Source organism: Prevotella multiformis DSM 16608 (assembly GCF_000191065.1).
Taxonomy (GTDB): domain Bacteria; phylum Bacteroidota; class Bacteroidia; order Bacteroidales; family Bacteroidaceae; genus Prevotella; species Prevotella multiformis.
This window is the reverse complement of sequence record NZ_GL872282.1, coordinates 914,273-971,943: the sequence shown is the minus strand read 5'-3', so window position 1 is coordinate 971,943 and position 57,671 is coordinate 914,273. Positions and strand designations below refer to the sequence as shown.

The 57,671-nt window shown below is 42.9% G+C and carries 46 protein-coding genes and 5 pseudogenes; 28 read left to right on the top strand and 23 right to left on the bottom strand.

Going from position 1 to position 57,671, the window contains the following annotated elements; translation table 11 throughout:
- Positions 1-118 precede the first annotated feature (118 nt).
- The 6 genes from HMPREF9141_RS03985 to HMPREF9141_RS03960 all read right to left on the bottom strand — a co-directional run bounded on the left by HMPREF9141_RS03985 (position 119) and on the right by HMPREF9141_RS03960 (position 14,056).
- Positions 119-2,437, bottom strand: a complete 2,319-nt coding sequence (locus tag HMPREF9141_RS03985) for a glycoside hydrolase family 3 N-terminal domain-containing protein (protein ID WP_007367205.1) — start codon at positions 2,435-2,437, stop codon at positions 119-121.
- Between the two features lie 50 nt (positions 2,438-2,487).
- A complete protein-coding gene (locus HMPREF9141_RS03980; protein WP_257009555.1) occupies positions 2,488-3,474 on the bottom strand; it encodes a hypothetical protein in 987 nt (328 codons plus the stop codon).
- An 85-nt stretch (positions 3,475-3,559) separates the two neighbouring features.
- Positions 3,560-5,335 (bottom strand): SusD/RagB family nutrient-binding outer membrane lipoprotein, encoded by a 1,776-nt coding sequence (locus HMPREF9141_RS03975; RefSeq protein ID WP_007367203.1) that lies wholly within the window; start codon positions 5,333-5,335, stop codon positions 3,560-3,562.
- A 58-nt stretch (positions 5,336-5,393) separates the two neighbouring features.
- A complete protein-coding gene (locus HMPREF9141_RS03970) occupies positions 5,394-8,570 on the bottom strand; it encodes a SusC/RagA family TonB-linked outer membrane protein (protein WP_007367202.1) in 3,177 nt (1,058 codons plus the stop codon).
- A 27-nt stretch (positions 8,571-8,597) separates the two neighbouring features.
- The gene (locus tag HMPREF9141_RS03965; protein WP_007367201.1) at positions 8,598-9,812 is read right to left on the bottom strand and encodes a glycoside hydrolase family 5 protein; all 1,215 of its coding nucleotides are present in this window, start codon (positions 9,810-9,812) and stop codon (positions 8,598-8,600) included.
- Between the two features lie 227 nt (positions 9,813-10,039).
- A complete protein-coding gene (locus HMPREF9141_RS03960; protein WP_040554438.1) occupies positions 10,040-14,056 on the bottom strand; it encodes a hybrid sensor histidine kinase/response regulator transcription factor in 4,017 nt (1,338 codons plus the stop codon).
- Positions 14,057-14,778: 722 nt separating this feature from the next.
- Here HMPREF9141_RS03960 and HMPREF9141_RS13780 point away from each other — a divergent pair.
- The 8 genes and pseudogenes from HMPREF9141_RS13780 (at position 14,779) to HMPREF9141_RS03925 (ending at position 21,177) form a co-directional block, all read left to right on the top strand.
- Positions 14,779-15,048, top strand: a complete 270-nt coding sequence (locus HMPREF9141_RS13780; protein WP_257009554.1) for a hypothetical protein — start codon at positions 14,779-14,781, stop codon at positions 15,046-15,048.
- A complete protein-coding gene (locus HMPREF9141_RS13775; protein WP_257009553.1) occupies positions 14,999-15,448 on the top strand; it encodes a hypothetical protein in 450 nt (149 codons plus the stop codon). Before HMPREF9141_RS13780 ends, HMPREF9141_RS13775 begins: the two co-directional genes overlap by 50 nt.
- 586 nt (positions 15,449-16,034) lie before the next feature.
- Positions 16,035-16,471: pseudogene (locus HMPREF9141_RS13965) on the top strand (hypothetical protein).
- A gap of 620 nt (positions 16,472-17,091) precedes the next feature.
- Positions 17,092-17,484, top strand: a complete 393-nt coding sequence (locus HMPREF9141_RS03940; protein WP_007367196.1) for a hypothetical protein — start codon at positions 17,092-17,094, stop codon at positions 17,482-17,484.
- Positions 17,481-19,094 (top strand): AAA family ATPase, encoded by a 1,614-nt coding sequence (locus HMPREF9141_RS03935; RefSeq protein WP_007367195.1) that lies wholly within the window; start codon positions 17,481-17,483, stop codon positions 19,092-19,094. The genes HMPREF9141_RS03940 and HMPREF9141_RS03935 overlap by 4 nt, the downstream gene beginning before the upstream one ends.
- A pseudogene (locus HMPREF9141_RS12715) lies at positions 19,082-19,390 on the top strand (helix-turn-helix domain-containing protein). Before HMPREF9141_RS03935 ends, HMPREF9141_RS12715 begins: the two are co-directional and overlap by 13 nt.
- A gap of 90 nt (positions 19,391-19,480) precedes the next feature.
- A complete protein-coding gene (locus tag HMPREF9141_RS03930) occupies positions 19,481-20,188 on the top strand; it encodes a DUF6088 family protein (RefSeq protein WP_007367193.1) in 708 nt (235 codons plus the stop codon).
- Positions 20,173-21,177: a nucleotidyl transferase AbiEii/AbiGii toxin family protein gene (locus tag HMPREF9141_RS03925; RefSeq protein WP_007367192.1), complete on the top strand. Its 1,005-nt coding sequence runs from the start codon at positions 20,173-20,175 to the stop codon at positions 21,175-21,177. The genes HMPREF9141_RS03930 and HMPREF9141_RS03925 overlap by 16 nt, the downstream gene beginning before the upstream one ends.
- A gap of 110 nt (positions 21,178-21,287) precedes the next feature.
- On the opposite strand, the pseudogene HMPREF9141_RS03920 reads toward HMPREF9141_RS03925, so the two are convergent.
- Positions 21,288-22,787: pseudogene (locus HMPREF9141_RS03920) on the bottom strand (helicase-related protein); the annotation flags it as partial.
- 287 nt (positions 22,788-23,074) lie between these two features.
- Here HMPREF9141_RS03920 and HMPREF9141_RS03915 point away from each other — a divergent pair.
- From HMPREF9141_RS03915 to HMPREF9141_RS03885, 7 genes are all read left to right on the top strand, one after another.
- A complete protein-coding gene (locus tag HMPREF9141_RS03915) occupies positions 23,075-24,295 on the top strand; it encodes a site-specific integrase (RefSeq protein WP_040554228.1) in 1,221 nt (406 codons plus the stop codon).
- A gap of 4 nt (positions 24,296-24,299) precedes the next feature.
- On the top strand, positions 24,300-25,574 hold the full coding sequence (locus tag HMPREF9141_RS03910; protein ID WP_007367189.1) for a site-specific integrase: 1,275 nt from the start codon (positions 24,300-24,302) through the stop codon (positions 25,572-25,574).
- 57 nt (positions 25,575-25,631) lie between these two features.
- On the top strand, positions 25,632-26,117 hold the full coding sequence (locus tag HMPREF9141_RS03905; RefSeq protein ID WP_007367188.1) for a DUF1896 domain-containing protein: 486 nt from the start codon (positions 25,632-25,634) through the stop codon (positions 26,115-26,117).
- Positions 26,118-26,674: 557 nt separating this feature from the next.
- Positions 26,675-26,944, top strand: coding sequence for a helix-turn-helix domain-containing protein (locus HMPREF9141_RS03900; RefSeq protein ID WP_007367186.1), 270 nt, complete (start codon positions 26,675-26,677; stop codon positions 26,942-26,944).
- 3 nt (positions 26,945-26,947) lie between these two features.
- On the top strand, positions 26,948-27,262 hold the full coding sequence (locus HMPREF9141_RS03895) for a helix-turn-helix domain-containing protein (protein ID WP_007367185.1): 315 nt from the start codon (positions 26,948-26,950) through the stop codon (positions 27,260-27,262).
- A complete protein-coding gene (locus HMPREF9141_RS03890; protein ID WP_007367184.1) occupies positions 27,250-27,750 on the top strand; it encodes a DUF3408 domain-containing protein in 501 nt (166 codons plus the stop codon). Before HMPREF9141_RS03895 ends, HMPREF9141_RS03890 begins: the two co-directional genes overlap by 13 nt.
- A gap of 208 nt (positions 27,751-27,958) precedes the next feature.
- The gene (locus tag HMPREF9141_RS03885) at positions 27,959-28,390 is read left to right on the top strand and encodes a plasmid mobilization protein (RefSeq protein ID WP_007367183.1); all 432 of its coding nucleotides are present in this window, start codon (positions 27,959-27,961) and stop codon (positions 28,388-28,390) included.
- Between the two features lie 55 nt (positions 28,391-28,445).
- Here HMPREF9141_RS03885 and HMPREF9141_RS03880 read toward each other — a convergent pair whose 3' ends face one another.
- The 8 genes and pseudogenes from HMPREF9141_RS03880 to HMPREF9141_RS13960 form a co-directional block, all read right to left on the bottom strand.
- Positions 28,446-28,862 (bottom strand): hypothetical protein, encoded by a 417-nt coding sequence (locus tag HMPREF9141_RS03880; protein ID WP_007367182.1) that lies wholly within the window; start codon positions 28,860-28,862, stop codon positions 28,446-28,448.
- Positions 28,863-28,991: 129 nt separating this feature from the next.
- Positions 28,992-29,987: a virulence RhuM family protein gene (locus HMPREF9141_RS03875; protein WP_007367181.1), complete on the bottom strand. Its 996-nt coding sequence runs from the start codon at positions 29,985-29,987 to the stop codon at positions 28,992-28,994.
- Between the two features lie 46 nt (positions 29,988-30,033).
- A complete protein-coding gene (locus HMPREF9141_RS03870) occupies positions 30,034-32,199 on the bottom strand; it encodes a hypothetical protein (protein ID WP_007367180.1) in 2,166 nt (721 codons plus the stop codon).
- A 72-nt stretch (positions 32,200-32,271) separates the two neighbouring features.
- The gene (locus tag HMPREF9141_RS03865; protein ID WP_007367179.1) at positions 32,272-34,500 is read right to left on the bottom strand and encodes an LlaJI family restriction endonuclease; all 2,229 of its coding nucleotides are present in this window, start codon (positions 34,498-34,500) and stop codon (positions 32,272-32,274) included.
- A 13-nt stretch (positions 34,501-34,513) separates the two neighbouring features.
- Entirely contained in the window at positions 34,514-36,607 is a 2,094-nt protein-coding gene (locus HMPREF9141_RS03860; protein WP_040554225.1) for an McrB family protein, read from the bottom strand.
- Positions 36,591-37,802, bottom strand: a complete 1,212-nt coding sequence (locus HMPREF9141_RS03855; protein WP_040554223.1) for a DNA cytosine methyltransferase — start codon at positions 37,800-37,802, stop codon at positions 36,591-36,593. The genes HMPREF9141_RS03860 and HMPREF9141_RS03855 overlap by 17 nt, the downstream gene beginning before the upstream one ends.
- 14 nt (positions 37,803-37,816) lie before the next feature.
- Positions 37,817-38,026, bottom strand: a complete 210-nt coding sequence (locus tag HMPREF9141_RS03850) for a helix-turn-helix transcriptional regulator (RefSeq protein WP_036877587.1) — start codon at positions 38,024-38,026, stop codon at positions 37,817-37,819.
- A gap of 253 nt (positions 38,027-38,279) precedes the next feature.
- Positions 38,280-38,537: pseudogene (locus tag HMPREF9141_RS13960) on the bottom strand (hypothetical protein); the annotation flags it as partial.
- A gap of 339 nt (positions 38,538-38,876) precedes the next feature.
- Between HMPREF9141_RS13960 and HMPREF9141_RS03840 the strand changes: the two are divergent.
- The 8 genes from HMPREF9141_RS03840 (at position 38,877) to HMPREF9141_RS12695 (ending at position 46,239) form a co-directional block, all read left to right on the top strand.
- Positions 38,877-39,071: a helix-turn-helix transcriptional regulator gene (locus HMPREF9141_RS03840; RefSeq protein ID WP_004351958.1), complete on the top strand. Its 195-nt coding sequence runs from the start codon at positions 38,877-38,879 to the stop codon at positions 39,069-39,071.
- Positions 39,072-39,274: 203 nt separating this feature from the next.
- Positions 39,275-40,291: a sensor histidine kinase gene (locus HMPREF9141_RS03835; protein ID WP_004351949.1), complete on the top strand. Its 1,017-nt coding sequence runs from the start codon at positions 39,275-39,277 to the stop codon at positions 40,289-40,291.
- A complete protein-coding gene (locus tag HMPREF9141_RS03830) occupies positions 40,288-41,037 on the top strand; it encodes a LytR/AlgR family response regulator transcription factor (RefSeq protein WP_007367173.1) in 750 nt (249 codons plus the stop codon). Before HMPREF9141_RS03835 ends, HMPREF9141_RS03830 begins: the two co-directional genes overlap by 4 nt.
- 11 nt (positions 41,038-41,048) lie before the next feature.
- The gene (locus HMPREF9141_RS03825) at positions 41,049-41,399 is read left to right on the top strand and encodes a hypothetical protein (RefSeq protein WP_004351919.1); all 351 of its coding nucleotides are present in this window, start codon (positions 41,049-41,051) and stop codon (positions 41,397-41,399) included.
- A 161-nt stretch (positions 41,400-41,560) separates the two neighbouring features.
- Positions 41,561-43,180, top strand: a complete 1,620-nt coding sequence (locus HMPREF9141_RS03820) for a hypothetical protein (RefSeq protein ID WP_004351965.1) — start codon at positions 41,561-41,563, stop codon at positions 43,178-43,180.
- A gap of 5 nt (positions 43,181-43,185) precedes the next feature.
- Positions 43,186-43,743, top strand: coding sequence for a hypothetical protein (locus HMPREF9141_RS03815; RefSeq protein WP_023925222.1), 558 nt, complete (start codon positions 43,186-43,188; stop codon positions 43,741-43,743).
- Between the two features lie 214 nt (positions 43,744-43,957).
- On the top strand, positions 43,958-44,950 hold the full coding sequence (gene xerA, locus HMPREF9141_RS03810; protein ID WP_007367171.1) for a site-specific tyrosine recombinase/integron integrase: 993 nt from the start codon (positions 43,958-43,960) through the stop codon (positions 44,948-44,950).
- Positions 44,951-45,033: 83 nt separating this feature from the next.
- Positions 45,034-46,239 carry a restriction endonuclease subunit S gene (locus tag HMPREF9141_RS12695; RefSeq protein ID WP_007367170.1) on the top strand — a complete coding sequence of 402 codons (1,206 nt, stop codon included), beginning with the start codon at positions 45,034-45,036 and terminating at the stop codon, positions 46,237-46,239.
- On the opposite strand, the gene HMPREF9141_RS03800 is transcribed toward HMPREF9141_RS12695, so the two are convergent.
- The 7 genes from HMPREF9141_RS03800 to HMPREF9141_RS03770 form a co-directional block, all read right to left on the bottom strand.
- Complete coding sequence (locus HMPREF9141_RS03800) at positions 46,207-46,626, bottom strand: plasmid mobilization protein (RefSeq protein ID WP_006950436.1); 420 nt, start codon at positions 46,624-46,626, stop codon at positions 46,207-46,209. The genes HMPREF9141_RS12695 and HMPREF9141_RS03800 overlap by 33 nt on opposite strands.
- A gap of 201 nt (positions 46,627-46,827) precedes the next feature.
- Complete coding sequence (locus HMPREF9141_RS03795) at positions 46,828-47,463, bottom strand: DUF3408 domain-containing protein (protein WP_006950437.1); 636 nt, start codon at positions 47,461-47,463, stop codon at positions 46,828-46,830.
- Entirely contained in the window at positions 47,451-47,765 is a 315-nt protein-coding gene (locus tag HMPREF9141_RS03790; protein ID WP_004352047.1) for a helix-turn-helix domain-containing protein, read from the bottom strand. Before HMPREF9141_RS03790 ends, HMPREF9141_RS03795 begins: the two co-directional genes overlap by 13 nt.
- A gap of 3 nt (positions 47,766-47,768) precedes the next feature.
- Positions 47,769-48,038, bottom strand: coding sequence for a helix-turn-helix domain-containing protein (locus tag HMPREF9141_RS03785; protein ID WP_004351902.1), 270 nt, complete (start codon positions 48,036-48,038; stop codon positions 47,769-47,771).
- Between the two features lie 659 nt (positions 48,039-48,697).
- Complete coding sequence (locus HMPREF9141_RS03780) at positions 48,698-49,183, bottom strand: DUF1896 domain-containing protein (RefSeq protein ID WP_019208443.1); 486 nt, start codon at positions 49,181-49,183, stop codon at positions 48,698-48,700.
- Positions 49,184-49,237: 54 nt separating this feature from the next.
- Positions 49,238-50,521, bottom strand: a complete 1,284-nt coding sequence (locus tag HMPREF9141_RS03775) for a site-specific integrase (RefSeq protein WP_004351954.1) — start codon at positions 50,519-50,521, stop codon at positions 49,238-49,240.
- A 12-nt stretch (positions 50,522-50,533) separates the two neighbouring features.
- Positions 50,534-51,787: a site-specific integrase gene (locus tag HMPREF9141_RS03770; protein WP_004352001.1), complete on the bottom strand. Its 1,254-nt coding sequence runs from the start codon at positions 51,785-51,787 to the stop codon at positions 50,534-50,536.
- A 324-nt stretch (positions 51,788-52,111) separates the two neighbouring features.
- Here HMPREF9141_RS03770 and HMPREF9141_RS03765 point away from each other — a divergent pair, with 324 nt between their 5' ends.
- From HMPREF9141_RS03765 to HMPREF9141_RS03750, 4 genes are all read left to right on the top strand, one after another.
- Complete coding sequence (locus HMPREF9141_RS03765) at positions 52,112-52,927, top strand: hypothetical protein (RefSeq protein ID WP_040554206.1); 816 nt, start codon at positions 52,112-52,114, stop codon at positions 52,925-52,927.
- Positions 52,887-53,354 (top strand): hypothetical protein, encoded by a 468-nt coding sequence (locus HMPREF9141_RS03760; protein ID WP_244972438.1) that lies wholly within the window; start codon positions 52,887-52,889, stop codon positions 53,352-53,354. The genes HMPREF9141_RS03765 and HMPREF9141_RS03760 overlap by 41 nt, the downstream gene beginning before the upstream one ends.
- A 179-nt stretch (positions 53,355-53,533) precedes the next feature.
- Positions 53,534-55,642 carry a TonB-dependent receptor plug domain-containing protein gene (locus tag HMPREF9141_RS03755; protein WP_040554205.1) on the top strand — a complete coding sequence of 703 codons (2,109 nt, stop codon included), beginning with the start codon at positions 53,534-53,536 and terminating at the stop codon, positions 55,640-55,642.
- Between the two features lie 91 nt (positions 55,643-55,733).
- A complete protein-coding gene (locus HMPREF9141_RS03750; protein WP_257009552.1) occupies positions 55,734-56,924 on the top strand; it encodes a DUF4374 domain-containing protein in 1,191 nt (396 codons plus the stop codon).
- A 191-nt stretch (positions 56,925-57,115) separates the two neighbouring features.
- On the opposite strand, the gene HMPREF9141_RS03745 is transcribed toward HMPREF9141_RS03750, so the two are convergent.
- Positions 57,116-57,442: a hypothetical protein gene (locus HMPREF9141_RS03745; protein WP_007367165.1), complete on the bottom strand. Its 327-nt coding sequence runs from the start codon at positions 57,440-57,442 to the stop codon at positions 57,116-57,118.
- Positions 57,443-57,469: 27 nt separating this feature from the next.
- Between HMPREF9141_RS03745 and HMPREF9141_RS13675 the strand changes: the two are divergent.
- Positions 57,470-57,671: pseudogene (locus tag HMPREF9141_RS13675) on the top strand (hypothetical protein); the annotation flags it as partial.

Below are 57,671 nucleotides of genomic sequence, written 5' to 3'. Positions count from 1 at the left end.
TTCAATATGAGCAATATATTTCTCTACCCCATATTCACCAAAGATTTTACCAAAATCCATTCCTAACAAGAATACATAGAATATTCTTGCAGGAATGGATCCCAATCTTTATATATGCTTATCTATTGGCTGTCTGCCACAGATAAGTATCTGCACAATGAACAGAGGCAGTTTGGTCGGCAATCATCAACTTAAAGTCGCCTTCCTCCAATCTCCATTTGCCATCCCAACCTACAAAAGCCAAGTCGTCTGCCTTTAATTCGAAGGTCACAGTCTTGGTCTCACCTGGCTGAAGTTCCACCTTGTCGAAGGCACGGAGACGACGACCATCTGGTACCATGCTGGCAACGAGGTCGCTGCTGAACAGGAGAATGCTCTCCTTGCCTGCTACCTTGCCCGTGTTCTTCACATCCACGCTCACCTTGATAATGTCTCCGTGGCGGAAGTCAGACTTGGAAACCTTCAGGTTGCTATATTGATAAGAGGTGTAGCTCAAACCATATCCGAAGCCCCACTGCTGGGTAATCTTCGCATTGTAGTCGTAAGCCCCTTCCATCGTACCCACCTCCTCACTCTTCTTGAAGTCGTAGTTAGCGAGCGAATTGATTTCCTTAGGATAGGTGTAAGGCATCTTGCCACTGAAGTTTGACTTGCCCGATACCAAGTTTACCAAGGCATCGCCGCCCATGTTGCCAGGGATAAGGATATCGATGATACCCTGTGCCAATGGTTCGATGTCGGCGATGAGACGTGGACGTCCTTCATTCAGTACCAAGATGACAGGCTTGCCTGTCTGAGCCAAAGCCTTGACCAGATTGCGCTGGTTTTCAGAAAGCCAGAGGTCTGTCAGGTTGCCCGGAGTCTCGGTATAGGAGTTCTCGCCAATGCAAGCCACAATGACGTCGGCATCCTTCGCTGCAGCCACTGCCCCCAGAATCTGAGGTTCGTTCTCCTCCCAATACTTGCCCTTTTCATTATAGGTAACACCCTGGTTCAAAATAACATTCTCCTTGCCATACTCATTGCAGAATGCCTCATAGATGGTATTATACTTGCCGGCAAACTCATCGGTACGATGGCCCTGCCAGGTATAGCTCCATCCACCGTCCAGACAGCGCATCTGATTGGCATTAGGCCCCGTGAGGAGAATCTTCTTGCCATGCTGCAAAGGAAGGATATTACGCTCGTTCTTCAAGAGTACCATACTCTCGGTAGCTCCCTCTAAGGCGAGTTTGGCAAACTCCTCGCCACCAAACTTAGGATAATTCTTCAGTTTCTGGGTTGGGTTCTTAAAGAGATCGAGACGGTACTTCATACGAAGCACACGGCGACAGGCATCATCGATGCGACTCATCGGAATCTTGCCTTCCTTCACCAATTCAATAAGGTAGCCACAAGCATCGCAAGAATAAGGTTCCATAATCATGTCGATACCAGCATTGATGGCGATGCGGAGTGCATCCTTCTTGTCCTTTGCCACCATCTCACGAGTATAGAGATTGTTGATGTCTGCCCAGTCGGTGATAAGCACACCATCCCATCCTGTCTCTTCCTTCAGCCATCCTGTCAGGATTTCCTTGTTGGCGTGCATCGGCATACCGTTGACGGAAGCGGAATTCACCATCACGGTCAAGGCTCCAGCTTGCAGACCCGCCAGGAAAGGAGCAAAGTGCTTCTCTCGCAAGTTGGCAGGAGAGATATAGGCTGGTGTACGGTCTTTACCAGTCCAAGGCACGCCATAGCCCATGAAGTGCTTCAATGAAGTGGCGATGTGATACTGGTCGATGTTATTTGGGTCCTCGCCCTGGAAGCCATAGACCATGGCCTTGCCCATCTCTGAACTGAGATAGCAATCTTCTCCAAAGTTCTCCCAGATGCGAGGCCAACGGGCATCACGACCGAGATCAACGGTAGGACTGTAAGTCCAAGGCACACTCACCGCACGAGTCTCATAAGCAGTAGCCTCAGCCGAATGGCGAGCAATCTCACGATTGAAGGTGGCAGCTACATTGATGTTCTGCGGGAAGAGGGTACCGTCTTGTGTATAAGTAGAACCGTGGTTCTGATCGAGACCGAAGACGCAAGGGATGCCGATGCGCTTCATCGAAATCTTCTGAATTTGCTCGATGTACTTCTCCCACTGCTTGGCGGTTGGCGCGCAAGTGTTAGGAGCGTTGAGGATAGAGCCAATCTTATAGCGAGAAAAGATAGAATCGGTCTTGTGCTCGTCGATATAGAACACACCGTTCTTGTCGTTGGCACCAAAGAGGTCGGTCACCAATTCCATCATCTGACCTATCTTTTCCTCCAAGGTGAGTTTCTTCAGGGTTTGTTCTACTTGAGCCTCTATCTTAGGGTTGCTTTTGATAACTGGAACATTGGCACTGGTTGTATAAGCAAATGCCAACATTGAAATAGATAATAATAATTTCTTCATAAGTTCAAAGGTTTGACGTTTTATGATAAAACGGAAATCTTTCTAATATTTTATTCGATAGTTACTTTCTTTACGGTGTAACCGTCACCCACGAGGAGGAAACCATCCTGCTCTGTCAAAAGTTGGATAGATAAGTCGGTCAGTTTAAACTCCCATTTAGCAGGTCCATCCACCATGATGTCGCCACGTTCTGGGTCGCCCTTACCAGTAAGGATGTTGTTCCACCAAGCAGTTGCAGCAGTACCCTGACCATTTCCATTCACATAGACACGGAGGATGGTGCCAGCCTTCACCTTTGAGAGGAAGGTATCCTTCAAGGCATTGAATGGTGTACCCCATGTCACGGCAAACTCACCTTCCCAGATGGTGTTCTCCATAGATGGGCGAGCCTCGGTGGTTACCTTGATGGTACCGCCAGCAAACTGTACACCATTGCCATCTACCAATGTAATGTCGTAATCGCCATTGGCGAGGTCGGAAGGAGCAGTAACTTTCAATGTTGTACCCTCATCGAGAACTTCGAAGGCAACCTCCTTATCAGCGATGAGAACTTTCTGAACGAGACCCAGGTTCTTGCACTCGTGGATGGTTGTAGTTTCTCCTGGAGCTACCCTAAGCTCGATGGCATTGGTACCCAAGGCTGGGTCATCGGCAGCAGGAGTCACGGTAACGTTCAAGGTGCGGGATGTGGTCTTGCCCTTGGTGGTGGTTGCCACAATCTTCAGTTCATGATTACCTAAAGGCAAAGGTTGGTCGATGGTAGTACCTGCGGCAATCTGAGTGCCGTCGAGCAACCATGTCACTGTGGTGTAGTGAACAGGAGTCACCTTGATTTCCAACTTATAATTTGTCTTGCGGTCTATCTTGGAATCAGCCAAGTCGGTGTTCAAGATACGTGGATCGTCATTTTCGCTGACAGTGAAGTATGGATCATCGTCAGAAGAGCAAGAAGACAAGGTAGATGTACCAGCCAGTGCGAAACTCATGGCGAAGAGCATCATCATAGCCTTCAAGACTTTTCCCTTATATTGTTTCATTGTCTTATTCATAATTAATTATTCTATCTATTGTCCTATAAAACTTAACACTTAACACTTAATATTTAACATTAAACATTAAACACTACTCGCTGTATCCCTTTCCGAATGGAGGATTGAAGTCTGGCTGAAGGTTTACATCAGCCTTGTCCCACCAGAGGCGCTTGTGCCAGTCGTCTGCACCACCCATGCGGTCGATGGCAGCCTTGTAGTTGGCACTGTTGTACTGACCTTCCAACTCAGGATACTGCAAACGGACAGGCATTGACCAGTTAGAATCTGTGTAAGTAAAACCATTCTTGGTCAAGAGATCACGATTCAAGATAGCAGGATAGTCAGAGCGGCGCATGTTTGCCCAACCCTCAGAAGGGTTCATCATGTGGAGAATCCAAGCCTGGGTGTTGATGGTCTCCTTAGGATTGTCACCCAACGGATTATTGGCAATGAACGCATCTATCTCTTCCTTGGAAATCTTGTTGGATGTAAGATAGTAGTTGTTGAGCAACTCCATGCTGGCACGAACACCAGCCTCGTAGTGGCTCTCTGCATCACCACCCCCAACATTCCAACCCTTGGTTGCAGCCTCAGCCTTGAGGAACTCCACCTCGGCATAGCTCATCAAGTCGCCAGGACAAGAAGGCATCTCGAAGTCGATGTTCAGGCAAGGACGACCTGCTCGGGCTATATAATCAGAGTTGGCATAAGTGTTCTCGTCTATCTCCGCATACTTCTTCAAAGTGGGAAGGTCATCAACCGTAGCTGGATTCATCCAGTCTGTGTACCAGGTAGCACCAGGGTTGCAAGGCTCTTCACCGAGATTCTTGCTCTGGAAGTAAGCCAGGAAATCATCGGTCAAGTCGATGTTCTGCTCTTTGTCTGGCTTCACCTGACTACGTTTGATATTGTAGTAGTGACGGCAGATGCGATAGAGACGAGGGTCGTTGGTATTCTGCAACTGATAGAACAAGGTAGAGCATACCATGGTAGGCGATGTGGCATCCTGACCATAGAGAATCTCTCCTAAGGCATTGGTGCGGAAATCGTAGTCGTTGGCTCCATCATAATAAGTATAAGGAGTATCAGCATATCTGATGTAAGCATCATCTGCTGCACTGGCGATAACACCGGCAGCAACAGCCTTCTCAAACTCTTCCTTTGCCTTCTGTGGATTAACATCTGAAATGCGCATGGCATAGCGCATACGGAGCGCATTGGCATACTTCTTCCACTTGGCTACATCACCACCCATGCTGGTGACATCACCAGAAATGCGGTCGGTACCAGTGCCAAGTTGCTTCTCGCAAGCGTCAAGCTCCTCAAAGAACCAGCTGTAGAGTTCCTCTACGGTATCATACTTAGGGGTGGAGATGCCTGAGATGTAACCCAGACCTGCCTCCAAACAAGGCACGTCGCCGTAGGTATCTGCCAAGACCGCCGTGAGATAGACACGATGGATACGAAGTGCCGCATTCAAGTTTGCCTTGTCTGCTGAATTGTGGATGGCATCCACAAGGTTCTTGATGCTGACCTCATAGTAGCGGTCCCAGACACGACGAGTGATGTCGTCCTCACGGAAGTTGGAACCTGCATAGTTGGTTACGTTCCAACCACCAGCGAAATACTGTGGAAAACCTGAGATATAGTTACGGTAGGTATCCATCAAACTGAAGTCACCGTAAGTCTGCAACAAAGCAGTAGTCAACTGTGCGTTAGGGTCGAGCTCGCCCACCTTGGTCTTGTCGGTATTGATGTTGCTCAAGGTTTCATCTGAGCAAGAAGTCATCGCAGTGCCGGTTGTCATCAGGGCGAAAGCCATCAGCAGGCTGCTCTTACCTATATATTTCTTGATTATATTGTTCATTTTCTTACATTATTATATTTTAGAACTCTTCTAAAGAAATTGATTTATTTTTTCGAGATTAGAACTTCACGTTCACGTTTAAACCATAGCTCTTACGAGATGGCAGGGAACCATATTCCAGACCGAGACCAGAGGTATTGTAACTGGAGTCTGGGTCGATGTTAGGAATATTCTTCCAAATAATGAATGGGTTACGAGCCACGAAGGATACGGTCAAGCCCTTGACATACTTGCCCAGGATGCTCTCTGGGAAGGTATAGCCGAAAGTAATCTCACGACACTTCACGTAAGAGTTGTCGTAAACGAAGGCACTCTGCACGCCATTTGCCACATGCTTCCAGTAATCCTCAGGGTTCACGGCGATGTCGTTCTTACGATAAGTACCATCGCCATTGTCGATGACACCCTCTACGACAAATCCCTTGCAGTTACCTGTTTCACGCCATGCGGCAAGGTCCATACCCGAAGCCTTGCGAGCCTCCTCAGAAGTGTACCACTCCTCACGGCCTGCCAATGTTCCCTTTGCCTTACCTGTCTGGTATGCGGAACGCATGGACATAGAGTAGATGTCGGCACCTACCTTAACATCGAATGCAGCAGAGAGGCGGAAGTTCTTGTAGCTGAAGGTTGAGTAGAAACCACCTGTCCAGTCCCAAGAAGAGTTGCCGATGGTCTTGATTTTCTGGTCAACCTTTGGAAGACCAGTAGCTGCATCGACAACCACCTGACCCTTGTCGTTGTAGAGGAAGTCGTGTCCACGGATGGCTCCATAGTTCTCTCCTACCTTGGCACCAACAGAAACACCGCACCAGTATGCCTTCGCCAACTCGAAGTAGTCCACGCCATTGGTGAGCGACTTCACCTTGTTGGTATTCTTCGAGAAGTTGACACCCAAGTCCCAAGCGAAGTCCTTGATCTGCAAGGCACGGGCATTGAGGGCAATCTCAATACCCTGGTTCTGAATCTCACCGGCATTGATGAGGCGGTAAGCATAGCCAGAGGTGGTGGTTGAAGCCAAGCTCAAAATCTGGTCCTTGGAGTTCTGGTTGTAATAGGTGGCATCCAAACCCAAGCGTCCGTTGAAGAACTTCATCTCCAAGCCTACCTCGTAAGAATCTGTCATAGTAGGCTTCAAATCCTTGTTTGGCTGTGTTGAGTTGGCTATCATACCGATGGTATAACCCGAGTAGCTGTACTTGCCCGTGGTATAGTTGAGTGCCAACAGGTATGGATCGGTATCGCTACCTACCTTTGCCCAAGATGCGCGAATCTTACCGTAATTGATGAACTTCTTGTTCTTGATAAACTCGGAGAACACCAAACTACCAGATACCGAAGGATATACGTATGTATTGTTATTGGTAGGGAGCGTAGATGACCTATCGCCACGGAGGGTTCCCTCCAGATAGTAAGTATGTTTGTAGCCGAGGCTCGCACTGGCATAGAGGGAAGAAATCTGCTTCTTATACATGTTCTCACGAGTTTTCTGCTCCAGATAGTTCATGATGTTCTGTATTCCATTCATCTGCTGGTTGAGACCGACGTTGGTAGTGGTCTTGTTGTTCACCTTGAAGATGTTACCACCAGCGGTAGCATTGACATCGAAGTCGCCCCATGAGTTGTTGTAGAGGGCGAGTATCTCGGCGTTGAATGTGCGGTTGTTGAAGATTTGGTCGGTAAGCTTTCCGGCAGGAGTACCTGGAGTTGTCTTGGCGATGAAGTCCTCGAAGTTCATGCTGTTGATGTCGGTACCGATGGTACCCTGCAACTTGAGGTGGTTGTCGATGTTCCAGATGGCCTTACCCGTAAAACGGAACACGTCCTTGTCGGATGTATTGCTGTTCTTATAGAGATCCCAGTATGGGTTCTTGTTATACTGGTCGTTACCATTCCAGTTGGAATAGTTGCCGTCGGCATCCTCATAGTGCTTCAACCAAGCCTGGTCGTAGGTACCCGCCAGGGTCATGAGGTTCTTACCCACGTTGCTCTGGGAGTCACCAAGGGCAGGACGATTCTTCACCTTCTCACGAGTATAGTTGGCGGTGAAGTCGAAGTCAACAGGACCTGCGGAGGTATTAACACGGAGGTTGAAGTTGTCACGACTCATATTGGTGTTAGGCAGGATGTCCTTGTTGCGCATATCGGTAACAGAAAAACGCATACCCGTCTTACTGGAATTAACAGAGAGGATGGCAGAGTTCTGGGTGGTGAAACCTGTGCGGAAGAAATCGGAGGCGTTGTTAGGGTGCATCAAGAATGGACGCTCCTCGCCATCGAAATACTTGAACATGAAATCATCGGCCTTAGGTCCCCAACTGGCATTGGTACCAGAGGTGCTGGATGTAGGCAGCTCGCCATTGTATCCAGCGCCATATATCTCCTGGATGTCGTCCCACTTAGCCAACTGGGTATCGACAGTGTAAGAACCATTGTACTCCACGGAAATCTTATCCTTCTCCGCCTTCTTGGTCGTAATCAAGATAACACCGTGGGAAGCACGGCTACCATAGAGGGCAGAGGCAGCAGGACCTTTCAATACGGTCATCGTCTCAATATCATCAGGGTTGATGGCAGAGATTCCATCACCCAGATCATAACCGCCACTTTCACCAGCACTGCCAAAGTTTGTATTATCCAAAGGCACACCATCCACCACGTAGAGAGGCTGGTTGTTGCCTGCCATTTCTGTATTACCACGAAGGAGCACGCGGGTAGAACCAGAAGCACCGCCAGCCGTATTCTGCACGACGAGACCAGCCACCTTACCTGAAAGAGAGTTGATGACGTTGGTTTCCTTCGCCTTGGTGAGTTCCTCACCCTTCACTTCCTCCAAGCCATAGCCGAGAGCCTTGCGGTCTCGTTTGATACCGAGGGCGGTGACAACAACCTCATTCAAGGCTTTACTATCCTCTTGCATCTTGATTTTCATACCATTAACAGCTTTCACGGTCATCGTCTTGTAACCGACGTAGCTCACTTCGAGTGTAGCTCCAGGCTTGCAATTCAGCGTAAAGTTACCATCCAGATCGGTAACGACACCGTTTGTTGTACCAGCCACCTTCACGCTTGCACCAATCAAGGTTTCGCCAGTGGCATCCACCACTGTACCCTTGATGCCTTGGTTCTGCTGAACGCTCATAGCAGCATTGTTCATCTGAGCAGCGAGGATGGCAGAAGTAGGCATCCACATCAAACCTGCACCGAGCATGCCGAGAAACATGGTTTTCTTTCTCATAATAGATATTTTGTTTTTAGTTTAACATTATTCTTTCCCAAAGATTCCTTCGAGAATCCAAGGAGCATTCACCTTCATACTCTTGAAACGGTCGAAGACGCCATACTTCTCAGAGCCGTTGCCAAAGTGGTTGTTGTCCCAAACGAAAGTAGAGAAGCCTCGTTTGCGAGCCTCCGTAGTCAAGAACTTACAGTAGTAGGTCATGTTTTCATGCACTTTCACTGAGTTTGACTTATAGTGGTCGGTTACTCCCCATTCTCCTATTACGACACCCAGTCCTTTGTTGCTCCAGGTATTCATCGCCTTATCGAAGAAATCCGTCATCGTCTTCTCGTTTTCAGCAGGTATCTTGCCAACATCCTTGTAAGCATCACCCCAGTAATCGTAAGCGCAATCGCCGGCATAACTCCATGGCTGATAGTAGTGGAATTCCACACTCATATAGTTGTTGCCATTGCCTTCGGCATCCTTCGGAATGATGAATCCTCCATTCTCGATGCCAAACCAAGGGTTGCAAACGTAAGTCTGTAAGATGAGGTGGCGCTTGGCATTGTTGCCGCCTGTGGCACGAACCATATCCACGAATATCTGATTGTAAGCATTCTGCACTTCGAGGTTCTCGGCAGTAGGCTTGCTCCAGTTGTCCCTGACGTGAACCTCATTGGTACCGGCGAAAGCCAAGCGGCTGTCATAATTGGCAAACTCAGAGGAGATATTCATCCAGAGGAGCGCAAGCTTTTGGCAGTTTTCATCCTTATATTGATAGGTAGGACGACCTTCGAGCCATTTTTCATGATGCGCATTGATGATAACCTTGAGGTCATTATCCAGACACCAACCCACTACCTCCTTGATACGAGCAATCCAAGCCTTGTCGATGCTCATCGCCTGAGCATTGGTAATGTGGCACTGCCAACGGATTGGAATACGGATGGCATTGAAACCTGCCTTCTTCACGGCTTGTATCATTTTTTTGGTGACAACGGGATTGCCCCAAGCTGTCTCTGCATGAATGGAACCATCAGGGTTGCCAATCTGCATCGACTCGCCATCCTGTCCAGGAGCTGAGCACTCGAATTCATTGCCGAGATTCCAACCTACTACATCCTTGTTCCATTGCTTGGCGGTAGGAATCGATTCGCTTGTATCAGGCGTATCCACCACCGAAGGACTAGCACTGCAAGAAAATGCAGTAAACATACTTACAAATAGCAAGCAGATTTTCAAAAGGTTCCTTTTCATTATTAAGTTTATTGTTGTTTATGCTTAATTGTTTATTCATTGCGAGTTATTGTTTAGACTTGGCTGCAAAAGTATAGAAAAGAGGAAAAAACTAGGTTAGAATGCAAACAAAAAAGGTTTCAAATCTGACTTATCGCCAGGTCTGAAACCTTACATTTGTATATAACTAACTGAATATCAGATAGTAGTAACTTTACTTTCTTTACCAGCAATTTACACTGCTCATTTTATTCATACTTACTCGGTGACACCCCGAAATGCTTCTTGAAGACTGTACTGAAGTACTTTACGTTTACAAATCCTGTCTTCACAGAGACATCCAAGACGCTATCGCCTTGCTTCAGATACTGGGCTGCCTGCTCCAAACGGATGAGTCGTATGAAGTCTTGCGGTCCTTGCCCAGTCAGAGTCTTCAACTTGCCATAGAAGAGGGTGCGGCTCATCGCCATCTCCCGGCAAAGGCGGTCGATGGTGAAGTCGGTGTCGCTCAGGCTATCGAGGACGAGACGGGTTGCTTTCTCAACGAAAGCTTGGTCCATCGGATCCAATTCCGGTTCTTTTTCATCGGAAGATTTATTCTTTTCATCGGAAGCGGATGGCACGGAAGGTTCGCTTGGCAACAGGCTCTTTTGAGACGATTGCCCAGAGTCCTCTCCTCTGACGATGGCGAGACTTCGCTCCATATAGTATTGACTCAGACGACAACGGTTCTTCAACATGCTCGCTATCTTGCTGGCAAGAATGGCAGAGTCGAATGGCTTGGCAATGTAATCGTCTGCTCCAAGGCCTAGGCCTTCTATCACGAAGTCGCGACCAGCCTTCGCCGTCAGGAGAATGACAGGCAGCCAACTGGTCTCCTTGTTTTCCTTGATGCGACGGCAGAGTTCGTCGCCCTGCATACCCGGCATCATCACATCGGATACCACGATGTCGCACTCGCCATTCTCTGCCAGATAGTTCAAGGCTGCCTCACCACTCTCCACATCCACCACATGATATTGGTCAGCGAAAGCCATACGGATGTATTGATGGAGGTCTTCGTTGTCATCTACAAAAAGGAGCGTGTCCTTAAGGGATTCCTCTGATTTTATTTTTTCATCGGCAGACACGGAGGTATCTGAAGTTTCTGGCAGACTTGCTGGCTTGGAAGAAACGGGAACATCAACATTTCCGTTATCAGGCAACACAACCAAGAAAGCAGTTCCCTTGCCTTCCTCGCTCTCGAACGTTAACTTTCCTCCCAGTTTCTGCACAAGCTGGCGAGTGAGCATCAAGCCCAAGCCACTACCCATCTCCTGAGAGTTGACTGCATTGGAGGCACGGAAAAAACTCTGGAAGATATGCCTTGCCTCGGATTTCGGGATACCGATGCCGGTATCGCTTACCTGGATGCAGACCTGCTTGCCAACCTCATCGATCGAAACAGAGACGGTGATGGTTCCACCCACCGGCGTATATTTTACGGCATTGGAGAGCAGATTCTCGAATATCAAATCCATCATAGAAAGATCGGTAGAGAAGGTATGCTGTCCACAGGTTGTCAACCGAAGACTGATATGTTTCTCCTGGGCAGACATCTGGAACTTATCCACCTGCTGACGCAAGAGGACAGACAGCTCCACATTCTTCAAGTGGACTTGTGTCTTCGCTACGGCTATTTTCTGGAAATCAAGCAACTCGGTCACCATCCTCAGAAGCTTGTCGCCATTATGCAGTGCCATCTCCAAGAACTTTCGGCTCTTATCGCCCAGTGTAGTATCCTTCGCCAAGTCGGCAAGAGGTGCCAGCACAAGACTCAAAGGGGTACGGATGTTATGAGCGGTATTCACAAAGAAGTTGATCTTGTCATCGTAGTACTTGCGATGCAAACGCTCCCTGTAGTAATCCCAGCCGAAATAGACGATAGCACCAAAGATGCTGAGATAGACAATCCATGCCCACCAAGAGTTCCACCATGGTTGGGCGATATGAATGCGCAAGGTGGATTCTCCCAAAATGCGTCCGTTGCTCCTACCCATTGCCTTGACATGCAAGGTGTAACTGCCAGGAGGCAAGGTGGCGAAACGAGCCTGCTGGTAGGCAGAAGGCACACTCCACTGATGGTCATACCCCTCCAAATAATACTGGTATTGGATGTCGTGCTGATACTGGTAATTGATGCTCTCGAAATGCACGATGAGAGTATTCTCGCTGTGTGAAAAGCTCATCTTGCCAGTCTGCAACATCTTGAAGAGTTCTGCATTCCAATCTTCCAGTTGGGCAGCCTCATCGAAAGTCTTTCCTTCCACCTCAACACCCGTGATATGAAGAGGAGCCTTGTAGTTCAATCCTCTGGCAAACTTGGATGCCAAGACCACAGCTCCTTCACTGCTTCCGAATATCATTCGCCCGTCTTGGGTTCGGACCACAGCCATACGCTTGTACTCCCGCTCCAATCCCTTGAAGAAGTTGAGATTGGTCACCTTTCCATGATCGATGAAAGCCAGTCCCTTGTCGGTACTCATCCACACCTTGCCAATGGGAGTCTTGACCAAGGCATAGACGGTGTTGGAAGGCAAAGACTGCGAGATGGTATAGTTCTTAACCTGATGCTTCTGCCAATCGTAGAGGTACAAGCCTCCTCCATCGGTGGCTATCCAGATATGCCGTGCATCCTGAAAATCCATCGCATTGACAAAGAAATTATAATCGACTGACGGAAATTCCGACGGATAGAAGAATCGACTGACACGAAGGCTTCGCTTGTCGATACGATAACATCCATGGGTCGTTCCCACCGCAATAATCTTCTTATCAGGAGACTCCACGATACTCTGAACTTCATTGATTGGCAAGTAGTTAAAGGAGTTATCCACATTTCCATTCTTTTCTAATGATGATGGGATATGTACCAAGTCTCCATCCAAACAACCTATCCACAAGCTTCCTTCGCTATCCTTGAAAATGCTATACACATAGTCGGTCTTTAACTTGCCATTCGACACGGAGTAAGCCCGACTACTGCTTCCATCGGCATGAACCTGAAAGATGCCATCACCATAGGTTCCCACCAAGACCTTGCCATCGGCAGTCTGACAAAGGGTAAGCGCCACCTTATTATATAGGGAATGATGCCACAGATGGGTTTGCTCGTCATAGATGCTCACCCCCTTGTCGGTAGCATACCATATCTTGCTATTGCGGCCCTGTGCATCCACGCTCTGCATGACATCGTTCACACCATTATTGATAAGCGACTGGCTGTTGAGATACTCATGGCGCACAAACTCCAAGGTATGCTCCATTGGAATAGCCATATCCACACCTCCCGAATAGGAACCCATCCAAAGGTCGCCAAGATGGTCCTTGCAAAGGGCATAGACGCCATTGCCATGCAATACATTTTCCGGTCTGCCATCCGTATTCAAAAGTAGATTCGTCTTACAAGTCTTCTTGTCGTAGGCATAGACACCTGCTCCATCCACTGCCATCAAGATGGTGGCTGCATCATAGGGGATAATGGAACGAACAGGGATGAGCGGAATATCTGATAAGGATGAGAATTGCGCGAGAGAAGACAATGGCTTCCATGTTCTGTCATCGAGCAAGAGAATGCCACGATGGAAAGTTCCCAACCATATCTGATGAGTCTTCACGTCGTGATAAGACGAAAGCACGGAATACCCTCGCAAGAGCAATCGAGGCTGGGCTGCATTTTGTGAATAGGCGAAGACTCCCGAAGGAGAACCTATCAATAATTGTTTGCCGAAGAATCGGATATGATTGACATATGTGTTCTTCAGAATGTATTTTCCTTTGTTCGGCGAACTATACGCTGTTTTGTCTTTGCTACCAGCAATAGATAGAGGAGCCATCCTATACACTCCCCTATCCAATGCCATCCAAAAGCATCCCTTGTCATCGACCAGCAAGTCATTGAGCACCACACTTCCTCCAAGCACATTCATCAGATTGACCTGGAGTTGGAATGTGTCTTTCACCTTATTATATATATAGATCTTTCCTTTATTATCATAGGCATAGATATGCTGTTGGCTATCCTTAGTCAACTTGATGTTTCTGCCACTGGCATCACTAAACTGCATATCCGTAGCCAAGGTATAGTTCCGTACCTGTTGACCATTGTACCTGTCAACGCCTCGCTTGGTACTGATCCACATAGCACCATCCTCAGCCTCAACTATCGAATACACACGGGCACTGGAGAGCCCATTGTCCGTATTGAGATTCGACAACATCAGCATATTGCGGGTCAAATGTTCCTGAGCATGGAGCTGCGAACACAGCACCATGCACAAGAGCCACAGGAAATCAACCTGTAATCTTAGGAAATATGATAAGCCTTTATTTTTCATTTATCGCTCCAATGTATTAATTTCTTCCAGTCCCTTGGTTTGCTTCTTCAGCGTTATGCCGAGTCCCTTCAAGCTCTCCACCCTGCGCATCACGTTGCCGCTTCCATCGTAAAGCTGCTACCTTGTCTTATCGAAGGTCCTGGAAAGACGAGTTATCAGATCGTCGATACCCAGGAAGAAGCCGATGGCAAGCCCTATAACGATTCCTATTACTTTTTTATATTGAAGTTGTCTTGACTTTTTATTTTGTTAAAATCGAGAGGATTTCTTATCTTTGTATTAGCAAACCAAGCCTCAAAATCTTCTCATGTACAAAGTACTATACAAAGATACAATAAAAATGAAATTCTACCTCATTTATCAGTTGTAAAACGTGGATATATTTGCCAAAGTAGACTGTAAGAGGTAATTCCATACATTCTTTATAAGCTTAAGACTGGTTGTCAATGGTATATGCTTCCAGTTTTATCGTTCTTCACAGCAAAGGTTCTTCATTGCAAAACCGTATACGGACATTTTCGCATGCACTTTTGTTTGACAACGTACAGTTTTTGGGTGAGGAGTTCTCGGAACGATTCTTCTTTTACTCCTTGATGAAAAGATGTTTTGGTTTGAATTATGTGAATTATAGTGGAGAAGAACTGGAAAATACTCTAGGGAAGGGAATGCCAGATTATTATCTGAGATATCGAAATAGGGTATTCGTATTTGGATGTAAGGATGTTCAGATGGCTGCAAAAATGAAATTAAGCGGTGATTATGAGACGATAAAAAAAACATTTTTTGAGAAGTATGTCACAAATTCCAAGGGGCATGCGAAAGGGGTGGCAGTTGGCAAATGTGATTGGCAAAAAGATACCAAGCATATTGAGCGAAGTTGATAAGTGGGCCGCTAATGGTGTGAAATTTATCTACCCCGTGATAGTGTACTTCGATGATTGTTTTGATGTAGAAGACCCGAGTTATTTGCTGAATAAAGAGTTTCAACGAATCATTAGTGAAAAGAAAGTTTCAGCAGATTACGAAGTGAAGGATGTAGTGATGGTGAATATTGAGCAGTTGATGAGAATAGAAAAATTCTTTGCTGCCGAGAAGTTGGATTTGGCTTATCTAATAAATAGCTATATTGAGTATAAGGAAGAGTTTGAATTAAATCAAGTGTTTCCTTTCAATAAATACATATTTCAAGAAGCGAGAAAGGTTGGGTATGAGTTGAAAAAGACACGTTGGTTTGATGAAGTTTTTGAGAATTTGGAGATGTTGGATAGGAAAAGGCTGTGATGAGTGAGACTTGCTCAAAGAAAGAATATGGTCCACCACTCTTTTTTACAATTTAAGCTATACTTGTGACTAGTCAAATAGAAAACACTCAATCTTACTTTTTTGTGGGTGTAATAAGGGGTGTAAATCGCATAACTTGCTGATTTACACCCTTGTTTGCGGAGAGAGGAAAATGAATTTTCCTTGCAAATCCTTGTATCATAGTCTTTTATAAACTTTCTTCTTTTCTGTGTAGCCCGATTGTAGCCACAACAGAGTATTTGGAGAATACATGCAGACATTGCTGCTTGAAATACACTCCTGCATTTCTTGGGTTCAAAAGTACTAAAAAAAATGAACTTCCTCCAAATATTTGATAGAAAATGTTTTATAGATTCTTTGGCTACAATTTTCAGTGCAAGGTGCAAGCCTATATATATAGATAGGTCTTGCACCTTGCACTGAGGGCCCCTACCTTATATTTTATACCGTTGATTATCAACACGTAAAATGGTATTATACTACCAGAAAATGGTATTTTAATATTCTATCTAAAACCTGTTTCATTAGGAACTTTGCAGCCATAATAATTACAATTATATATATTATGGCTAATAAAAAACAAATTAAAACCCAAAGGGCATCTTTATATTAGTAGCCCTACACTTGAGAATTTAGTTCTTTTATGTGAGAATGCAAAAGAAGCTGCTCATATAAGTGGCATCGAGTATTCAAATTTCCTTAAGGCTTGCAAGATGGAAAAGGATATAAGATTTAGCACATATCGAAAGTGTGTAGCAGGCTTGGGGAAGAAAGTTCTGGTTATCCATCTTCCTTTGGGAACCATAGAGTCAATGATTGAGCCTAAGACTCATGTGAACGTTTTTATGAAACTATTGAGCAAGATAAATTGATTAAGGTGCTGATGGCGGTTATGCCGAGTGCGGAATAAAAATTTTTAACTTCATGGAGGATTTCAAGAAACACCTAACAAGTCACGATAAAGAACATCTAATGAAACCATTTTTATGGCTCTTCCGTTAAATGTGTAGAATGTTAATAGAATGAGATTAATCCACATACATGATAAGCTTACCTCCAATTAGATGGTTTTATAAAGGGGGATAAACTACATGATAAATGTAATTAGGTTCGATGTCTATCTGTCATCTACAACCTGCTTATTCCCTTATTAAATTATATTTGTAAATTATTTTCGTACAACTCAAACCCAACACATGCTCTTTTGGCTTTTAAAAGACGCCCTTTTGGGTTGCAAAAGATGCCCTTTAAGGCTATTACTAACGCCCTTTTGAAGTCCTATTAAGCACCTTTTACTTTACTACTTGGTAACTACTTGACTTTCTGTTTATTGCAAACCAGCTTCTTATGTGTGTTTTTGCGTTAGTTATAGATGTTTTCTTTGAAATTATGTAATGATTTTTCAAACCTCTTGTCTGCAGATTTTCGAAGTCTTAAAACGAAAAGATTTTCAATGACAGAGGATAATAATAGGATAGATAGTTGACTGTCGTAGCCATGTTTTTGTTTAATGAGTAGCTATGGTTCTTCTGTTAAAGCAATACGAAAAGCGTCCACACATTTAACAGAAGAACCATTTTTATCAGCTATTATTAATCTTTGCCAAATCCTACTTAAAGAAGATGGAACACCACGAAACACTCTCCTTAATAAATGAACTTCAAGCACTTCGTGAAGAATTCAAACAGATAGCCTGCTTTATCAGGGAGCTAAAGCTTGATTATTCCGTTTTGGAGGAAAAGATTGAGTTGAGTTCGGCAGATGTTCTGCACCTGCTTGGAATATCAAAGGCATCACTTGCAAGATGGAGGGAATCTAACTCAATTCCGTATAGGTATGTATCAAGTAACCATGTAATTTATCCATTTAAAGGACTCTATCTCTCTGTCAAGACGGGTAGAGCCACATTCAACGGCTTTCGTCGTTTAGAGGCTTTGCAGCGTTTAAACGCTTACAAGGAAGGTGTGCTAAAAGGCTATATGGGAGAATCTCAAACCTTATTCGAAGAGCTATGAACATCAAAGAAGAAATATTATTGCGTACCAACAAAGGACTTGAAATATTCTGTTTCTATATGCCTATTGATTTCGTGATTAAGCGTAATTTCCGTAACCCTTTGTATGACGATAAACGTGCTTCATGCAATATATATCTTGATAAAAAGTCAGACTGCTATCGCATGAAAGACTTTGGAAATGATGCTTATTCTGGAGATTGTTTTTGGTTTGCTGCCACAATGATTGGACTGGATGTGAAGAAAGATTTTGTTAAGGTACTTGAAACTATTATTCGAGACTTGCAACTAAAAATCTACATAGGAAAGCAAGAACGCTTTGAACAACGAGCTATGATAATGAAACCGCCTAAACCGACTATTTCACAACCTGCAGACCAACCAAAGTTAATGGAAGAGAAGAAGTGGTATAAACTGATAGAGCAATCTTTTAGTATCGAGGAAATGAAATATTGGCAACAATATGGTATTGATTCCAATACCTTACAACGTTTTCATGTAAAGTCGCTTGCCCATTATGAGTCTATCTCCAATCAGGGCAAGCCGTTTACATTAGGAGCGACACATGAAGAGCCGATGTTTGCTTACAATATGAGGACGTTTGTAAAGATCTATCGCCCCAAAAGCAAGCTACGCTTTCTTTATGGTGGCGAGAAAGTGACCGATTATGTCTTTGGCTTCCAACAGTTGCCCAGTAAAGGAGATATCATATTCATCACTGGTGGAGAAGGAACAGGTAAGAGTAACTATATTTCTGGAATTCTTTCTGGCACACTTGGTTCGGAACGATTACAAGCTGAACAGACATTGGGATTAGAGATAACTGCTAACCCAAAAGGCTTAGCGGTTCTTCACTATGATACGGAGCAGTCTGAAGCACAACTGCACAAGAACTTGGGAAAGACACTTCGTCGTGCAGGAGTAAAGACTGTTCCAGAGTTCTACCATTCGCTCTACTTGGCATCGTTATCCCGCAAGGACAGACTGAAAATTATTCGTGAGAGCATGGACTTGTTCCATCACAAGCACGGTGGCATTCACCTTGTAGTCATTGATGGAATTGCAGACTTGATACGCTCTGCCAATGACGAAACGGACAGTATCGCCATTGTGGATGAACTCTATCGCTTGGCAGGAATCTACAACACCTGCATAATTTGCGTGCTTCATTTTTTTCCTAACGGTATTAAGTTGCGTGGACATATTGGATCTGAATTACAGCGTAAGGCTGCGGGTATTCTCTCTATTGAGAAAGACGATAATCCCGAATACTCGGTTGTAAAGGCATTGAAAGTCCGTGACGGAAGTCCGTTGGACGTACCGATGATGCTTTTCGGTTGGGACAAACAAGCAGATATGCACGTTTACCGTGGTGAGAAATCGAAAGAGGACAAGGAAAAGCGCAAGACGGATGAACTTTTGTCAGTTGTAAAATCTGCATTCCGTACTAAAGTAAGACTTTCATACCAAGAGTTATGTGATGTATTGATGCGTGAAATGGAGATCAAAGACCGAACAGCAAAGAAGTACATTGCCTATATGAAAGAGCAGCGTATATTGTCGCAGGACACAAATGGTAACTATCAAAAGGGTGAACTATGCCATACTTAGAACAAACAACAGAGAATGATTGGTGCAAGCGATTGTTTGACAGATTGAGAACTGTTGAGAATAAGATCGACCAACTACTCGTACTGAAAGAGTAGTCCGTTGATACAACTATTCATCCGCCTCTTAAACCAGAGTATCTTGACATCATTGACGTGTCGAAAATTCTCAAAGTGGAACAGAAAACCATTTACAACTGGGTTTGGGCCCATAAGATACCATACCTAAAAGCTAATGGAAGACTTCTTTTCCTTCGTGAAGAAATAGACGAGATGCTACGCAAGCGTGACGGTTGGTAATCATCTTTCACGATTAGGATACATGTTTTGTTATGTAAATGCTTGCAGTTACATAACAAAATTAGTATCTTTGCACCAAGATTGACTTATATGACAAGCAAGGGAATCAAGAAAAAAATATCAGAATTTGAAATGGGAAAAGTCTTTAAGTTAGAAGACTTAGGGCTTTTGCACACCGAACATCAAGCAGCAGTAATGACTTTACGAAGACTTGTGGAAAAAGGAGAAATAGAGCGGCTCAGTCCGGGACTCTACTATAAACCTAAAATAACACGCTTCGGAGAGGTCGGGCCTACTATGGACGAAAGATTTCGAGATTTGTTATACAAAGATAATCGCCCTATAGGTTATCTGACAGGATTCTATGCTTTCAACTTGTTGGGACTTACCACGCAGCAATCCACCACTCTTGAAATAGGAACGAACTTCCCCCGTCGAAATAGAAAACGAGGTATGTATGCAGTCCGGTTTGTAATACAGAAAAATGAGATAAACAAAGACAACATTGATATGCTGCGCCTGCTGGACTGCCTTAAATGGATAAAAAAGATACCCGACACAACTGTTGACCAATCCTATTCTCAGTTAAAAAACTTGGTAAAGGCATATTCTAAAAAAGAACAGGAACGGATTGTAGAGCTTTCTATGCAATACTCTCCTTTAACCCGTGCACTACTTGGCTCGATGCTTTCTGACAAATCACTGACAGATAAATTATATCAATCGCTTAGTCCGCTAACGCAATTTAGAATTGGACTTTCATCATCACTTGCAAAAGAACAATGGAACATACAATAGACAAACAACTGCATTTGGAAAAAGAAAACTTTAGAGACCTGATTCATGCAACTTCTGAGGAACTGGCCATTCCCATCCAACTGGTAGAGAAGGATTACTACATCTCGTCCATACTCCGCGCTCTTTATGAAAGTAGCTATACCGAACAGATAGTATTCAAAGGTGGAACATCCTTGTCTAAGGCTTATCAACTGATAAACAGATTTTCCGAGGACGTGGATTTTGCAGTCATAAGCGAAAATATGAGTGGTAATCAAGTAAAGATGTTACTTTCACACCTAATGAAAGAAGTTACAGCCAACTTGAAGGAGGATCGATGTTTTGGAGATATTTCCAAAGGCTCAAAATATCGGAAACAGGCTTTTCTCTATGAAACTCAAGTAGGATTGGACGAATTATCCAACCCTGTACCCGCAAGAATTATAGTGGAAATCAGTGCATTTGCCAATCCATTTCCCCACGAGAGACGAATAATTGAGCCGTTTGTAACTACATTTCTGAGAAAGAAGGGAATGAGCAACTTTATAGAACAGTATAATCTTGCCCCCTTTGAATTAAATGTGCTGTCACTCAGACAAACCTTATGTGAGAAAGTCGTATCGCTCATTCGTTTTTCAATGAGCGACACCCCATTGGCATCATTGACATCTAAAGTGCGTCACTTCTATGATTTGGATGCACTCCTAAGTATAGAACAATTACAAAACTATATTTCCAGCGATGCGTTTGTTTCAGATTTGACAACATTGATAAGACACGATCAGCAAGCCTTTGATGAGCCACAAGGTTGGAGACTTTTAAACAGCCTAAATCAATCTCCCTTGATAAAAGACTTTGAAAATATATGGAGTTCTCTAACACCGAAATATATTGAGAATTTATCTAAAATCGCATACCGAACGATACCATCACCAGACAATATAAAAACCTCTTTCACCAAGATTCTCCACTCAATAGAAAATATTGATTTAGGACGGCAAGAGAATTAAACATTTAGAAAATAAAGAGCTCTAAGTAAGGGGAAACCTGAAAAATTTATCGAAAATCCCCAAAAGTTTTGTATCTAACCTTTGGGGCATTTTGTTTCAGAATTATATGTTTAGAGCCGCCATTTCGGACGAAAACCCAGTGAGCGATTATCCGCTTCTTGCGCCTGCTCATTGCCATTTTTTATTGATGTAGAAATCTCATTATCGGACAGACTATTTTCCTGTTCCTCTTTATCCTCTTTGTTCGCAGTAATCGTCAAGGCAATCTTTCTGTCCAACTCTGCCGACTGCCCTTTGAGCGAGCGAAGCTCGTCCTCTTTCTTCCACGTCCCATTAGCAATAGCAGTGTAGATTTCCTTGTTGGCAGCAACCTTCTCTTTCTCCTTCTCGTGCGACTCAATCACTTTCGGGATGCGCCCCAACGCGCCCAAGAAGTTCTCGCATGCAAGTTTCGGGTCCGTAGCCAACTTACCGTTATTATAGGTGTAGTAGATACTCTCCTGCCCTTTGACAAAGAAACGGTTCACGGAGCAGTCAAATAAGTCCTTTGAGGTACTCTCCGTCTTCACCATGATGGAAAAGCCATAAATCTCACCGATTTTATTGTACTCGCCTTTAGTGCGTGCCTTATCGTTAATCTTCTGTAGGCGTGCGGCAAGGACCTTGACGTCCATGCTGTCCTCCACACTTTTGATGACCAGTTTGTTGATGGGATTGCCATCTGCATCACGTTCCACACGCTTTTCAAAGCACGCAAAATCTTCCTTGACTTCCTTAATCTTGTCTGAATGGAAAGACACGGAGCTGTCAATCTCCGCCAACTTGCCCGTTGCGGCATCACGCTCACGGAGAAAGTTCTTGCGCTCGGATTCCAAGGTGATAATCTTCTTGTCAAGTCTTGCTTTTTCCAAAAGGTCGGTATTACCCGAAAGTACGGCCACGTACTCTGAGAAGTTCATGCCACTGTCCTCGTCCATCGAACCCTCGTCAATGGTACGACTGCCGAGCGTGTTGGTCTTCAGCTGATTGATGAAGAGCTGTTTGTTGTGTAGCAGGTTGAACTTGTAACTGTCCAACGAGCGTTCCACAGCATAGATGATGACATCGACCTTGTTGTCCGCAAATTCTTTGGCAATAAGGTTTCCCTTGCGCACAGCTCGTCCGTTACGCTGCTCTAAGTCCGAAGGTCGCCAAGGCGTGTCCAAATGATGGACCGCTACGGCACGTTGCTGAGCATTCACACCAGTACCCAACATGGATGTAGAGCCGAAAATAATACGAAAATCTCCACGGTTCATCGCATCTACCATCGCTTTTTTTGCCTTCTCGTTCTTACACTCTTGGATAAAGCGTATTTCGTAGGAAGGGATATGATAGTCTTCTACCAGCTTGCGCTTGATTTCCGAATAGACATTGAAGTCTCCACCTGGCTTATAAGTGCCCAAATCAGAGAACACAAACTGCGTACCTTTTTGTGCATCATACTTCCGATAGTAGTCATTGAGTAGTTTCGCACAGTGGCTTGCCTTGTTGTCGATATGGTCTGAGTAACTATTTTCATCAATCATGCGTAAATCTAAGCTCATCTTGCGGGCATAATCAGTCATTAAGAATTAAGGGAAACAGAGGGAAATATAGGGAATGTAACTATTTGAAATATCATTATTTAGCATTTTCCTGCCATTATGGGGATTAGCAAAAACGAGCATCAAACGGCAGGAGTTCCGTTACCAAATCGTAACCCATCAGGGAAAAAGCAAAAAGGGGTTACGAATTGAATGTAAACAACTGTGTCATAGGTTTTTATTCTTCATCTTTCATTTTTCTGCATCGCTCAGGAATACTTGTTCATCTGTACCTTTGCAAGCAAAGGAAATTTAGAAAAAACGACAGAAAAATGAAGGAAAACAAACTCAAAGTATCGTTCTTCGTTCAGGCGAAACGAACCGACAAGAAAGGACTTGTGCCTGTTATCGGGCGCATCTCAGTTGGCAGAACCCATTCTGGCTTTTCTACCAAGTGCAAGACTCCGCTCACTCTTTGGGACAGTCGTAAGCAACGGCTCGTCGGCAAGAGTGCAATGGCGGTGTCCGTCAATCAGAAACTCGGTGAATGTACTGCACTCATCCACTCACGCTTTCACGAACTCAGTGAAAGGGAAGAATCTTTTACCGCCACCGATGTGAGGGATGCCTATCAGGGACAAATCCACCGTCAAGCCTTGCTCTTGGAGAGTTTCAGCGAGTATCTCACACAGACAAAGGAACGTATCGGTATCGACCGAGAATTAAAGACATTCAAGCTCCGTACCTACCAGCTCTCCCTGCTCCATGAGTATGTGCAGAAGAAACACAGGGTAAGCGACATTCCACTTTCACAACTGGACAAATCCTTTATCGAGGGCTTCGAGTATTATCTCACCATCGACCGCAAGCTGAAACGCAGCAGCATATCAAGCGCCCTATCTACCTTGCAGACCATTGTCCGTATGGCGGTGAAGAAAGGCGTCCCGGATTTCTATCCTTTCTTTGGTTACAGCTATGAACGCCCTAAGGGAGAGCCGAGATGCATCACGCAAGACGAACTACAAAAGATAATTGACTTGGAGATTGAGTGGGAGAATTACCGCATTGTGCGTGATTTGTTCGTCTTCTCCTGCTTCACAGGTCTGGCAATCTCAGATGTCCGCAATCTTCGTGAGGAAAACATTGTTTTGGAAGAGGGGGAACTCTGCATCAAGGGTAGACGCATGAAGACCAAGACACCGTACCGTGTACAGGTGCTTCCCCCTGCGCTGACTATCATGAATCGTTATAGAGGGATAAGGGCAGGCTTTGTCTTTGACGTGCCGACCATCGACATTGTCCTCAATGGCATGCACTACATACAACGAAACATCGGCATGGGAACTCCGCTAACCTTTCATATGGCTCGCCATACCTTTGCGTCGATTATCACGCTCTCGGCAGGTGTACCTATCGAAACGGTGAGCCGTATGCTCGGACACACCAACCTGAGAACAACACAGGTATATGCAGCGGTTTCCTCCGAAAGAATCCATCGGGATATGCAAGCGATACAGCAGCGAATACAAGATACATTCACCTTAAAACTTTGACATTATGGCACGAAGTACATTCAAGACACTATTCTATATCAATCGCTCCAAAGAGAAAAAGAACGGCAAATGCCCGATTATGGGACGCATCACCATAGACGGTGAGCAGGTGCAATACAGCACGGGCAAGGAAATCGCTCCCGAACTTTGGGACAGTCGTAAGGGACGGTGCAAGGGAACAGGAGGAGAAACAAAGGAAATTAACCGCTATTTGCAAACCAAAGAGGAACAAGCCAAAGCGAAGTATCAAGAATTAGTCTGGCAACGTGGCTATATTACCGCTGAGTTGCTGAAGCGTGAACTCATGGAAGAAGACAATCCCAAAGGTTTTCTTATGGAGGAAGCACGACTTTTCATAGAGGAAAAGCGTCCTTGTGTAGGAATAACGGTAGCCAAGCCGACCTTTGCCAACTACATCTATTCCACACAACTCATAGAGGGTTATTTGCGTGAACGCTTAGGATTAGAGGATATTCGTTACTCCCTGTTGGACTATGGCTTTATCGAGGGGCTGGACTTCTATCTTAAATCAGAGCGCAACCTTTCTCTTGCCACTATTCAGGTAGCGGTCATCTTCCTTAGAAAGCTCATCGGCATCGGTCAGCAGAAGAAATACATCCGCATCGATCCATTTGTGGATTACAAGGCAGAACTGCCACACCGCACACGCAGGTATCTCACAACAGAGGAACTGCAGCGGGTACTGCAAACTCCCATCATTGACAGACAGTTTGAGCGAGCAAGGCAACTCTTTCTTTTCTGCGCTTTTACAGGATTGGCTCGTGTGGATATGCAACGGCTCAAACCGAAGCATATCATCCGTAATGCAGATGGTACGGAGGAAATCCGCATCAAAAGGCAGAAAACAGACGTGGAAGCCATCATTCCACTCCTGCCCATTGCCAACCAAATCCTTTCGCTTTATATCAAGGACAAGAAAGCAGACGAATTGATATTTCCCAATCTTACAATAAGGAAAGCATCCTTTGCGTGTGTGAACATCGGGCAGATATGCCGGATAGATAAGGGCTTGACCTTTCACATGGCTCGCCACACATTCTCAACCACGATTTGCCTTTCCAATGGTATTTCGATGGAAACGCTCAGCAAGATGCTCGGACACAGCAATATAGGTACGACACAAATCTACGGAAAGATAACCGACCATAAGATACAAGAGGATATGACTGCACTCACTGACAGGGAGCATTCAGCCTTTGAGGGTTATTGCAAGTCGATTGCACGGCAGAACATATTGCAACGTAGACATGAGGAATGAAATAAAAACAAAAGACATTCAATTCAGCAGTAACTATCACATTTAACACCAAAAATCATGAATAAAAAACGGGACATCAAACAGGAACTTTCCTACTTTCGGTTGAAGTTAAGAAGTTTTATGAGGGAGCACCACCCAGAAAGATTGAAAGACACGGAATTTATCACGGCACGGGCAGACATGGCTCTCGCTGCTTATTGCGATGCCGTGGTACAAGGTTTTTCGCACCTCGAAGCAGAGAGTATGGCAAGTGAGGTGTTGTATCAAGGTTTGCACTTTTCCAAGTATGACACGCTTATTTCTGTCTTGGAAAACGAGTTTGAAATGGAACTGCCTGCACCGCTCCCCGAGAAGTTTGCACGCATATTGTTGTCGAACAAGGCTGTTCAAGCCACATTCGACAAGTTCGGTTTGACGGACACATTTGTCACAAGCGGACAATACGACCGTCTTTACACCGAACTCACAGGCACGATTGTGCTGCTCATCGAGAGCAATAAGCTACCAACGGTCAGACAGGCGGAGGAAGCAAGCCCGAAGTAGTTGTAAGTAAAAGCGCACGCAAAGTCCCTGATGCCGTTTCTTATCGTGCAAAGGTACGATGGCAGCCAATCTGCCCTGCAAGGTCAAGTCCTGCGGATGGAGAGAAGAATCTCCACCGTAGGATTTTTCTTTTTCAAGTCGGTACTGCCATCCTCAATATCCGTGCGGTTGTATTCATCTCTCCCAACCTTGCAGGGTAGGACTGCCGTATAGAGTATATGCACGACAAGAATACGGCATACTCAGGCTCTTTGGACGCAAGGCGCTGTTCCCAACTGTAATCCACTGTTTTGCGAACCCTCCCAATCAGACGACAGATATAGCACTTATATTCTCGAACAAAAAAGGAAAGAGCCGGTTCCTCATCTCATTACCGCAATAACACTGACGCATTTCCTTTGTTTTTTCTCTTGTTTTCCTGACATTTCCCTGCTTATCCTCATTTCTTGCAGCGGTGCTTCCGAGGGTTTACTTTTGCACTCGATAAGTACGGCAATGGACTGCATAACAGCTTGTTTGCCGAGTAACAATAAAGTAATCAAAACAAAATCAAGGCAATGAAACTCATTATCATCGACCGCAAAGCGTGGGAGCGACACTGCTCCGAATTTGCAGACTTTATCCATCGTGTAGAGAAGCTCATCGGCAATCCGCCCGAAACGGACGAATGGCTCGACAACGAAGCTGTGTGCAAGCGTTTGGGCATCAGCAAACGTACCCTGCAATCATACAGAGATACGGGGAAAATCTCTTTCTCCATGATTGGACATAAATGCTATTACAAGGAGAGCGACATCACGGAGTTGCTGAACGCAAACAATGAATGAATTATGGCGGAGAATGAAATCATTACGCAGGAAGACCCTCAGATGCAGATGTTTTCTCAGTTGATGGAGAGTACATTGAAGAAATTGGAGCGTTATTGCGCTACCGCCCGTCCGATGCTGAATGGTGAAGTTTACCTTTCGGGCGAGGAGGTTTGCAGCCAATTACGGCTCAGCACACGCACGCTCCAAGAGTACAGAAATGCAAGAATACTTCCTTTCTACAAAATCGGAGGGAAGATACTATACAAGCAGAGCGACATACAGACAATGCTTGAAAGGCATTATAACGCAATACCCAAGAAATTATGGCAAGAATAGATGAACAAAGGAAACAACGTCTGGAACAAGCCCTTCGAGATATGGGCATTTATGGCGTTAAGCTCCGCAAGCCCGAAGAGTTGCCCGATTTTGATCAGCCCATAGATTATGAAGAGGAAAAGAAAAGATTTGAGCCTGTTAAAGTTGAGGAACAAAATGACAAGGAGAGTCACAAGGACTATTCTCAACCGTCCTATCAAGAAACAGAGTTGTCACCAACGGAAAGGGCTACTTCTACCAATCATCAACGAATGGGAAAAACAAAGAACAGGAAGCAATTATCCGAGTTTCAGGGGAAATATCTCCAGCCCTTTCGCAACAGTCACCGCAAAGCCGTGTATATATCAGAGGAAACTCAACGAAAGTTGGACTTCGTGGTGAGGAAAATTGGTGAGCAGGGAGCAAGCGTTTCAGGATATGTGGAGCAGGTACTTCGAGAACATCTCGACCAATACAAAGATGATGTGGAAAGATGGCGGAAACTCTGAAGTACTGCATTCCTCGAATGCAAGCCTACGCTGAGTTACTGTATTCAATGAATGCAGTAACACGGCATGGGCTTATAATCCCATTTTCTACATCAGCAAGGTGTGTCTTTGTCCGACAAACTGCCGTTTGTCCCACAAAGCCCCTTGCCCCGAAGGGGATTAAATCACTCCAAAGTCGTGATTAGGAAACAAACAAAACAATACAATTATGACCAAATTAGAAATAGCCAATGAGAATCGTTACGGACACCGAAACACTGTAGAAGTTCCACACTGGGACAGATGGGACACCCGTATGCCCAATGTGAAAGACCAACTGCGTGCCATCGACCTATACAACAAATCCGGGGCAATAAGCAAGTCTGATTTCGTGCGTGCCCGCATTCTTGGGGAGAGTTTCAAAGTGATAACGGTGGATAAATCTGCCGTAGAGTATTACCGCAAGCTCTCCGAACTCACAGCCCAAGTACATAAGATAGGCACAAACTATAATCAAGTCGTCCGCTTGATGCATCTTTATACGGCAGAGAAAAGTGTAAAAGCATTGTTACAAGAACTTATCCAGCAGACAAAAGAACTTACTGTCCTGAAAGAAAAGACCTTAAAATTAAGTAATGAATACAAGGATAGAATGGGCTAAACCACATGCCAAGCATTTTTACTTTTACGAAGTAACATTTTAATAGCTAAGTTTTTTACGGATTTCTATCATTCTTCCGTGCTTTGTTGTATGCATCTTTAGTCATTATTCCTTTGATGGCTTCATTTGGGCTTAGTGCTTCCTTGTAGAAAATCCAGTGAACTATAGCCTGGGAACTATAAACTGATGTATATGCTTGAATGAAAGTCCAACCTTTGTCGGACATATAATTACCTGCATCAACCATACTATTAAAAAGGATTTCTTCGCCTTTTTCATCAACTAATTTTTGTTTACTTTTAAGTCCACTCCATACAGAGTACACGGGATTATTTCCAAAATCAAAAACAATTGTTAGACCAGATGATAACTCCTTCTCAATACCTTTGACTTCGCAATAGTATTTCTTGTTTTGAGCTAACATAGTGATAGATGACACTATCATTAGAAAGAAGAGGGCAGTTCTTTTCATGTAATTCCTATTTTGTTATAAAAGTTCGTAGTAATTCTTTATTTCTTTTCCATTAGTTTTCTTCTGGCAGCATTCAGGAAGAGAGCAAAGTTGTGAAGCATTTAATCATACCTAAGTACTTACTCGACGCTATTCCTCTCCTTTTAATCGTTTTATTTCTTTATCGAAATCAGATATATATTCTGCGTCTTGTTTATGGCGGAACACCTCATATTCTCGTTCCGCCTTCACCTTAGCCTCCAATGCGGAGATACTCCCTAATCCGTCAAGGATAGGACGACCAGCAACAGTCAAAAATCCATCAAGTAGTGTACTCCAATCATGCATGGTCATTGGAATTTCTTGTTCAGCACGATCTTCTGCCAAATCAAGATAGGCGGATACAAGACGATTGATTGCCGTCATGTGCCTTTGGTCGAGATAATTCTTGGCAATTGTTATATCCGACTTCATTACCTTCCCGTCTGGGGCATGCCTCCATGTGGTCAGTCCCATGTGAGGTTGGCTTGCATTAGCCTTCCCATAAATAATTTCGGCTGCCGTCTGTTCGGAAATTGCCCAATGCAACTTGTTCTGCACCGATGCAAAGAAGCGTTTTGTCTCTGGCGCTTGTTTGTCGTAGTCTATCGACAGCGCATAAATATCTGTAATTTTCTGATAGAAGCGTCGCTCGCTGGCACGTATCTCCCGAATATCTTCCAGTAATTCCTTAAAATAATCGTGTCCAAACTGTTCTCCTTGCTTCAATCGTTTTTTATCAAGTACATAACCTTTGGTTATGAACGAATTAAGCACTTTCGTAGCCCATTTTCTAAAGCGTGTCGCTTGCTCTGAATTTACTCTATACCCTATTGCAATAATGGCATCTAAAGGGTAGAATGTGACTTCCCGTGTCACTTGGCGAGTGCCCTCATTTTGAACTATTCGGAATTTCCGAATAGTTCCCTCTTCTGATAACTCCCCAGTGCTGAAGATACTTTTTAAGTGTTCATTAATGGTACTAACATTTACATTGAATAGCTCAGCCATGCGCTTTTGTGTAAGCCAAAAAGTACCATCCTCATAATGCACTTGTATGTTTACATCGCCATTGTCATTAGTATATAATATAATACTGCTCTCCATAATTGAATTGTCTGATTTTTAGAATGTAAAATTGCATTTTCTTTTATTATACTCTTTCACCAATATTATCGCTTTCCGTAGCATTGTCCATTAGACGATCAATGAAAGCTTTATTTCTCAGTTCTGCACGTTCTTTTAAGACAGAGAACTGGATTACCTCCATATATAGAGAACCATCAATATTTGAACCACTATCATCTGGTACGGTTTTCATTGGACGAAAGAGATAATCTAAATTAGGTGCAGTCTTAAAATCACCATCCGCAGCTCTAACATCCCTCTTCTCTAAACTTTCACCAATAAGGTAACCATAAAAGGTAAGAAATTTATATTCTGGTTTAGTGAAATTCCTAAGGAAATAGGCATACTTAGATATCTGAAGTAGGCAATCTGCCAAATTTACATTCGGATTTTTAAACTCTATAATAACGCATTTTCCCTCCGATGGAAACAAAAGCACATCCGTCCGCATTCTCTCACGATTTTCGCCTAAAGATGTAAGATAACGTTGTTCCTCTTCATCAAAATCATCTCTGAAAATTCGTTCGTCATTTAATTTCACCTTTGATAACATACTTTCAGAAGAACCTTTGAAATACATATATTCTTCATTAATCACCCATAGGTCACTAGTAAGTGGATTGTCGCTATGTTGCTTAAAGATTAGGTTATGAAGAAGTTTTTCATCCACATTTCTTTCAGTTGCATCTTGACAGACTAACATACGCTTTAGAATTTTATCCATCAGTTCTATCACCATTTTTCTGCGTGCAACGTATTTAGAAAGTGTAGCACGGTTCTGAATAGGCAAAGACTCGACTAATTGATCAACAATATTTGAAAGTTTGCCTTGATAGTCATCTGAAGAAGGATCTAAATTATTTAGATTTTGAATGCTGTTTTCATATGACGCACTTTCTTTTGCCATTATCTTGGCATCATACGCATAAGCCTTCTTAAACACCTCATCCACGCTATCGCATAACGAAACATCCGCTAAAGCTTCTTCGGAAAGTAAGTAGTCTCTTTTTAATTGCTCGATCTTTTCATGAAAATGTTCATTTTGAATTGATATTTCTTGGTAAATTTCACGAGCTTTATTGTTAACGCCGTCTTGTATGTCATTCAATACAATTTGTTCATCAATATAGCCTTGTGCCTTGGCTATTTTTTTAAAATCAGTTTTATCGATAATTTCAATGTTACCTCGCTCATCACTGTCAAGTGCATCAAAGTAATCACTTTTAAGTAAAAACAAGTATCTATAGCCATTTAAGGATGCATTGGGATCTATGCAAGTTAATTTGATTTTGGTTGTTTCAGAAATTTCATTCTTACTGGTAATTTTAATCGCACTCGCAGGAAGAATACTTGAGCTGATTTTATATGGTAAAACGTTAATAGATACCGAGGTGTTCTCCACGTTTTCTACACGTTTCATATCTTCCGACATCTTGCACACTGGTACCGAGATAGTTATGTCCTTTTGTGTCGGTTCAGGAATCTCATCTGCAGCGATTCTTTCGCGGTCTTTTTCTATCCCCCCAACAAAATATATGATATTGATAGATGGGAAAGACGACTTTATATTACAAAAGGCAAGCAAATAATGATTAAACAAGGCTTTTTTAATGTCTTCACAACCCAGTTCTGCATATATTTTAGCATCCTTGGCTTCTATAGGATGTGCCATTTTGACAGTGGTTTTCACTTCTTCTCCATCTGCAGGAGAAGGCTCTTCTGTCTTATACAGAATCGTGTTTTTCCTTAAAAAAGGGTTTGTTTTTGAAAGTGCAAACTTTCTTTTCATTGTACGTGTACCATCCCAATATATACTATCAAAGTTTACATATTGGAAAGAGTGAATCATCTGGATACGACCAGAACCACGATTGTTAAAGCCCTTTGTATCATCCTTATAAATAGAAAGTCTATCAAAGTTCTTATTATCGAAACCAATACCATTATCTTCAATTGTAATATCTGCGAGTGTCACACGGTTACCGCCCAAAGAAGCGTTAAAATTTAATATGATATTGATATAAGGAGCAAACTCAACATTATTTCTCTGTCGCAGCCTTATTGCTTCAAGACTATTTGTAAATCCCTCGAATAAGGGTTGAAAAATATTAGCAGATTTTTTAATACTCTTTAAAATACCCGACCATCTAAGATCTTTATATTCCACAAATTTATTAGCATCTTCGAACATAATTGAAGTTATTTAGGTTACATTTATTTTGTTTTTGCCATCTATTGCCTTCTGTGCATCCTATAAAACTCTTCATTCATATAATTTTTTCATATAGCTTTCTGAAATTAACTCTCCAGGTTGCATCTTTAAGCGATAGATTAATACTTGCATTTCGCCAAGAGGTATGTAAGTTGAAAGCTTGAGCTTCAAGCAAGGACTTCCTTTCGATGAGCCGAAATATACTTTCTCCACCTTGTAATATCCATCAATAGCCCCTGCCACCATTGGCAAGAAATATTCGATATCCATCAGGTTGATAGTGGGAATCTTTTCCATGACGTAGGTGGTGGCTTGATGATTGGCAAACGCTTCAGATTCTCTGTCTGTTTCGCGCACAAAGCCTGTAAGCACATTCTTTACCTCTTTCTTAGGGATGGGGTCCAAAGTTCCCACTTGCCCCAATGCTGGAATGTTCAAATCCGAATCAAGCGTGAAAGAAGGACTTACATGAAAAAAACGCTCCACATTCTCTATCATCGCATCATTGTTTACCACCTCGTTCGCTATCACCTCGGGGCGTATTTTTATTTGCTCCCACAATCCGTTATCCTCCTTCTTTAGCAATGCCAAGATAAGGTAGTTGCTGTTTGCATGCGGACGATACAGTTTGCCATTCAGCAAATGGAAGTTGTTTTGAACGTATTCATGGCAATCCATTCCATCGCGCGGCTGAAGGATGCGGAAGTCATATAGCTTGTTCAGCGTGGCTTGAATCCTCAATCTGAATTCCTTCCGCACATAGGCCCGCCAATTCGATTGCTGACGTTTGTTATCACGTCCATATAGGGACACGATAAAAAGGAAATTAACATCGTAGTGACACAGCAGCAGCGTGTCTCTGTCAAACAGTCTGTTCTCGTACTGCCTGTTGAGTTGCACATTCCTATCTTGGCTGTTCAATGTTCCCTCGTTGAATGAAAGGAATTTATCACCGCTGTTCGCCCTGTTGGGGATTCTGGCACTAATAAAGAAATTAGGAATGGGATTGTAGCCCTCTGTGAGTGCATCACGCAGTTGCGGTTGTTCGTTTGCAGCACCATCCAAAAACAGGTTCAGGTTCCACTGAATCACATTCTTGGCGTAGGTGTATTGCTTGTAAATGGAATTTGTACCCAAATGCACCGCATCGCTCTTCGTGCGCTTGTAATACTTGCTGTCGCCTATATAATAGGTCAGTTCGGCGGGAATGTCGGATTGTTCTATGAGCCCTTGCCCAATAAACATATGGTCAACCAACTTTCCATCTTTTTGTTCCAACAGTTCCTTTGGTAAGTCTTTTTTGTCGTTTCCACCAATAAGAACATCAATCATCACCTCAAAAATGTGAGCAAAGTCCTTGGTCAGCAGATAGTCTGTTTCAAATTGGTTCATGGCAATCTTGTACTCTCTGTCAAAGAAAGCATAGCACAAATCCCAAATCCGCAACGCCTTGTCGCTGAAATATTTATATTTTATCTGTTTCAGTCTTTTACACCCAACATTCCGCTCTATATATGCCCTCCGTAACCTTTCAATACCAATCAAAGGATATTGTATATTGATTTCAAAACTAAAACCATGCGTCTGCTTGATATAGTTGAGAATGGAGAAATAGATAACAAGCAGCTCTTCATCGAAGTTCATAACTTTTTTCTTGTTGATGGGCGAAACATAAATAGGTTTTCCTCTTTGAATGATGGCAGGCGAATTCGCAATGGTTTTCGTCCACTGAATTTTATTATTCCCCGAATGCAGATTCTTTGCAATAAAGGTGAAATAATCTTGATTGTCCTTATTGAAATCTCTCAAGGCTATAATAACATCGAGCAGCGTGTTGTGTTTTTGCTTTCTGCCACTGCTTTCTTTTTGATGCTCCCTGCTTTCGAGAATGTTGTCATTGTTCGTTTTCCGATACACGCTGATGGTGCGATAAATCCAAATGGAAAGGTTGGACAGAAATGCCTTGTACTCTTTGCACCCTTCTTCCGTAAACTTCTCCTTTATCCGCTCATTCTCAAAGTCTATAATCTCCAATGGCGAAGCCCCGAAAATGGTGTCGGTTTGATCGTTGCCTTCCGTTTCACCTGTCAGCACCACTTTGGGCAAGAAGAACACTACATCCTTGGCAGTCTTTGAATAGCAGTACCCCACATAGGTGAACAATTGTGTCTTTTCTATTTTGGGAAACGACACAATGCCTTCAAGAATGTCCTTCACAGTCAGGCCGCCTCTAACATTGTAATTGAGTGCGTATGGGTATCCTTCTATAAATAATAGCATTGAGGGAGCGTGTTTAGTTTACTTTTTCAACCTTTAAATTCCATTCAGCAGGAATAGCAGAAATCAAATTGTCTATAATAACTTTTCCGCCCCATCCGTTCGTAGATACATAAATTTTTTCTCCATTGCAATCTATTATTTCCACTCTCGGTTCTATATCCGTCCTTAGTTCGTATTCAGCTTGAGTTTCGATAAAGTGAGACACAAATGTTCCAAGGGATTTCCAATTATTAACAACTTCAGTTGCGGTCAATGCAGGGTGACTCGCTATGTACTGCTTCACTAATGTTGCAGCTGCCATTCTCTTAGCCACCGGTATACCTCCATTTATGGAATATTTTGTATAATCCTTTGATGGATTGGAGTCATCATCTTGATTATCCTCAATGCCTGTTTCATTTGTTGTATCAGAAACAAGTTCTATGCCAAGCGTTTCCAGCATTTGTATAAGCTTCGTTTGCCCCTCTGCACCGTATAATTCCGAAAAAGACACCTCTCCCGTTTCGCTTGTCATGAAAATATCGCCCTCACCATCTTTGCACACATCGTTCCAAAGATAGAAAAGCACTTTGTTCAGCAGCATTTTTTCTGTAATAATGCTATCGTGAGGATTCACAAAATAGTCGCCCAGCATCTTGTCTTCGCTGTGCGTTGTGTCAAAAATCCTCTTATTGATTTCTTCTTGGAACGATACCCAAGAATACTCCTTGCTACCAACTACGATTTTCCATTTTTTGTTCTTATATTTGATGGGTTCATACTCCCAATCCCATCTGCGCTTGAAGGCACTATCAATGGGGAATAAACTCTGGTCGCTGGTGTTCATCGTTGCTAGGATGAAGAGGTTTGCAGGTAGGTGCAGTTCACCATCTTTAATTCCGTCGTTCTCAGTCCCCAATGTCTCTTTCAAATAAGCCTTGAGATCGGTGTCTGCCTTGATAGTGTAGCTCGACTCGCCTTCAGCATTTCTGTCCAGTAGTTGAAACAAATCACCGAATATCTGTGCGCAATTACCACGGTTTATTTCCTCTATTATCAAAAAAACATCCTCATCCGTTTGGTAAGCACGCACATAAGCATTGAGGAAAACCTGTGGCACAAAATGATAGCCTATTGTCTTATCAACGATAGGTTCATTCTTCTTTGCTTGTGCCAGATCATCGTCCTCGTAGTATTTGGTCTTTACCCCTGCATCTGTGTAGCGGTATTGTTTCTCCATAGCAGGCTTGTAAGCCCCCACAAAAGTAGCGTAATCGCTATCAGGGTGGAAAGTAGTGCGGAAGATGTTTTCTTTTGGCACATCGTTGCTTTCCAAATACTCTTTTATTTTATACGACTTACCTGTACCTGGTGCACCATAGTAAATTACCTGGTGGGGAAGGCTATTGCTGTGATATGATACCTTCATTATACTAGAAGGGAATAGTTCTGCTATATCTTCATCTGTTAGTAGAGATGGTGATGTTGAAAAAGGACTCTTAATCAGCTTTTCTATTTCTTGATGATAATTCTCTGTGTCAGGCATTAATAAGTCTATCATTTCAGAAGAAACTATTTGTTTTAGCGTGTTTTGTAAGCGAGCAAAAACAGAACTTTCTTGAAGAATAGCAACATCTCTATTTATCCAAATAACTAAAGCAGCTTTAACCTTATCCGTTTCTAAATAAGAATTTATGTTCTGATAGAGCCCTGAATCTTTTATCAAAATTCCATCACGAATGCGAAACAAAGGAGAATTACCCCGTTTTGGATAATCAAAACGATTTGTTGGATTAATTAAAGAGGCTTTTACCTGCCCTGCTGAATAAAAATTACTCCCTACATTATAATCGCCATTGTGATATTTGAGTGGATAATAAAAATTAGGAGTATAGAATTTTTCCCGGACAGAACAAATCTGTCCAACAAAGCTCTCAAAAAGTTCTTTATCGTTTTTTTCTCTTGAACTGCACTCGCTAATTCCTTTTTTATTGCAGAACATATCTAATGCAATAAAGTATCTTATTGCACTAACTTTTTGTGTAGCCCCTTGTAAATTGGGGTCAGGAGAAATTGATGATAATACTCTATACGCATTGAGTATATCCTGCTTATTTATGTAATCCATAATTGCTTATAGTTTTTATTAAAGCCGATGCTATAACCCATCCTAAAACAGGTGGCACTGCATTTCCAATTACCTTGTAGCGAGATTGTAATGGAATAGAATCAAAATGATAATTATCAGGGAAAGATTGAATTCTTGCAATTTCGCGCACAGTGTACCTCCGATTTTCTATTGGATGAGTAATTCCACAATTCTCTGGCTGAGCTGATGCTGTTATCGTCCCATTTATTTCGCCCAATGCAAAACGCCTATAGAACTTTGGAGCATGATATTTTTTGGGGTTGTCATAAATTCGTTTAAACCTTGGAGGTAATTTTTCGTAAGGAATGTCCTTCCACGATTTCCCCTCTGTAGAAATTTGGGGTATCTCTGTTATATGGAATGGTTTTGCAAAGAAAGACAGATATTCTTTACCAGTTTTGCAAGGACCAATCATATCAACCATATACTGTGTTGCAGCAGTATACTCCCAATACTCTGACCCGCTTACGCCATTGAGATTCTGGAGTACACTTCCAACTAAAAGATTTTCATAATTGCCGTGGCAGAAAGATGGAATATTATGGTCTACAACAATATTAGCCATTTCGGCAAAATCAAATGTGGGTAAATTACGCTCTGTTCCGATTATTAGAACTCTGTAACGTGATTGGGGAACACCATAATCTTTTGCACAGACCAAATGAATTGCAACATTATATCCCATATTCTCCATTCTGTTTTTAATTTCTTGTGGAACGGTTACACCCGAAGGCATTTTTGAAGATAAGATGCCACGCACATTCTCAAATACAAAAGCTTTGGGTCGTTTCCCTATCTGAATTTTTGACTTCAATATTCGTTCACATTCTTCAAATAATGTACCTCGACCATTGTCATCATGAATTCCTTTTCTATTTCCAGCATTTGAGAATGGTTGGCAAGGGAAGCCTGCCAAAAGAATATCGTAATCGGGAATTTCTTCAACATTAACCGAACGAATATCCCTTAAAAGGCATTTTGCGTGATTATTTTTGGCCAATAAAGAATTAGAATTATAGCAGGTTGCTGCATCTGTATCAAAATCATTTGCAAATACAATTTCAGTAGGTAATTCCGGATAAGATTTCCCCATAAAATCGAATCCTCCTATAAATCCCAAATCTAATCCTCCACAACCAGAGAATAATGACGCTATCTTTATTTTATTTTTCATCTTTAACGAGCCTATTATTTATAAGGTTCTACCAAATCTTCAAGTGTAACGTCTAAAATCTTGGCGATATTGATAAACTGTGCAACAGAGGGTTGCATCTTGTTTGTAGACCATCTTGACACAGTCATTTCCGTAACGCCTAATTGTGCAGCCAACCACCGATTGGTGATGTTTTTCTCTGCCATGACAACGCGTAGTCGATTTGGATAATTGTTCATGCTCATATTTAGCACATCATGTTATACTTAATTCGTGCAAAGATAAACATTTATCTTTAATTATCTACTTGATTGTCAGAATTATCTCTGAACAAAAACATTTAATATAGTTTATGAGGTTTTTTATAGTTTAATTTACTACCTTTGCACATATTACTTCGTGTGTTCTTTGAGGTGTTGCAGAATAAAGAAGGAGAAAGAAACTCGCTCGTTTCCAACTCGTAACCCTTTTATCCTTTATTCTTTCTTACTCTATTGATTATCTGAAAGATACAGATTTATTGAATCTTTTGCGGGCATAATCGGTTGCAATAAGCATCTTTGCCCTTTCCTCGCTCTCACTCAGTGGTGCTCGTCCCAAAAGCGTGGCATCGCCACTCTTGGCAAACTCCATCAGTTTGCCGATAAAAACCTCCTGTTCGGGTGTCGGTGGTATGTTATGCAGTATCTCATTCTTCTCCGGTCTGTCAATACCGATGTCCTTGGCTGTACGAAAATCGCAAATCTCCGCATAAAAGTAGTACCTGTGAATGTAATCGGCTGATTACTAATAGAAAACAGAATATATGATATAATAAGGTGAACGATTAAGAAACGAGCGAGTTTCTTTTCCTTTCTTTATTCTGCAATGCTTCAAAGAACACGTTAATTCTATGTTGCAAAGATAATGATTTCTTTATGAAAAGCAGTAGGAATTAGAGAAAAAGTGCTTGTTGTTCCATTCTTTTTACTTTTCAAATAATTACAAAAGGATAGATATACAAAATAAATCTATAAATATATCGTAAAACAAGCGGTTTGATGAAATATAATTGTTATCTTTGCATTTGATAATTGTAAATCAAAGACTTGGAAGATGAAACTGAACAGAATAAAACTTGTGCTTGTGGAAAAAGAAATTTCCCAAACGCAATTGGCAAAGGAACTTGGCAAGAGTTTCAGTACAATCAATGCGTATTGCAGCAATCGCAAACAACCCTCTTTAGACTTGCTGAATAAAATAGCGGAATATCTATCCGTGAATATCAAGGACTTAATTGTCGATAAATAAGAAGTAGGTATGGAAGATAAAATATTAAAGTCTGTTTCCTGCGAGGACGTCAGGGTGAAATTCCAACTCTCATGTATCTTATGGGTATGAATCAAGTATGTTTCCTTTAAAGGTCTAAAAACGAAGTATGTCAGTACCTTCCTGCACTTATTTAATCATAAAATTGAGTGTTTTGACAATTCGTTATAAATTTAGAGCAAAAAATGAAAACAAAACATCAGATTAAACAATGGTTGCTAATCACTATCATAACATTTTTTCTTTATGATGTGATATGGCTTGCTGGAGATTATGATGATTTTTCACGGAGTGTTTTAAACCATTCAAGTGAAATTATTGAAGATTTTGTTTATTGCTCATTATTCTCCTTGACAAGCATTTTTATATGTAATCAGCTTATTAAACTGTCTGAGAAACGTCAGCATATAACAAATAAGCAATTAACAGGAATTGCATGGTGCGTGATTTTTATAAATATAATTCTTGCTTTTATTTGTGAGTTTATTTATGAGGGCGTAATTTGTAGCAATGTCCCTGATAATGATTTTTGGGGAAACTCTTATATCTTTGCCTTAATTGCATCTCTCATAGGATTGATCAACGTGAATCATTACTATACAAAGATCGTTGAAAGTCACTATAATGAATATATATCGTTTAAGAAGAAATCTCTCAAAGCTCAGTTAGATCCACATTTTCTATTCAACAGCCTAAGTGTCTTGGCTGAGTTGACAAGAGAAAACGGGGCTAAGGCTGAAGAATTTACGCTTCGTCTTGCAAATGTGTACAGACATGTATTAAAAACAATTGACATGGATATAGTTCCGTTGTCAGAAGCAATGCTTTTTGCAAAGAATTATACCGGGATATTGCATGTGCGGTTCGGAGAGTCAGTTGTATTCCGTATTGCTGATTTCCCTATAAATAGTAATGAGTATATGTTGCCAATGAGCATACAAGTCCTTGTGGAAAATGCGATTAAACATAATTTGGCTTCCCGTGAAAGCCCATTGATTATATGTATAGATCGCAAGGATAATAAAATTTTAGTTTCAAACAATATTCAAACAAACAAAGACAATGTGACGAAACCTTCCTTTTCCTTAGGTATGGGATTGCAAAATTTGCAACAAAGATACATCATCGAGACAGGGACAGGTATTGATATTAGGGAGAGCAACACAGAATTTACAGTATACGTTCCAATTATTGAAAAATGAACAAGATTGTTATTATAGAAGATGAGACATTAAGTGCCAATCGCCTCATTAGATTGATAAAGGATTACGATGATTCCATTACTATCCTTGGTCCATTCCAAACAACTGATGAGGTCAAGAACTTTCTTACAAGTGACCACGATTATGATTTAATCATATCAGACATAAGGCTTGGTGCACATACTGTATTTGAAGCCTTTGAGTTGAACATGCCAACCTCCTTCGTCATTTTTACAACTGCATATGATGAATATGCAATGAATGCTATCAAATCAAATGGCATAGATTATTTGCTTAAACCTGTGAATAGTAAAGATCTGTTCAACTCTTTGGATAAAATCAATATGCTATTACATAAAGCTACTCCACCTACCGCACTGTCTGCAGTGGCACGGGATATGCAAATATGGCGCTCACGCTTTTTGGTTACCAAGGGTGACGAGTTAGTCCCATTGAAAGCTGACGAAATCAGTTGCATTTATAGTGGAGAACGTCAAGTAGTGGCTTATACACATGATGGTGAAGTCTATGTCATGAACGACGGTCTGTCAGATTTAGAAACAACCCTCAATCCTGACATATATTTTCGTATTAATCGACAATATATCGCCAACATCAATTACTTAGAAAAGATTTCATTCTTTTTCAGCTCTAAACTTCATGTTAGGATCAAGGGATGCAGCGATAATAATATAATAATCAGCAAAACCAGAGCCAGCAAATTCAAGCAATGGCTTAACAAATAAACTCATGCCTTATGGGAAAAGTAAAGAAAACTTCTTTGTGTTTTTATGCTTTTGGTTCATTGATAGTTTTACTATTAATGTCATCATGCAACACTTTTAAAGAAATAGTAAAGGAGGAGGTCGTGGAATCAATCACTGACCCCAAAACAGGTACCCCTGTTTTCACGCGAGAGTATGACACGAAACCTTATCAAATTAATGTTGGAGAAATCATAAGGGCCAGGAAAGAACAAAAGAAGAAAAAGAAAAGGGAATTAATTGAGAATTACGAGATAGAACAGACCGATAGTGCGCAACAAATAAAAGCGGATTCAACAAGCAAGTGCAAAATTACGGAATCTGCTCAAAAAATCGATCCATAGTAGCAAAACTTGCCAATTATTAGAAAGTAGATAAAAAGTTTGAACGCGATTTCTTCCGTTTCACCGTCATTTATTTCCGTTTCATGACATTTCGACTTGCAGAATACTATATATAATTTACTTTTGGGACACTAATCGTTTAATCCTAAATAAAACTCAACATGAAAAAATTAGTATTTCTTATGTTGACTGCAAGTCTCATTACAGCTTGTTCGTCAGAAGACCTTAGTCCAGGTGCTGAAACAGCACAGACCACTAACCAATCTGCGACTTCGTCAGTTTCAGTTTCGAACGAGGGTTACTTGGTGTTTCCCACAGTCCAGAGTCTACAAAATTTCGTGGAGCAATATTCGGAAGACGGCGCAGGAGCCTCTGCGTGTCAAAAATTTCTCCCTAACACAAGAGCAATTGGTGGGGCTCATTTTGAATCTGTAGCAGATTTGAGTGAACGTCTTGCTAATGGTCGCCATATAACACGCGCGAACTCTGAAGCTAGTATTGATCAAAAAGTCAACAGCATATCCAATGAGGACCTAAAAGGACTGGATGAGTTGGAAGAGATGACCCAAGACGAATATAATGTTATGAAGGCAGAGAATCTGCTCTTTGATGATATTATGACACACATGGTTGACACAACTCTTCGTGTATGCGTGGAAGGTAGACTTTATAAAATCACAGATCAGGGGACATTCTCCATTGATGTCAAGAAAGAGAAGCTGCTTGATGAATCTATCAGAACATTTAATCCTGAACTTAAGCTTAAAGTAAATCCAGGAGCTTCTGTCGCTCTTGATGAGAATGTTACTTTCACAAGAACATTCTCTGATAAAAGTATTCAATATTCTGAATTTGAGGCTGTAGACGAACCAATAACAGCAACTCTAACTCGAGCAGCATCTAATGACACATATACAGAGAATGCTTTTCACGTGGGTTATAATACGAACTCATATTTATGGAAGAATCATAGCGTGGTACAAAAGTTTTTCGATTGGCTCAGGGGCAAGGATGTGTCTCGCGAAAACAACTTCTCTAAAAAACATCGTGTTCAGATGAAAGTGTTTGATGTGAACTATGGATTTTATGCTAGTGCTGGTATAAAAGTAAATATGCAGAAAAGGAAAAAGTTCTTAGGCATCCCATATTGGAAAGGTGAAAAAGCTTCCAAGATCGTAATTGGATTTAATGGTTTAGATGGAGTTATGAAATACAACAATCCAAGAAACTATTCCACCATTAACCCTACAATGAATACGAATTGGAATACTTTCACGGGTGCAATAAATAATATTCAGTCAAAATTCTTCTATGGTAACTATCATAAATTGAAGTTCATAAAAGATTGGACAGACGATATAATATGCCTGATTCCCGAAATTAAGATTGGAGATAAAGATTGGCGTGAGAAGGTAGGCAACAAACTTTATGAAGCACCAGCGAAGGCCGTCTATTCTCAATTAAAATCATTGGAGAATAAGTATATCTATTCTCCAGTAAAGAAAAGAATTACACCAACAGATCCTATGATGGCTTACTTAGTATGGGGTAATACCAATATTGAGTTTAATAAGGAACATCCGTATATTACAGGAGTGAAAGAATACACTAATTGTAAATCAAAATCGGTAATCTTTGATAGATCATTCGGATTTTCGTTTACTAATGCTGGAGGCATTACAGGTTTCCTTCCTTCCGAGTTTGACATTAATAAACTGGATGTGTTTGGTGCCGCTTATTATGACAATCAATGGCGTGGAGTACGTTTCTATAAATATTAAGAATTATGTTAAGATGTATTGTCTTTTCAATCATGATAATGGTATCTTTTGCGTGTAACGCGCAAGAGATACCTGTCAAATGTCTTGAAACTGAATTTGGCTTTGGTATTACTTTGCCTCTTGACCAGTATCATGGTGGGGATAAATTAGTTGGACCATCATTAGCAGTGAATCTTCGATACAACATCAAGAACACACCTTGGGATTGTGGCTTTCTACTGCAGACGGATGGAGCACGGCGTGATTTCTGGCATGATAGGAATAGCGATAAATGGCAGACTAACAGAACTATGATTTTGGCCGCTACGGGTGGTTACAATTTTCGACAGGGGCAAAAAGTAAATCCTTTCATCAATGTCGCCTTAGGTGTTGGTTTTAATCAAACCGTGGGAGATGAGTTCATGGATATAAATGCAACATCCCCTGTAATAATGCCTAAAATTGGTGTGGAATTATGGCATATAATTAGAGTTAACACACATGTCATGGTAACACGTAAAGGATTTAACACCTATGGCTTAACCCTTGGATTAGTCTTGGGTGGACGACCTAATAAGAACTAAATGTAAGAACTGTTGTTATAAAGATAGAGGGTAAGTAAAAACAGCAATACTACTTATCCTCTATCCATCTTTTATCTGTATTAAACAGAAAATAAATTGTAACTTAACGTGAGTTCGACAAAATCAGATGTTTTAATCCGTCGAACTCACGTTAAATTATGATTTACTTCTTTGTCTTTTCGCTCAAATTTTGTATAATGCGACTAAAAATCCTATGAAAGAAGAAGTAAAAACGAGAATAGTAACTGCAATGGCTCAAAATTTGACTCCAGAACAATTACTATTTCTTAATACAGTATTGAATGACAACTTTAAGAACGTAGAAATCAAACCATTAGGCGATGAAGTGTCGCAAAGAAATAAGGCTAATAATGAATTGCTTAATGCTTTTATTGCTGCCAAGAAGATAGAAGGCTGTTCTGATAAAACTTTGCATTATTATCGCAGTTCAATAGAAGCCCTGCTTGCAAAGTTGAACAAAAAGATAGACGTGATAGTTACAAACGACATTCGCAATTACCTCTCTGATTATCAAGAAGAAAGACTTTCAAGCCGTGTTACCATCGATAACCTTCGGCGTATCTTTTCCAGCTTCTTTGCATGGTTGGAAGATGAAGACTATATTGGTAAGAGCCCTGTGCGAAGAATACACAAGGTTAGAACGGAAAGCCTTGTAAAGGAAGTGCTGAGTGATGAAAATATGGAAGTATTGCGTGATACCTGCCACGAGATACGCGACCTTGCGATGATTGATTTATTGGCTTCTACGGGTATGCGTGTAGGTGAATTAGCAAAGATGAACCGAGAAGATATAGATTTTCAGGAACGGCAATGCGTGGTCTTTGGCAAGGGCAATAAAGAACGAGAGGTATATTTTAATGCTCGCACCAAAATCCACCTTAAACGCTACTTGGAAAGCCGTAAAGACAATAACCCTGCACTTTTTGTATCATTATCTTCACCACATAATCGCCTAACAATAAGTGGTGTAGAAGTGCGATTACGGCAATTAGGGCGAAAAGCTGGCATTAGCAAAGTGCACCCACATAAGTTCAGGCGCACATTGGCAACGATGGCTATTGATAAGGGAATGCCGATAGAACAAGTGCAGAAGCTATTAGGACACGTAAAGATTGATACTACTTTACATTATGCTATGGTCAATCAAACCAATGTCAAGATTGCACATCGCAAGTTTATAGGCTGATAATAGCCACTTTATCTTATGAAAATTCTTAATTATGAGCTTCATTCTGTATCTTTGCATCGTAAACAAAAGAATGAAGTAAAATGAAGCTATCACAAATTGCCGAATATGTAGAAGATAAAATAAGTAGTAGTCAAATTACATTAGAAGAATATGTTACTACTGATTCTATCTTACAAAACAAGCAAGGAAAAGCAGTAGCAACAAACCTTCCGCCAACTGTATGTCCGCTAACGCATTACCTAAAAGGCGATGTGTTGGTAGCCAATATTCGCCCCTATTTGAAAAAAGTTTGGTATGCAAATATAAATGGAGGAGCTTCGGCAGATGTCTTGGTCTTTCGTGCAAAACAAGGCAATGATAGTACATTCCTTTATGCCTTACTGTTACAAGATAGTTTTTTTGCATATGCAATGAAAGGAGCTAAAGGCAGTAAAATGCCTCGTGGAGATAAAGATCAGATTATGAGATATGAATTGCCGACATTCACTTTGCATGAGCAAAAGAATATCGGCAAGTTGATTATAGATATTACTAATAAATTAAGCCTTAATCGTGCGGTAAATCATAATTTAGAGGCGATGGCAAAGCAACTCTACGACTACTGGTTTGTGCAATTTGACTTTCCCGATGAGAATGGGAAGCCGTACAAAAGTAGCGGTGGTAAGATGGGGTGGAATGAGAAGTTGAAGAGAGAGATACCACAAGGGTGGAAAGATTGTAAAATCAAAGACTTTATGAGAATCTTCACTGGTAAGAAAGATGTGTCCAAAGCTGTTCCTGGAAATTATAAATTCTTTTCTTGTGCGCCGGAGGCTATTACTTCTAACGAATACATTTATGACGGGTATGCAGTGTTGGTTTCAGGAAATGGGAGTTATACAGGACGAGTAGGTTTTTATAGAGGTAAATTCGATTTATATCAAAGGACATATGCTTGCGTTTTAGATGAAGAGGTGCGTAACGTATCATTCTTCTATTATACTTTAAGATACTTATTTCAACCTATATATAGCGGTGGTAAACATGGCTCTTCTATTCCATATATTGTCTTAGGTGATTTGGCTGATTTCCGTTTTGCCTTTAATGAAACGATTTGTAAGAAATTTGTAGATACAGTAACGCCTATGTTCGATGAACAACTATTGAGGCTACAAGAAATCGAAAAATTGACTAAGCAGCGCGACGAACTTCTCCCCCTTCTGATGAACGGACAAGTAAAAGTCGGTGTCGAGCGTTCTCGACTAAATTATGATTTACCCAACAATCATGGAATACTCCTCTGTTAGTTTTATCGCTTGCACTTGCAGTTTAATGATTGCTTCAGAATAAGTTTCGATTTTGCGGAGCATTCTTTGGGCGGTAGCTGTTGAGTGGTAGCAGTTAAGTGTCTTGACTGCTTCATTATAGAGAACACCAATCTTATAAATTTGGGATATTATGTTAGTGAGTTCACGCATGTATTTCTCATTAGAAGAATTCTCTGTGATAACCTTGAAAGATTCTCCAAGTAATCTTGCCCTTAGATAATCGCTCTTTGTTTTTGCTCCAGACTTTCGATATAATTCGATGACTTTTTGCTGGTCTTTGGGATTAGGTATTCTGATATGCCATCTGTTCCATTTGGGGCAGGTGGTGCATTTGCCATCAGGCTTGTTTGTTTTCTTTCTTTTCATTGTTTCTATGTTTTCTAATCACGACTTTGGAGTGATTTAATCCCCTTTCGGGGCAAGGGTCTTTGTGGGACAAATGGCAATTTGTGGTACAAAGACACACCTTGCCAATATCAAGAAAGAGGTTGATAAGCCCCAGCTGTGTTACTGCATTCTGTGAATGCGGTAACTCGGCAGGGGTTTGCATTCGAGGAATGCAGTGGTTCAGAGTTTCCGCCATCTTTCCACATCCTCCTTGTATTGGTCGAGGTGTTCCCGAAGCACTTGTTCCACGTATCCTGAAACGCTCGCTCCCTGCTCACCGATTTTCCGCACCACGAAGTCCAATCTTCGTTGGGTTTCCTCTGACACATACACAGCTTTGCGATGGCTGTTGCGAAAGGGGCGGAGGTATTTCCCTTGAAACCGGGCTAAGTCCTCTCTGTCCTTGCCTTTCGTCTTGCTCTTACCCACTTGACGAGAAACTTCTTCCGTGCCCGTTTTAATTTTCTCTGAGCTGATTATTTTTTCCTCCGAAGCATCTTCATCATCTGAAGGGTCAAACATCGCAGTGCGCCGTGAAGGAATCCCGGTAGTTCCGTCCTCTGCCATCCGTTTCAGTGCTTCTTCCAATATTCTTTCTCGCTTCTCTTCCGCTGTCAATGGCTCTTCGGACAAAGCCTCTTCTTCATCATCTTCATCCATTTTTATAGGCTCAAATCTATTCTTCTCCTCTTCATAATCGGAGGGCTGGTCAAAATCGGGCAACTTTTCGGGCTTGCGGAGCTTAACGCCATAATTTCCCATATCTCTAATGGCTTGTTCCAAGCGCTGTTTCCTTTGTTCATCTATTCTTGCCATAATTTCTTGGGTATCGGGTTATAGTGTTTTTCAAGCATGGCTTGTATGTCGCTCTGCTTGTAGAGTATCTTCCCTCCGATTTTGTAGAAAGGAAGCGTTCCTGAGTTTCTGTACTCTTGGAGCGTACGTGTGCTGAGCTGTAATTGGCTGCAAACCTCTTCACCAGTGAGGTAAACCTCTCCACCCAACATCGGACGGGCAGTGGCGCAATAACGCTCCAGTTTCTTTAAGATGCCCTCCATCAGTTGTGCAAACATCTGCATCTGAGGGTCTTGCTGTGTAATGATTTCGTTCTCTGCCATTGTTTATTCATTTTTTGAGTTCAGTATCTCCATGATGTCACTCTCCTTGTAATAGCACTTATGTCCAATCATTGAATAAGGAATTTTACCCGTATCTCTGTATGATTGTAGGGTACGCTTGCTGATGCCCAAACGCTTGCACACGGCTTCGTTGTCGAGCCATTGCTCGGTCTCAGGAGGATTACCGATGAGTTTCTCCACACGATGGATAAAGTCTGCAAATTCGGAGCGATGTCGCTCCCACGCTTTGCGGTCGATGATAATGAGTTTCATTGCCTTAATTTTGTTTTGATTACTTTATTGTTACTCAGCAAACAAACTGTTATGCAGTCCATTGCCGTACTTCTCGGGTGCAAAAGTAAACCCTCGGAAGCACCGCTGCAAGAAATGAGGATAAGCAGGGAAATAGAAAGAAAGCAATAGAAAAACAAAGGAAATCCGTCTGTGTTATTGCGGTAATGAGATGAGGTGCCGGTTCGTTCCTTTTATTATTTTGTTGTTTTATCGATAATTCGATAGTTCGACAAATCGAGATGTCGAAGTGTCGATAGATAGTTTTATCGATAGATTATTTTGACGATATATAGTTTTGACAACAGATAGTCATGACAACAAATTGTACAAACAATAGATTGTCCGTATTATCGTCAGTCCTATCTGTTGTTAGTTGTTACGCCTTGCGTCCAAAGAGCCTGAGTATGCCGTATTCTTGTCGTGCCTATACTCTCTACGGCAGCCCAGCCCTGCAAGGTTGGGAGAGATGAATACGACCGCATGGATATAGAAAATGGCAATACCACCTTGAAACAGAAAAATCCTACGGTGGAGATTCTTCTCTCCATCCGCAGGACTCGACCTTGCAGGGCAGACAGGCTGCCGTTGTACCTTTGCACGATAAGAAACGGCATCAGGAACTTTGCGTGCGCCTTTGCCTACAACGCCTTCGGGCTTGCCTCCTCCGTCTGTTTGACCGTTGGCAGGTTGTTGCTCTCGATGAGCAGCACTATCGTGCCTGTCAGTTCGGTGTAAAGACGGTCGTATTGTCCGCTTGCGGCAAATGCGTCCGTCAGTTCATACTTGGCGAATGTGGCTTGAACAGCCTTGTCCGCCAACAATAAAAGCGAAAGCCTCTCGGGGAGCGGTGTAGGAAGTTCCCTCTCAAACTCGTCCTCCAAGACAGAAACAAGGGTATCGTACTTTGAGAAATGCAGTCCACTGAAAAGCACTTCACTTGCTATTCTTTCTGCTTCTAAATGATTAAAACCTTGCGCCACGGCATCGCAGTAGGCTGTCAGTGCCATGTCGGCTCTTGCCGTGATAAGCTCCTTGTCTCCCAATCGCTCGGGGTGATGTTCACTCATATAGCTTTCCAACTTCAATCGGAAGTAGGAAATTTCCTTTTTGTTCTTCTGTTTCATTGTTCTTCTTGTTAAAAAGTTGGACTTCTTTTTTTGAATCATTCATTACGGCTGTTACATCCCAATTATGGGACTTGACTTTTTCGGTGTTCTTGACGGACACAGCCGTAAGGCTTTACGCAGTACCCTTGTATGCTCACTACCCATCAGGGGTTGCATTTCCTTGGCAATCTTGCTCTTGGTCACCCGTGCATAAATCTCGGTCGTGGAGATAAAGCGATGCCCCAGCATCTTGCTCACCGTTTCTATCGGAAGTCCGTTCTCCAGACAGATGGTCGTGGCAAAGGTGTGCCGTGCGGTGTGCGAGGTCGCTTGGGTATGCGGTGGCAGTCCTGCCTTAATACATATCTCCTGAATAGTTCTATTGAAATTACTGTTGCTGGGAAACTCTCGAAAGAAAAGCCCCTCCCTTCGTCCGGGGCTCACTATGGCGAGTATTTTCTCGGCAATGGGCAGTAACGGGACAATACTTCTGTTCTGTGTCTTTGTGCGACAGAGCGATATGTACCTACGCCCATCCCCGAATGTATAAACATCGTCCATTCGGAGTTTCTTTAAGTCTGAGAATGCCAGCCCCGTGAAACAGCCCAAGAGGAAAATAAGTCTGCAATGGTTGTCCACTGAGCGGTGCGGACGGTAAGCCAAGAGTTTTTGCAGGTCGTCCGCCGTAAGTGCATTGCGCTCGTAGGTAGGCGTTTCTATGTCTATGAGTTCAAAAGGGTCTTCACGAACGTATCGCTCCTGCAATGCCTTGCGAATGACCTGATGCAAGTGGCGTAGGCGGTTGCCGACACTGCTTTCCTTGTTTCCCAAGTCCCGAAGCATGAAAAGGCGATAGTCCTCAAGCAAAGTCTTGTCCACCTCTGTGGGCATACAGTCTGCCCTGTCCCTTACTTGCAGGAAATGAACAAAACTCTTGTAGCTGTCCTTAAAAGCCCTGACGGTTGCCTTGCTTAAGGTTCTGCCCTGCAATTCCTCCTTGTATTCACAAACGGATTGATATAGCTCCGCAAGTGTTGGCATAGGGCGACTTTGCTGCATATAACGCTCCTTGAGGTATTCCGCCGTGATATAGTTTTCTTCCCTTAGTGTACGTTCATAGAGTGAATGCAAGCACTCTTCGATTGAGTTCAGTTGCAGATTGATGCCGCTTGAATTACCTGCTGTCGCCTTGATGCGCCCTTTTCGGGCAAGCCACTCATCGGGGGAAGTTTGCAACTGCGTGGAAAACGATGAGGACGTACCATTGCAGGTGATACGGCAACGGATTACGCATACTCCGTGTTCATTGGTCTTGCTTCTGTCCGTGTAGAATAGTATGGAAAATGTACTTTTCATTGTGCTGCGGTTTTAGTTGGTCAGTTGATAATGTGCGAGTTGTGGAAGTATTTTCTCTATGTCCAGAAAGACACGCTCGGGAGAAGTCTCCGCATACACTTGCGTGGTTTTGATTTGACTGTGTCCGAGCATTTTGGAAACGCTCTCAATGGACACGCCCTTCGACAGTGTCATCTGCGATGCGAAGGTATGCCGTGCCATGTGATAGGTCAGCGTTTTCTGAATACCGCAAAGCCGTGCTATCTTTTTGAGGTGTATGTTTACCGTGTCGCATCCGGGTATGGGCAGCAGATACCCCTTGGGCGGTTCGTGTCGGAAAGCCCTCGTGTGAATGCCCCGATAACGCTTGATAATGGCAGCGGCTTCGGGAAGTAGGGGGATGTGGCACACGTTGCCCGTCTTTATTCTCGGCTTGCGTATCCAAGTCATTCCCGCTTCGTGAAAGATGTGCTGCTCCGTCAAGTGATACACGTCGGTATAGGAAAGTCCCGTCAGGCAGGAGAAAAGGAACATATCCCTCGACACTTTTTCATAGCCTTGCAATTTATCTTCTCCCAAGGCTGCGATACGACTTACCTCCTCCCTCGTGATGTAACGTGGAGTACCCACTTCCCAACGAATGGAATGGTTGATGAAAGGATAGGTGTCAATGATATGCCGTTTATGCAGGTCTTTGAGCAAGGAAGCCAGCATGGAGAGATAACCAGCCGAAGTGTTGAGCTTGAAGCCCTTTTCTTTGGCGAAGTAGTCTTCCAAGTCCTTGACAAGGGCGGCATCGGCTTTCTGTACGGGAATATCCTCCACATGGTAGCGATACCTGACGAAGTTTGCCAGATGCTTGCGAAAGAGCAACAGGCATTTTAGTCTGCGTTCGCTGCGGTCTATGCCCACACGCTCACGGAAGCGGTCGATATACTCGTCCGTATGATAAAGCAGTCCCTGCGCCTCGCTGTTTAGCCCGAACACCAATTCCCGTACTCGCTCTGCCGTGATGGGAGCATCGGATTTACCCGAAAGAGACTCATAAACCTTGTGTATGCTCACTTGTAGGCGGTCAAGTTCCTTGTTTACCGATACGGCTTCGGCACTCTTGCCCAGCAGTCGGTTCTTGCGACTATCCCACAAACGAGGAGTACACGAGCATTTGCAACTGAACTGTACCATAGAGCGTCCTGCGCTGATGCGTCCCATGATGGGACTTTTTCCGTTTTTGTCCTGCGTACCTCTCTTGAGGTAGAAAAGCAGCTTGAATTTTTCTTTTTCCATTGTTTTTTACTTGCAAAATTACACTTCTTTGAGGAACTTTGAGCGATGCAAAACATTGATAATGAAAGAGAAAACACCGTTTTAGTTACCACTTTCAGCCGTCCTTTTCCTTTCATCGTTTGTCGAACGATTTGGTAACTGAACTCCCTCCTTTTCGCTCCCTTTTCTGCCTGTTTTCTATGATGCAACCCTAAGAAGAAACAAGCAATATCCGCTGTATTTCAGTCAGATATGAATTTTATGCCATATTCTGCTTTCTACTCCCATACTTCCGCATAGAAGTAGCGCAATTCGTTTGAATTTTACTCCAACAAGGAAGAAATAATGAAAAAAATATATTCTTTGTTATTACTTATAATATTTACATCTTGTTCGGTATCGCCTAATTCTACTCCCAACAGCAGAAAAGGTGATATCGTGCAAGATGCGGATATTACAATGATTGATAGCTCTTTTAATATTAAATACTATTCTGGTGGTAAACGTTATTTAGAGGATTATATTACTGTCGGTAATGGAAGAATAGTGTTTAGTAAACGTTGGTCATGTTTGATTAGCATAAGTGTACAAAATATTGTAGAAGGGCAGGATACAATAGAACGGGTATATCACTTTGACGATGAAACGCATAGATTATCGCATTCCTTTACAAAAATTCAAAATAAGCTCCATGGAATGGCAGTATATTATACAGATTCAGGAGAAGTGGAAAAACTTGTATATTATGATGAGGAGGGAGAACCGACTGAGTTAGACAAAAAAGTTTCTGTATCATTAATCAAAAAGGCTTGTCAGGAAACTATATATAACAATATTGATTCATTGAAAATTGTAGGAATAAATAAAAAATCTTTTAACAAAGTTTCTATAGCTTACTACAAACGAAAGGAAAAAGGCATTTTGTTTATAGGAACATTATGCTTTGTTATAGGTCGGAAAGGAACTTTGGAAGCTATCTTCACACAATGTAGTAGGCGTGGCTCCCATTTTTTAAAATGTGGAGAGGGTTATTATTTTGATTCTGTAAATCATTATTTGCAGTCAATCAAGAAATACGAAAATAATATGCAATATGGGAAAATCTTGTATCTTGATAAAGATGGGATTATTGAAAAAATTAGCTATATACACAACAAGTAATGGCTTCACCTACGATGCTTTGGGCAACGTGGTGACGAAGCAGACAGCCAACCTCAAAAAGGAGGGCAAGACCATCAATTACGAGTACGATTACGGTCGTCTGACAGCAATCAACTATCCTGACCATCCGGAAAATAACGTGAAGTACCATTACGGTGGTATCAACTCTTCTTACAACCGTATCGGCAGATTGATGCTTCGTGAGGACGGCAGTGGTGCTATCGAGTATTACTACGGTAAAATGGGTGAGGTCTTGAAGACGGTACGCACGCTGATTGTGCCTAATCAGGCTGTGGCAACCTACGTAACACAGTGGAAATATGACAGCCACAATCGCCTATTGGAAATGATTTACCCCGATGAGGAGAAAGTAACCCTTTCATTGCCGCAGCATCCCTTCTCACCTCTCTTCGCTTGTGCCGGATGACCGCAGAAGCCCTTGCTGCAAATGCTCGCTACAGCCACATTTACCTACTTTTAGGTATTGCCTACCTCCCCCCACTGTCGCTACCTTTGCGTCATCAAATCCATCAATCAAACAGTATGTACATACTCCACAACAGACTATCCCTACTTAGTCTCCTCCTCTTAGCATCGTTAGCCACGATGGCGCAGACAACAACCACCAACGCAGCTACAACCAAACGCGACTCGCTGAAACCACAAAAGCACATCGGTGACGAAACCATCCTCCTACAAGGAATTACCGTCATGGGACGTAACGAAGCGCGCCAGTTGCGCGAAAGCGGCATGCCCGTATCAGTGATGACATCGAAAGAGTTGCAGGGTACCGCCTCATCTATGAACGATGTGTTGGCGCGCGTCGCAGGTGTCACCATTCGCAATACGGGCGGCGTCGGCAGCGCATCAAGGCTCTCTGTGCGCGGTTTGGAAGGAAAGCGCTTGGGCCTATTCGTCGATGAGACAGCGATGAATCAATTCAGCAATTTCATCACGCTCAACGATATACCTACCGATATGATTGCGCGCATCGAAATTTACAAAGGCATTGTTCCCTATAAGTTCGGCGGCAGCGCATTAGGCGGTGCAATCAATGTCGTGACGAAGGAATATCCGCCTATCTATTTCGATGCATCATACGAGATTGGCTCGTTTAACACTCACCGCCTCAACACCGTGTTCAAGCGCACGTATGCGCCGTCAGGGTTGCAATTCGGCATGGGCGGTTTCTTCACCTATTCGGCAAACAACTATTACATGACACTCCACAATTTGGGTGATTTGCGTGTGAGGCGCAACCATGATGCCTTTCGAAAGGGTGTTATCGCAGGGAGCATTAAAGCTACTAAGTGGTGGTTCGATGAGTTGAAAGCCGAACTTATCTACACCGCCACGCATCAGCAGTTGCAGGGCATCGACTTAGACGTGCGTGAGGCCTACACCCATTCGCAAGCTATCGCCACCTCACTCAAAGCCAAGCGTGAGACGTTTTTCATCGACGGACTGGCTTTCGATTTCGAAGCAGCCTTCGATATCGGAAACTACGGCGTCAGCGATTACGCAAAAACCGTATACGACTGGTTTGGCAACAGCCGCCCATCGCAATCGCCCCTCGGCGGCGAAACCAGCACGCATCCTTATGACGGACACAACAAGAATCTCGATGGCACCGGCAAGCTTAATCTCAACTACACCATCAATCGGCATCACTCCCTCAACCTTAATCTCTATGAAGCCTACACGAAGCTCAAGCCGCACGATGAATTAATGGACGCGGCCTATGGTTTCCGTACTCAATTCGACAGCTATATGAACAGTCTCACTGCTGGACTTTCCTACGACCTCCTCCTATTCCGCGATCGCTTTCAAAGCGCATTCACCCTCCGCAGCTATCACTATCATTCGTCCACCGAGCAACTCCCCTCCTTCTATGTACCAACACCCGAGCAAGTGCGCGTCACCAAACACTCCTTCGGATGGAACGAATCCATGCGTTATCGTCTCACCCCCGAACTCATGTTCAAAGCGTCGTATAGCGATGAAATGCGCATTCCCAGCGATGAGGAACTTGTCGGCAACGGCTATTCCATCCTGCCTTCCCCAACGCTCAAACCCGAGCATGTGCGATCCTGCAACCTCGGCACACTCTATCGGCGCACGCTGAAGACCGACGGCATCTTCGAAGCAGAGGTCAACGGCTTCTATACGCATCTCACCGACATGATTCGTTACACGCCGTCAATGGTTCCCACACTCGCGCAATACGTCAATGTCGGCGAAACCACCACTTACGGCATCGAAGGCGAAGTTAAGTGGGACGTGTTGCCGTGGCTCTATACCTACGTCAACGCCACTTATCAGAATTTGCGCGATACGCAACGCTTCACCGAAGGTTCAACCGTGCCCAACCCCACTTATCGTAAGCGCATCCCCAACATACCTTATCTTTTGGGCAACGCCGGTATCGAATGTCACCGCGAAAACCTCATTGGCAAGCGCAGCAATACTCGTTTCCTCATCGATGCTTCCTATGTGCACCAATACTTCTATGACTACGAGATGACCATTTACCAAGATCGCAAAATTCCAACAGCGATCACCTTCGACACGGCGCTCGAACACAGCATGATGAACCAAACACTCACGTTCAGTCTCAAAATCAAGAACGTGCTCAACCGTGAAGTGGTGAGCGAACTCAATCACCCGCTCCCGGGGCGTTATGTAGCCTTCAAAGTACGCTACTTACTGCATTGAGCCACTCCTACCCCATCGAACATTCACAATTTTATGTAATATAAAAACAAAACGTATGAACAAACATCTTTTATTCAGTGCTTTTGCACTCATGTGCTGCTTGACAGCGTGCGAAAAGAACGACGATCCAACACCGGCTCCGCAGCCATCGAGCATCGGCGGCACACTCGTCATGGCGACAACCGTTCTCAATCCCAGCGGAAACTCCGGCAGTTGTTATGTACAGACGCTAACCGACACCGCAGACGTTTCCATCGACAACAACCGCGCGATACCGGGCGGATTTGGCAATCCTTTCACTGTGCAAGGCAAGAATGTTTACATCTTTCCCGATTACATGGGACAGTCAAAAGCAGCGTTACAGCGCTTTGTCATCGACGCCAACCATCAGCTCGTGAAGGCTGGCGAAATGATGTTGCCGGCCGGTTCTGCAGCTTCGCAGGTCATCGAAGTAAACGATCACACAGCTTATGTTTCGTGCCAGAACTTAGGAAAAGTGCTCGTCTTCGACTTTAAACAGATGAAGCAAACCGGCGAAATCGATTTAAACAGTCTGTCGGGTGCAGGAGTACGCGTAGGTCCCTCGTGCATGATTGTGCGCGACGGGAAAGTATTCATCGCACTCTCACAATTCAATGCGCAATGGATGCCGGCTAAAAACAGCATCGAGTTTGCCATGGTGGATGCCCAGACCAATCGCCTCGAGAAGCACATCAAGAATGAATCACTCGGCTTGGCGTTCCCCACACGCCCCATCGACAGTGGAACGCTCTTTATGGATGAGAAAGGCGACATCTACTTCGCATGCATCGGCTCGTTTGGTTTGGTTCCCGGCATCAACGCCGGCTTTGCACGCATCAAAAAGGGCGAAACCGACATCGATCCCACCTATAGTATAAGGCTTGATCAGACCAACATCGAAGGGCTCAACATCAAGGCCGACAATGTGGCGAGCCTTAAGTATGCCGGCAATGGCATCGCTTACGGACATGTGAGCAGCAACGCGTTAGACCCATCGGCAACAGCCAACCCTTACAGCGCGAAGACATCCGTCGCAGTGGCCGTTGATCTCTATCACAAAACCATCACGGCCATCAAAGGAATCCCCGTATCAAGTCCCCACGGTCTCGCCGTCACGAAATACAACGATATCATCATTTTCGGTTGTTCGAGCGACAACGCCACAGGCTTCTTCTATTATGACACAAAGACGAAACGCGCCCGTGGTCCCGTCATCAAGACTGCCGGCAATCCCATGCACATCGAATATATCAAAGATTAAAATACGCCAATCGTCATGCTTCACGCCTGCAACAGCATGACCATACGATAACGTAAAAGCATCAAAATAAACGATGGTCTGCACCCACTGTGCAGGCCATCGTTTTTGGGCATAAGTGACAAAAAGAGACCTAAAATGGGTCTATTTTGCTCTTATATGACAAAAAGAGACCTAAAACATCTTGTATCCCTTTATCTACGAAGGGAATGATTCTTTAAAAAGTCTTGAATAATGACTTTTCTCCTTTCTTTGCTAATACCCTTATGTAGGTTTAATTTTGCTTTCAAAGTAGAGTTGAGTGCTTCCAATTCATTGTTTGTATTCGGCATTTGCAGCTCAGGGAAATCATAGAATGTCCACAACCACGGTGTATTTCTCTTTAAACTCAAATATGCGCTTCTTGCGTTCTTATGCACATAATGCATTTTCCCATCTGCTCCTTTTGCCCCTTCGTTTATGAAGTCCTTCCATTTCTCATGCCATGCAGTCAAAGCTCCTAAGTAGATGTTGAAAAACACTTTATATCATATTTTTTGCGTACCTTTGTGCGAACATATAAAAGAAGTACAACTATCGGAAAGATCAAGATTATAGAACTGACAGACAAAGAGCGTCTTCAGTTGGAGGAGGGCTTCCGCCGTGGCAAAAGCCATTCCTTCCGTATGCGTTGCCGTGCCATACTGTTGAAATCCAACGGTCTGAAATCAAAAGATGTCGGGATTCAGACAGAAATGACACACATATCGG

Coding starts and splice junctions, on each gene's coding strand:
- HMPREF9141_RS03965 (WP_007367201.1), bottom strand. CDS start 9,812: ATGAAAAGGAACCTTTTGAAAATCTGCTTGCTATTTGTAAGTATGTTT.
- HMPREF9141_RS03860 (WP_040554225.1), bottom strand. CDS start 36,607: ATGGATTACATAAATAAGCAGGATATACTCAATGCGTATAGAGTATTA.
- HMPREF9141_RS03885 (WP_007367183.1), top strand. CDS start 27,959: ATGACCAAATTAGAAATAGCCAATGAGAATCGTTACGGACACCGAAAC.
- HMPREF9141_RS03865 (WP_007367179.1), bottom strand. CDS start 34,500: ATGCTATTATTTATAGAAGGATACCCATACGCACTCAATTACAATGTT.
- HMPREF9141_RS03820 (WP_004351965.1), top strand. CDS start 41,561: ATGAAAAAATTAGTATTTCTTATGTTGACTGCAAGTCTCATTACAGCT.
- HMPREF9141_RS03970 (WP_007367202.1), bottom strand. CDS start 8,570: ATGAGAAAGAAAACCATGTTTCTCGGCATGCTCGGTGCAGGTTTGATG.
- HMPREF9141_RS03895 (WP_007367185.1), top strand. CDS start 26,948: ATGGCGGAGAATGAAATCATTACGCAGGAAGACCCTCAGATGCAGATG.
- HMPREF9141_RS03855 (WP_040554223.1), bottom strand. CDS start 37,802: ATGAAAAATAAAATAAAGATAGCGTCATTATTCTCTGGTTGTGGAGGA.
- HMPREF9141_RS03890 (WP_007367184.1), top strand. CDS start 27,250: ATGGCAAGAATAGATGAACAAAGGAAACAACGTCTGGAACAAGCCCTT.
- HMPREF9141_RS03925 (WP_007367192.1), top strand. CDS start 20,173: ATGGAACATACAATAGACAAACAACTGCATTTGGAAAAAGAAAACTTT.
- HMPREF9141_RS03915 (WP_040554228.1), top strand. CDS start 23,075: ATGAAGGAAAACAAACTCAAAGTATCGTTCTTCGTTCAGGCGAAACGA.
- HMPREF9141_RS03985 (WP_007367205.1), bottom strand. CDS start 2,437: ATGAAGAAATTATTATTATCTATTTCAATGTTGGCATTTGCTTATACA.
- HMPREF9141_RS03795 (WP_006950437.1), bottom strand. CDS start 47,463: ATGGCAAGAATAGATGAACAAAGGAAACAGCGCTTGGAACAAGCCATT.
- HMPREF9141_RS03910 (WP_007367189.1), top strand. CDS start 24,300: ATGGCACGAAGTACATTCAAGACACTATTCTATATCAATCGCTCCAAA.
- HMPREF9141_RS03870 (WP_007367180.1), bottom strand. CDS start 32,199: ATGTTCGAAGATGCTAATAAATTTGTGGAATATAAAGATCTTAGATGG.
- HMPREF9141_RS03825 (WP_004351919.1), top strand. CDS start 41,049: ATGGGAAAAGTAAAGAAAACTTCTTTGTGTTTTTATGCTTTTGGTTCA.
- HMPREF9141_RS03815 (WP_023925222.1), top strand. CDS start 43,186: ATGTTAAGATGTATTGTCTTTTCAATCATGATAATGGTATCTTTTGCG.
- HMPREF9141_RS03830 (WP_007367173.1), top strand. CDS start 40,288: ATGAACAAGATTGTTATTATAGAAGATGAGACATTAAGTGCCAATCGC.
- HMPREF9141_RS03980 (WP_257009555.1), bottom strand. CDS start 3,474: ATGAAACAATATAAGGGAAAAGTCTTGAAGGCTATGATGATGCTCTTC.
- HMPREF9141_RS03930 (WP_007367193.1), top strand. CDS start 19,481: ATGACAAGCAAGGGAATCAAGAAAAAAATATCAGAATTTGAAATGGGA.
- HMPREF9141_RS03880 (WP_007367182.1), bottom strand. CDS start 28,862: ATGAAAAGAACTGCCCTCTTCTTTCTAATGATAGTGTCATCTATCACT.
- HMPREF9141_RS12695 (WP_007367170.1), top strand. CDS start 45,034: ATGAAGCTATCACAAATTGCCGAATATGTAGAAGATAAAATAAGTAGT.
- HMPREF9141_RS03780 (WP_019208443.1), bottom strand. CDS start 49,183: ATGAAACAGAAGAACAAAAAGGAAATTTCCTACTTCCGATTGAAGTTG.
- HMPREF9141_RS03875 (WP_007367181.1), bottom strand. CDS start 29,987: ATGGAGAGCAGTATTATATTATATACTAATGACAATGGCGATGTAAAC.
- HMPREF9141_RS03960 (WP_040554438.1), bottom strand. CDS start 14,056: ATGCTGATGTTGTCGAATCTCAATACGGACAATGGGCTCTCCAGTGCC.
- HMPREF9141_RS03800 (WP_006950436.1), bottom strand. CDS start 46,626: ATGAAAAGAAAGAAAACAAACAAGCCTGATGGCAAATGCACCACCTGC.
- xerA (WP_007367171.1), top strand. CDS start 43,958: ATGAAAGAAGAAGTAAAAACGAGAATAGTAACTGCAATGGCTCAAAAT.
- HMPREF9141_RS03900 (WP_007367186.1), top strand. CDS start 26,675: ATGAAACTCATTATCATCGACCGCAAAGCGTGGGAGCGACACTGCTCC.
- HMPREF9141_RS03935 (WP_007367195.1), top strand. CDS start 17,481: ATGAACATCAAAGAAGAAATATTATTGCGTACCAACAAAGGACTTGAA.
- HMPREF9141_RS03835 (WP_004351949.1), top strand. CDS start 39,275: ATGAAAACAAAACATCAGATTAAACAATGGTTGCTAATCACTATCATA.
- HMPREF9141_RS03770 (WP_004352001.1), bottom strand. CDS start 51,787: ATGGAAAAAGAAAAATTCAAGCTGCTTTTCTACCTCAAGAGAGGTACG.
- HMPREF9141_RS03750 (WP_257009552.1), top strand. CDS start 55,734: ATGTGCTGCTTGACAGCGTGCGAAAAGAACGACGATCCAACACCGGCT.
- HMPREF9141_RS03975 (WP_007367203.1), bottom strand. CDS start 5,335: ATGAACAATATAATCAAGAAATATATAGGTAAGAGCAGCCTGCTGATG.
- HMPREF9141_RS03760 (WP_244972438.1), top strand. CDS start 52,887: ATGGGATTATTGAAAAAATTAGCTATATACACAACAAGTAATGGCTTC.
- HMPREF9141_RS03785 (WP_004351902.1), bottom strand. CDS start 48,038: ATGAAACTCATTATCATCGACCGCAAAGCGTGGGAGCGACATCGCTCC.
- HMPREF9141_RS03905 (WP_007367188.1), top strand. CDS start 25,632: ATGAATAAAAAACGGGACATCAAACAGGAACTTTCCTACTTTCGGTTG.
- HMPREF9141_RS03840 (WP_004351958.1), top strand. CDS start 38,877: ATGAAACTGAACAGAATAAAACTTGTGCTTGTGGAAAAAGAAATTTCC.
- HMPREF9141_RS03765 (WP_040554206.1), top strand. CDS start 52,112: ATGAAAAAAATATATTCTTTGTTATTACTTATAATATTTACATCTTGT.
- HMPREF9141_RS03850 (WP_036877587.1), bottom strand. CDS start 38,026: ATGAGCATGAACAATTATCCAAATCGACTACGCGTTGTCATGGCAGAG.
- HMPREF9141_RS03790 (WP_004352047.1), bottom strand. CDS start 47,765: ATGGCAGAGAACGAAATCATTACACAGCAAGACCCTCAGATGCAGATG.
- HMPREF9141_RS03775 (WP_004351954.1), bottom strand. CDS start 50,521: ATGAAAAGTACATTTTCCATACTATTCTACACGGACAGAAGCAAGACC.
- HMPREF9141_RS03755 (WP_040554205.1), top strand. CDS start 53,534: ATGGCGCAGACAACAACCACCAACGCAGCTACAACCAAACGCGACTCG.
- HMPREF9141_RS03940 (WP_007367196.1), top strand. CDS start 17,092: ATGGAACACCACGAAACACTCTCCTTAATAAATGAACTTCAAGCACTT.